This is a genomic window from Nitrosomonas oligotropha (assembly GCF_900106555.1).
In the GTDB taxonomy this organism is placed as follows: Bacteria; Pseudomonadota; Gammaproteobacteria; order Burkholderiales; family Nitrosomonadaceae; genus Nitrosomonas; species Nitrosomonas oligotropha_A.
In genome coordinates, this window is record NZ_FNOE01000024.1 from 1 (window position 1) to 42654 (window position 42654).

The following is a 42654-nucleotide window of genomic DNA, read 5'->3' on the forward strand; positions in this document are numbered from 1 at the left end:
TTCCTGACGATCCAATAATGTTAAGCGAGTGCGTTTGTGTATGTTCATCTACAGTATTCTCCTGAATACTGTAAACAACGCTAGGAATTCTTACAACTGAAAAAAATCACTTAACTGGAGTGTCCGGTTTTACTTGACCAAGTCATGTTATACCACACGTTACAAACGCGCATAACTCAACAGCCCCCCGCTCTTAGGCGTATGGTACGTCGGCGGCGCCCTCTATGGATTTATGCGCTTACCGAATCTCATGGCTACCAGCAGCGCTGCCTTGCCTGCGCACCCGTCCTCACGTCCGGTTGCTCGCATAGGCGGCTTTAAGGATATTTAACTGATTGTCTGAAAGACAAAAAACCTTTATAGTTATTCTTTATTTTTCAATGGCATGTATTTGTAGCCTCCCCCGTAATGGAATGGACGCTCACTCCCCAACACGGCATTGAAATGCCAAAGTAAGTAGTGCAATAAAACCTACTTGATAAAGAGGAGCGTCCGAAATGAAAATTACAACGATTGGTATCGATTTAGCAAAAACAGTATTTCAGATTCACGGTGTTGATGTACAAGGCAAAGCAATATTGCGCAAACAGCTGCGACGAAACGAAATGGCGAAGTTCTTCGCTAATCTTGAGCCTTGTCTGATTGGCATAGAAGCCTGTGGCAGTTCTCACCATTGGGCGAGAAAGCTGAGTGAATTTGGGCATACAGTTAAGCTCATGCCGCCACAGTTTGTGAAACCTTATGTAAAAACAAACAAGCATGACATGGCTGATGCAGAAGCGATCTGTGAAGCAGTCAATAGGCCAAACATGCGATATGTATCGGTGAAGACGGTAGAGCAGCAGGCGATCTTGTCAGTGCATCGGGCAAGACAAAGCTTTGTGAAGACAAGAACAGCGCAATCAAATCAAATACGTGGATTGCTTTCAGAATTTGGAATCGTGATACCACTGTGAATATATTCGATCATGAAGCGGGTACCGGAAATTCTAGAAGATGGAGAAAACGGATTGCCTGGCATGATGCGAACCCTACTGGAAAGATTAACGGAAAACTTGAAAGAGATGAATCGTCAAATAGGAGAACTGGAAAAGCAGATTGTGCTGTGGCACCGAGAAAATGAAGCGAGTCGGAGAGTGTCTGAAATCGCGGGTATTGGGCCGATCACGGCCAGTGCGATTGTGGCGACAGTAGGGAGAGCCAAAGAATTTAAGAATGGCCGTCAGTTAGCTGCATGGATGGGATTGGTGCCCAGACAACATTCCAGTGGAGGCAAACAGAATCTGTTGGGCATCAGCAAACGTGGCGATACCTATCTCAGAACACTGCTAATCCACGGAGCAAGAGCCGTGATTCGATTTGCCGAGAACAAGGCAAAGCCGGAAAGTTGGTTGAGAAAGCTGATGACTCGATGTAACAAGAATGTAGCAGCGGTTGCACTGGCAAACAAGAATGCCCGGATTGTGTGGGCACTCCTGGCCAACAGCCAGACATATCACCCTGATTACACTTCGGCAACTATCGTTGCCAAAATGTAATCAAGGCGATTGAATAAAATCTGAGTAACAATAAATTATTAAGGAATTCTACGATTGCACAGGCAATTATGAAATGATGGCGATACTGGTAAGACCGTGAGTAGAAAAACCTGTAAGTAACACAGCACATTAATAATGTGCGACCCCGTGATTAGGATCTACTCAGCGAATTCCATCAGGGATAGAGACATAGTCTCACAAATAATCCGAATGTATGGCTGCAATCTTTACCAATTTAAAATCATTAAATGAAAGCTTGGCATAATGTGGGCGTCCATGTATGTTACTTGAACGAGGGTAGATAAATGGCACGCTTGTGCTTTTTTATTAGAAATTCTCTATTCATGAGTTACGAGTCAAGTCAGAAATAAAGACTGAGGAATATTTTTTAGAGGGTGGAATGCTTAAAACGCTTACAACACTTCAAGCAGGTCGAGCGCTAGCAGCAATTAGTGTAGCTGCGTTTCATTTGTCGAGTATGATGGAACTTGATAGATATGGTGGGCAGGAAGTATTTAGAGAATACACTAAACACGGCCATCTGGGCGTTGACTTCTTTTTTGTCTTGTCGGGGTTCATTATTTTCCTTGCTCATGTCGATGATATCGGAAAACCAGATGCATGGAGGATCTATATTTATCGACGTTTTGTTCGACTCTTCCCAATCTATTGGCTATATACTGGCACATTCGTTTTGTTGATCGCATTAGGTGTGGGTAACGCAGATACTGTTGCTAAAATGCCACAGACCTTTGGTGACTGGATCACTTCTTTAAGTTTGATCCGCTTCACCGATGCCAACCCACCCTTACCAGTTGCTTGGACTTTATTTCATGAATTGGCTTTTTATGCAGTTTTTTCTATTCTCATTCTTAATTATCGCATTGGTTTAGTGGCATTCGGCGTGTTCATGTTCTTTCCAATTATTTTATTTCACTATGTTGGAGTAGATGAGCGCACGCCTTTCAACGTTTATACCTCAGCACATAATTTATATTTTCTGTTTGGCATGGGCGCAATGTGGCTCTGTCGTTATGGTGGTCGCGGAGTAGTAGAATTTACCATCGGAACTTGCCTTACGATTTTTGCATTAGTAACAATGCCACTACCACATGAGCTATCTAAGCTTCTTCTTGGATTTGGATTTGCTCTCGTACTAGTTGGTGCAGCAAAGCTTGAACTGTCTGGGCATTTACATATCCCTTACTTGCTTAGGCTTATTGGAGATGCGTCTTACACGATTTATCTCATCCATACTTCGATTAGTGGGCTCCTACTGAAAATTGTGATAAAAGTAGGTTTTCATCAAATAATTGGTGCTGAAGGAACATACATTGTCGTTCTCACAGGAACGATTGCCTTAGGGTGCCTCGCATATTTAGTTATCGAACGACCACTGTTAAATTCACTCCGTCGGAGGGTAGCGAATGAAAACCGGCAAGATAATTAAGAAAGAGTTTTGATAGAGTCAGACTATCCACCACCAGCTTTAATTGAACAGTGGGACTGTGATGATTTTGGATTAATTTTACCGTCGATGCAAACGACCAATTCCCAGTTACCAGTTTTGCCTGTTTTGGCGAGCCATAATTTTCTTGGAGTTACGATGATGCGCACTGATCATCGTACTTTTAGATTCTAGACCAAAATCGATTTCAAGCAGTCAGCACATTGGTATTGAGACCAATTTCACTGACCAACAGCTTTAGTTATTCCTTGTCGAATCTGCTTTTTCTGTCCAGTAATTTCGTTCTCAGTTCTTCAGTAAACACTTTAAGCTAATTTTGTTCGATTTCAGGCAAGTACTGTTGGCGGCGGTATCTCACAATCTGCATCAACAATTCCCGCTCTCTTGCATTCAGTTTGTGAAAGCGCTCTTACAATGTGAGTCCAATGGCAGAAATCCGTTCTCGGCCCCTTCATAAAGCCGATCTGTAGCGATCTTCATTTCATTCAGTTCTTTGGTTAGTCTTTTCAACCCTTCGTCCCGACTTTCCTGTGCTACTTTGATCTGCTTTTTCATGTTAGATAGCATTGTTTTGACTAGCTCGGAATTAAATACTTCGTCTACCAAGACATTGAGAATCAGGATATCGAGTTTTTCCATCAGGAAGATTCGACAATCGCACAACTTGTTACCCTTACTAATATTAAAGATGCACGATCATTCTTCTGCTTGCCTTTCATTCACTTGTTAGCGAAACTCAGCGGGGGTTGATCGCTTTGTAATTTGTATAAAATTTTATCAATGAACTATTCCCGAGTAAAAAAGTCGGATATTCTGTTGGAATTAATTTTTGTTTGTGGTAAAGTTTAATTGGGTTGAGAAAGTTCTTATTTTTCTTAACCTTAAGTGAATAATGGTCAATTATTCTCATTCAAGTGTAAGCGATGAGTTTTATTGACGAATAGCAATGTTTATTTTTATACATGCTTAATTTTAGATAAGGAAAAATTGATATGAATGTAATAGCGAAGTCTTTCTTGTTCGAAATGCGATCGGAGCTAACGTGTAAAAAGAATTTGATCAAAATGAATTTCTGCACCTACACGAAAGCTTTTCCAACCTATACTGAACGCATCTTGGAGGAATAAAAATGACTACATTTATTTATGACTGGAGAGTACCCATTAATAAAGTACTCAAATTATCTTCCCTACTATTAGCACTCACTGTGTTAACTGCTTGTGCACAAATGAGTCCGTCAGCGGTTAAATCCACCGGAATTCCGAGTAACAATCATGACGCTTTAGTTAAGCATTACGAAGGTGTCGCCAAAGACGCACAAGTAAGGCTACAAGCGAACAAAAAAATACTTCAGGAATATGAAGAACGTCCTTATTATTTTGGCAGACAAGGTTTAGATGCTCAATCGCATGCTAAAGCAAATGTTCAAGCATATGAGAAAATAATACAGGAAAGTTTGGCATTTGCTGATCTCCATAGAAAAATGGCGATGGAACAAAATAATCATCAAACAAAGATGACAAAATCAAACCAGGATCGTGACTTTACTTCGAAGATCTCGGGATACCCAGAGTATTCGGGCAATTAAGATCTTTGATAAAGTAACGAACAACCACCGATATCATTCGGTGGTTGGTCTTTAATATCCCCAGTTTCCAATTTTATCTGCGTCTGGGAGTCATATTTTTCTTCGAGTTAGTCGACGAGTGAAACAGCGCACTCTCTTTTACATACGGCTATCAATATAGAATCCCGATAGATCACATTCACATGAATTTCCATAGAATCAAGATGAAACTGTACGCCGTCAAAGCAAACTAGACAGATGTATGCCTAAATCAAAAGATGTTTTAGCTCATCAAATTTTGGTTTGTTGATAGTTTGTTGTAATGCACTTGCCGTCGCGTTGCTAAGGAAACACTGATTAATTCAGCGGGCGAGATGAAGCACGAGACGCACGGAACGTAGCAATCGGGACTTATCAACAACATAGGCGAGGGAGCGGTGACCGCGCAACGAAGTGGTTCGCTCGTATCGTCCAATTAATCAACGTTTCTCTAATTCCAGTTAGGCCATAGTTTAATTATCAGCAGAGGCTTTAAATGACAAAACCATATAAAAAACCGAGAGTAATCATCTCATCACTCGACACCGAGCGGCTTGAGCAGCTTATTGAATCGCTATCTGACATGTCCTTTCCCGGCAAGGATGATCTTGAGGTCGAACTGGCCCGGGCAGAAATTGTAGAACCTGAGGATATTCCCGCGACGGTAGTAACGATGAATTCCACGGTGAGATTTGAAGTCGATTCTTCACATGAGGAATTCTGCCTTACGCTCGTATATCCCTGGAATGTGGATACTTCTGGTGAAAAGATTTCGATTCTTGCACCGGTTGGCAGCGCGCTGCTTGGGCTTTCCCAAGGGGACGAAATTGAATGGCCCAAACCGGGTGGCGGCATGTTGCGAGTGCGGATCAAAGAAGTCACATATCAGCCCGAACGCTCCGGCGAATATCACCGGTAAGCGGCGCATCAGCCGCCAGATACGAAATCATTACATACAATATATAAACAATTGTTTTAATAGCAGTTCAGTGCCAGATACAGACTGAAGCTAATTAAGTGCCTTCTGATTTACTTGTTTTAGTGGCCACCGCAATGACCACTCGCTGAAGTCATAATTGAATGACGCTACTGTTATCTATTTTATTCAACTTTTCTCACTCTTACTCCAGCCCGATAATCAGTAAGCATACCAATTACGATAATAACAATACCCATCACAATATAAAAATTCCTTGCCACCTCTTCATCTGAAAAATTAAGAATAAAGGGTATAGCTATCAACAAGGGGCCAACCATGCGCTCAATCCACCCATGCACGGTAAATGGAATTAGCTTTACTACCCCGAAAGGGAAATCAGAAGCAAGGGTAACAATCAAATGTACTACAGCAAGACTATAGGCAAGTATTGCTGATAGTTGCTCTAGTCCTAAAAGTGTAGGGGCAAGTAAAAAAATAAAGACTGTCAAAAAATCAAGATAACCGTGTATACGCGGTGAGATTACTTTCATGTGAATGCTCCTATATTAATTTTGGTCACTCCAATAGTCACCACGATCAATAAATTAATACAGAGCAATCATTGATGTCTGTTATCTACAAAACAAATTTACAAATATTTCATTTCGCGCCAAGTTATTGAAGATACTAAAATCCACAAAAATCATGAAGAGCAGCATCATTAATACAAATCTGATCGCGCGTATAATCAAGCATTCCGCGATTTCTGAAATCATTCAAAATCGTACTTACCACAGAACGGCTTGCTCCCACTAAATCCGCCACCTCCTGCTGGGTTAAATGAATTTCTAAGGTATACCCATGCGTACATCTTATTCCAAACATCTCTGCCAGTTCTAATAATGTATTTATAACGCGTACTTCAACGGGTTGAGTCAAAATAGTTCTTAACTTGCGTTCTACTCTCTGTCTCCGAGCATACATATCTTCAATGACATACCAAGCCAACTCTGCTTGATGAGACATCATTGCTTTAAAATCACCATATGCTATTCGATAGTAATTAACTTCACCCAATGTTTGCGCAGTCTCATCTATTTCCTGATCGGCAGAATTATTTTGAAAGCAACCAGTGACATCCCCTCTTTTAAGCAGATCAATAGTAATTTCACTCCCTTGCTCCGTTAAATGAGAAAGCTTCACAATACCGCTTTTTATCCAAAATAAATTGGAACAATAGTCACCTTGACGGTAAAGAAAAGTTTTTTTCGGAACATTAATTTCCACAATCGAAGGATAATCCTTCTGTAATTGATTCATATCACGTTCAAAAAATTCTCTAATCAGCTTAGATTTAGCATCGTGCGCTATAGATTGCATTTTCAATTCCATCAGAGAGTTACCAACAATGTTCTGTAATACAGATATTACTTTTTACATTATAGAGACCTTTGCGCGGCAACGCCCCCAGAGTATGAGTCTGGCGTTACAATAATGCTTTAAAACAACCGCATTGAATTGTTGATTATGAGTTTTTCGAAATACGATGTAACTCGCCGCACGTAGAAAGGAAATTTTCTTAAGCAGATTGATCAGCTGATCGACTGGAATTCAACAGGTTTACCATCATGTTCGAGGAGCGCATGTCTTTCCGTTAATACAAACACCGTTTACACAAAATTCGGGATACGCTCCTTTGCTTAGATAAGCAGAAAAATCAAAGCTACCTATAACCCCAGCTGTCTCTTCTCTTCCATCGAATTCTGGTAATTAATAGACCCAAAATCAAACTACCCATAGAAACACCAGCTCCAATCATAAACCACTGTTTGGTATTCTGATCTTCCAGAAATGCATTTTTTTTGACCAGATCAATATTTTTATTTTGCTCATGATGCAACTGCTGCTTTAACTGTTCATTTTCATCTGCAATACGAATGGGCTCTGCCACATCTGCTCTTAATCTGGCTAGGGTATTTTGCAGATCCATGTATTTTTTTTCTAGTTGGCTCTGCGCTTCCTGCAATTCATCATTTCTCTTCTGTAACGCTGATAATTCTGCTTTCAACGTAACCTGCTTATCTTTTAACGCTTCGTTGCTTTTATTGACTGCAACAAGTTGCTCACGAGCACTGGGTTGAGACATCAGTGAGCGTGTTTCTACCCAGCCAGATTTACTCTCATCACCTGCCAGCATAATCCGGCTATAATTTTTATCATCCGATAATTCTAGTACTTCAACCTTCATACCACTGGTCAAGAATTTTAAAATCTTATTACTGGTTGTAGGGCCAGTGCGCATCGGTATCGTGAGCTCGTCACTGACATACTGAATATTTTTTGCAAACAGTTGAGTATTAATCATTAGCAGACAGGCTAATAAAATCATGATTTTAAAATGTTTTTGCATATTATTATGCCCCAATTAATTTTTTAATCTCTGCGGATTCAATTTTCCACCTCTTTGAACGAAAGCTGATTAAAAACACGCAGATTGATGAGCGCAGCTAATACCTAACTGCTTGCGGATGAATGCTTTTTTTAGTTATCTTCGACTTTGGTACTAGGGTTTGTTGACATTTCACATAGGTACCCATGATACCCACAAGCCATAGCGACCATGCTTTCGTAATTTCTCTTTAACTTATCATATCTTGTTGCCACTGCGCGATACTGCTTTAGCCGGGCAAAAGCATTTTCCACCCAATGCCTGCATCTATACAAACTCCAATCCATATCCGCATTACCCTCTAATCAGGTAACTTGGCAATCAAACCGGGGGCTGCAAAGCAGTCATTGACTTCTCCACCGGTAATCTCAACTCAATCGACGAACCATAACTATCAACCACCAAGTGAATCTTCGTGGTATTCCCGGCACGGCTTTTGGAGTTAAAGTGCTAGGCAAGCTTTGGAGGGCCATAATAAACACATTTAACACTTCCAGTAATGAATCTAAAGAAACTTCAGTGACTGTGCGGGAGAAAGTTTGTTTTTTAATATCGGGGAAGTTACTTTTCACACCATCAACATTACATTTTAAATATACCGATTCTATTGGTACTGGGCGAACTATTTTAGTCAATAGAGAGACTCTCATAAATAGTGATGGACAGTCTGTGCCCCGGTTGATTTTGATACTTCTAAGAACAAGATTTAAATCGATACAATTATAAGAGTCGTATCGGACAATCACACCTCAAAAAAACTGCTACTTTGTTTTTCTGTAATACAAAAGCAGTCAATCTTCGTAACTGTAAATCGGTCGATTGAAGGTATACACCCCAATTTGGTCTGATTACAAGCTATTTGCCTTGCTTCACCATCGCGCGAAGCTTTTTTCTGTCGGCATATATCTACAAATCAACACCATTACTGCAAATCCCGTGTGATCTCATAAACTCTTGATCGTATAGTCATTGGTTTGACAAACGGTCAGTTCTTCATTATCGTCCCTCCCGGTAAAAAAGAGGTGGTCGCTCTTTGAGGTGATAGCCCGGAAAATTCCAAGGAAAACGATTATGACCAGCCCTTATCGCCAGCATCGCCGAATACTAGTCGCAAGTCTGGTGGGAACGGCGGTGGAGTTTTACGATTTCTACATTTACGCGACAGCGGCGGCATTGGTGTTCGGGCCATTATTTTTTCCAGCCAGTTCTGCATCCGCGCAGTTGATGTTGTCATTTCTAAGTTTTGGTCTCGCGTTCATCGCGCGCCCTTTCGGGGCGATTTTATTCGGCCATTTCGGTGATCGAATCGGGCGGAAATCCACGCTGGTTGCGTCATTGATGTTGATGGGAGTATCGACCTTGCTGATCGCGTTCCTGCCAACCTACGCGATGGTTGGATGGGTTGCGCCTCTACTGCTGTGTATCCTGCGCTTCGGGCAAGGGCTTGGTCTTGGCGGAGAATGGGGCGGCGCGGCGCTGCTGGCGGTTGAAAATGCCCCCGAGGGGTGGCGGGCACGGTTCGGTATGATTCCACAACTGGGCGCGCCGATCGGATTCATTGCCGCCAATGGGTTGTTCTTGTTGATCGGCATGGGGTTGAGCGAAGCGGAATTTGCGGCGTGGGGATGGCGCATACCGTTTTTGGCCAGTGCAATCCTGGTCGGTCTTGGTCTGTGGGTGCGATTAAAGATCAACGAAACACCCGAATTTGCGCAAGCATTGGCAAAGGACCCGCCGATTCCAGTGCCCATCGGCGAACTGATCCGCAATCATGCGCTTGTCACCTTCGCCGGGACTTTCGCGGTGGTCGCTTGTTTTGCGATTTTTTACCTTTCTACCGCTTTCGCACTCGCTCACGGAACGGTTGCCTTGGGATACAGCCGTGAAGTTTTCCTGACTACCCAGCTTTCTGCCATTCTGTTCCTTGCGCTCGGCATCATCGTCTCGGGTATATGGTCCGATGCAACCAGCGCGGCGCGGGTATTGACATGGGGATGCGCGGCAACCATTGGCATGGGATTACTATTTGGCCCGTTATTGGGTTCGGGGTCGCTATGGCTGGTATGGACAGCACTATCGCTCGCGCTATTCGTAATGGGCTTTGTCTACGGCCCGCTCGGCGCATGGCTGCCATCGCTGTTTCCACCACGGATCCGTTATACAGGCGCTTCATTGGCTTTTAATGCGGGCGGCATCCTGGGTGGAGCAGTCGCTCCAATCGCCGCACAGGCGCTCAGTGACTTTGGCGGTACGTCACTCGTCGGTCTTTACTTGACCATTGCCGGAGTGTTCAGTTTGGTTGGGTTAAAGCTGGCTCGACGGTTTTAAAAATTTTGTCGTTTGCGCAAGCAAGCGGTTTTGTTCCATTCTTGCAGACGGGATACAATCCCGGCATGCAGATGCTTTAACGATAAACAGAAATCCCGCTCAGGCTAATCAGTGTTAATTTCCGGCTATACCGAAAGAAATCTCGCTTAGCGCATGTTAAGTCTTCGCATTATAAAATGAGTATTCCCGCCGAGTATTGGCTGCATCATGCCATCTTCTATACAGCGCTGTTTTTGATCCATTATGTGTGTGGATTACTCGTCATTCATCGAAATTTTAGAGTCAATTACACAAGAAAAATCAATCATTTTGCATTTTTCTTCCTGCCAACTTTACTGTCGATGGTCATTGACTACCCCTATAGCGCAGCGACATTTTTCATCGATTTAGTCTGTGCCATTATTTTTCTAACATTTTTCATAGCACCCGTGCGCAATAGGGTCAGGGTGTTATCCGTGATGTTTTGCTCGTTTGACCGGCCGGAGGACAGGCCATTAACGCTGACTTGGCTTTATACCCAGTTTATCGCCAGCTACTTGGTGCTCATTCCCTTGCTGGCCTACTTTGAAAGTCATGCGCTGCTGCCGGTTATCATGATCATCATTATTGCCAATGGCGTCGGCGACGGTCTTGCCGAGCCGGTGGGGATAAAATTCGGAAAAAGAAAATATACCACTTATGCGCTTTTTACCCAGGAAAAATACGTTCGTAGTTATGCCGGTAGCGCATGCGTATTCATCACAACTTTTATCGCAATTTTAGCTTTCCACTCCTATTTCAGTCCGATCCAATTCATCGCCGCTGTGCTCACGGTGCCAATTCTGATCACCCTGGCTGAGGCTTTTTCTCCGCATACCTGGGATAGCCCGCTCATCTACGCGGTTGGCGGTGCGTCGCTGATCGGTATTTTGCATTTTTTGTAATACGCTGATGCGATTGCTAGCCGTTTATTGCCGGTAGCCGCATCGACGAATTATGATCCATTCCAAACAATTTCAAATATACTGTGATTCAGCTTCATGACGGGAGTGATCCGGGATACTTCTTCTACGCATCTGCCCGATTAGCCCACGCAACCTGTTAAGGTTTGAACTATCATTGATTGATCCATACGTTTAATCAACTTAAAACCAAGGAGTTATCCATGTCATTACGCATTAATGATCAAGCACCCAATTTTCAAGTAGATACCACGCACGGAAAGATCGATTTCCACGAATGGATTGGAGACAAATGGGCGGTACTTTTCTCACACCCTAAGGATTTCACGCCCGTTTGCACAACGGAATTAGGTTATATGGCCAGCATCCAATCCGAGTTTGATAAACGGAATACTAAAATCATCGGGCTGAGCATTGATCCGCTTACTGACCATGAGAAATGGCTGAAAGACGTTGAAGATGTCGGCGGATCGCCCATTCGCTACCCAGTGATCGCGGATACGAACCTGCACGTCGCCAAACTGTACAATATGTTTCCCGCGGATGAAACGGGCTCGGCGGAAGGGCGGACTGCGTTGACAAACGCAACCGTGCGCTCGATCTTCATCATCGGCCCCGATAAAAACATCAAACTGATGATGACTTACCCCATGACGACCGGCCGTAATTTCAATGAAATTTTGCGAGTGCTCGATTCCATGCAGCTAACCGCGAAACACAAAGTGGCAACACCGGTGAATTGGCAGCAAGGCGACGATGTCATCATCGTGCCTTCGGTCAGCAATGAAGAAGCGCAGAAGATTTATCCCCAAGGCTGGACAACACTAAAACCCTATCTGCGTAAAGTAAAACAGCCTTAATTCGTTGATCACGCTCACGCTATTCTGTTGAACAACATAGTCAATTCGATGTTTTATCAGGATAGCGTGATCAATACAATGTACTCACTGGGTGGCAAATTGATGCATCTGTTCTAGCGCATCGGTAATATGTTCACTGGCGATATCGGTATGCCCCATTTTGGCATGGTTGATCGCCTCGACCAAATGCCGGATGGATTCGGTGATGGGTCTCCTTCCCTTGTCGTTTCCGCCTTCTATCGCTTCAGCTTCAGCCTTCTTGGCATACTCCAGACTTTTCTCCGCGTTTTGAAGAATATGCTCGGCATGCGCTTTATGCGTTCTCGCCCTTTCCGCATGCTTGATCGCTTGGATCATAGAACCTACCCCTTCCCCTCCGGATTCAGTTTTGTTTGCATAGCCTGATGCATTGATTCCATTACTGAATAAAAGTACCCCGGCAGCCATTGCTAAGATCGATAAAATATTTTTCATGATATAAGAACCTCACGGATTGTTGATCAAGGTAAAACATACACTACCACTTCTTACCGGTTAAATACGCTTCTCACCAGAATAATCACCGCTTTCGACAGGTTCCGGAATAGTGAATACCATTAAAATTAGTCTGTTATCCGTGAATTTCCGAATTCACGATTGTATGAATGCGACAGATCTGTCATGCTGAAAATAATAAGAGTGCCAAGTTAGGTATCGTTCTGACCCCCTACTCGTGAAGGAGAATAAAACATGTGTTTCTCATTTTCAAAGATTTCCCGGTCACACAACTGGAACTGGGATGGAGAGCGTATCGTTCATGAATCCATCGTTCCTTCATCGCGCCCCCCGGTAGGTCACAGCAAAGGCAATTACGATATTGATGTGCGGGAATTCCTAGTGAGCGAGCGCAATGTGGTGATGCGCCGCACCTTGGAAAAGGAGATTAAAAAATTCATTGCCAAACTACCGCACGCCAGTTGGGAGTTTTTCCGCTCCAGAGATCCGGGATCGTTCGATTTCCGGGCAAATGTCATTGCCGAGTTCGTTGCCAAGGAAATCGAATACACACCGACAAACGGTCTCGATCCGTGGCAGTTTCCGGAAGAAACGCTTGCGCTTAAATCGGGCGATTGCGAGGATCGTGCATTACTGATCGCATCGTTATTGCTGGCCAGCGGCATCAGTTCGTTCAATGTCAGGGTGGCGCTGGGGAAATTCAGAACATGGACGAAAGGAAAACAGCATGACTTCGATCATGTTTGGGTCATGTACAAGGATGAAGCCGGTCACTGGCAAGTCATCGAACCCGCTCATGCGAAAAAAATACAAAAACAGACTAAAGTCAAAAAAGATCTGCCGGAGCAAGCCGAGTATGTGCCTTTCTATCTGTTCAACGACGTGCACTTATGGCAAACACAGCAGCCCTCCGTGTATAAAAAGAAAATATCGGAAGATTTAAAACGCGATTGGTCGAGCCTGCATCCGGAATTTGCCGGGTGGGTCCATAAAAGTGTACTGAATAAAGCGCTCTCAGCCGATATTTGCCCGCCTTGGGTTTTAAATTCGCTCAACCGGCATTTCACCAGTGTTTTATGGCAGAAAAGCCTGACCGTTGACGATGTCGACCTACCCGGATCTTACGATCCAAGGGATCACTTCGATAATGGCTACATCACCGATGGCTGGAATTTAGTTAAAGACCGGCTGGCGCAATTTGAGCAAGAGAGCCTGAAAAACCTGAATGCATTTCATCTCGCTGCACATGCGATAGCCGATTTTTACGCGCACACCAGTTATGGCCATTTCGGATCGGTGAGCAATGGCAATTTGCAGTTATTCGATCCCGATCATCCGGATGCCAGTCTAGCGCAGAAACCCGATTACGGTTCAGGATCATCCTTCGATTTTCAGAATTTTTCCCGGAACACCAATTTAAATAAAGGAACAGCAGCCGATGCCGCCCAATATTGGCAAGGGCAAATCATTTCCGGCCGCTATGCGCAAAAAGGCGATACTCACGGTGCCGCCGAAGCACTTACGTTCATTCCGCCCGATTTAGTGAAAAAGAAAGACTTTTCGGGGCGTGGATTACTGCCGCATCACAATGAGATCGCGGTCGATGAAGACACGCGCGGCAAAGCGCATATCTTGTATACCGGCAATAAAGCGTATTCGGAACAATACCAGTTACGTTACGATGCCGCGGTGAGACATATCCGGGATGCTTTCGTGAAACACTGGAAGCCGTAGAAAAACTCAGAACAGGTTACCAATGACCGGGCACAAACTATTTTACTGTGCCCGGATCTCCATCGCGTAATTCATCAATTATTACAAATACTTAAACATTGCGGAAACGCCTACAGAGCCAATCCCCGCGAAGAATATGATATTCTTCGGGTTATTATTTTAATAAAAAAGGAGATTACTCGATGAAAAATACCCCGAAAAAATTTGCAATAGGCATCTATGCCATAATTCTGTCCAGTAACTTCAATCCTGCTTTTGCCGATCTAAGCAGCGACACCGAAACCTTATTGAATTGGGCCGAAAATACCTATCCCGCGTATTTTCCCAATCATCAAGCGACGCAAAGCATCGAACCCTGGCTGTTCCGCTTTTATCCGGATACCGGTATTTATGCAGGCTTGAACAAAGGCGACAATAAGGTTTACGTCATGGGCGGGCCGTGGGGCGACAATCCAACCATCGTTTCACCGTTAGCGGATTTAATCGCTCAGATCAACAATTCCGGCGGCAACGGCAGTATTCCAGCGTGTAACACCGCCAACGCGCCAGCCGGATTAACCTATACGCAAAGCGGCAATGTCGTCAACGTAACCACCAACGGCCAATGCATTCCGATCCCCGACAGTAATAGCTTTTGCCAGACACCGCAACAGACCGCCGCGTCCGGAGTATCCATGCTGACATCGACCAACGTGACTTCCTCGGCGATCAACGGCATCACCATTTCGATTCCCGGCATTCCCAATCCGTTTGAATCCTTCGCCAGCAGCTTCGCCAGCGGCAAGCATTGCACCGTCAACGCTCCCGCCGAAGCAACCAATCTGATTATCAATTCCGACACTTGCTTCGACATCACCAATTCATTCGGCAGCCTGCCCACAGGCATACCAGGCGTCACCATCACCCCGCCGGTAACCTTGGCGCTTAAAGACACCGTCACCAATCAAACCGTCGCCGATTGCTTCGCAACCGACGCCGAATCGATCTACGATGCGTTCACCAATGAATTTTGGATCAAGCAAGACGGCAGTTTCGTCCAGATTCATTGATTTAAAAAAATTTAACCAATATCCGGATCGCTCGATAAGTTCGCGATCCGGCACAAACCACACCCATTAGTTACGTTCGTGGTGAGCCTGTCGAACCATGAACGTAATCAGTGCATGCGGCCATCTTTGAAGATTGCCGGGAAGGCATGGTTGAAATCACAACTTCACACGCATCTATTGCGAAAGAATGAATTGCCAAGCACGAGAGCATTACCATTATTAATACCGGCGACGACGTTGCTTACAAAAACCCCGGTGCCATCAGGCTCAAACAATTTTGCACTCACACATCCTCTGTCGATGAACCTCAGCAACTCCCTCAGTGTCGAAAATTTGTCTCAATTACACCTTAGAGATTCATCATGAAAAAGATTATCGCGGCAATCGCCGGTTTATTATGTATTCTGACAGCCTATGCAATGGAGAAAAACGTGACACCTATCGATCGGAATAGCACTATCAAAACGGATTACATCGTCTTGGGAATGGGCTGTTTTTGGGGCGCCGAAAAGCGCATGGGAGAGATCCCGGGCGTGCTCGACGTGGAAAGCGGTTACGCAGGCGGTGATCTTCCCGGCGTCGGTTATCAGCAGATATTGAATCATGAGCGGATGTTAAGCGCAGGCCGGACAACGGCGCGCAATCATGCCGAAGTGATCAAGGTCACTTTCGACCCGGCAAAAGTCACGCTCGAAACCGTTCTGGCGAAATTCTGGGAAAACCACAACCCGACGCAGGGCGACCGCCAAGGCAACGACGTCGGCAGCAATTACCGCAGCGCCATTTATTATCACGATGCAGCCCAGCAAGACCTGGCGCTGAGTACTCAAAAAGTTTATCAGCAGGCGCTGAATACCGCCGGATATGGCCTAATTACCACTGAAATTCTACCGCTGAAAAATTACATCACCGCCGAGGAATATCATCAGAATTATCTGCAAAAAAACCCCAACGGCTACTGCGGCCTCGGCGGCGCGGGCGTGAAATATCCCGCATCCAATCCGAAAATTGCACAAACCAATGTCGCAGCCGATGCAGCAACGGCTACACGCATGAAACCGCTGGACGGCAAGGATTTGAACTTTGCCCAGCAGTTGGTCATATTCGAAGCCGAACAGTGCGAATTCTGCAAGCAATTTGACGAAGACATCCTCAGCCGCTGGCAATCGGAAGTGCCGGTCGTGGCCACGCTGAACGCCAATCCGCCTACCGGATGGGTGCTGGAAAAACCGCTGTTCGCCGCCCCCACCATCGTGCTGTTCCGGAACGGCAAGGAAGTCACCCGCTACACCGGGTATAACGGGGAACACACCAATTTCTGGAAATGGCTGGGTTTTCAATTGCTATCACCGGAACAGCAGAAGGTCGCTTTTGCGCAAGGCACCGAGCCACCGTTCACCGCGACCAATTTGGATGAAAAACGCCCCGGAAAATTTGTCGACCCGATCACCGGCGCCACGCTTTTTCTCAGCCAGGCAAAATTCAACAGCGGCACCGGCTGGCCGAGCTTTTTCGATCCTGTCGAAGGCTCGGTAACACTGCACGACGACCATTCACACGGCATGAACCGCATCGAAGTCCGCAGCGCCAGCTCCGGCATCCACCTCGGCCACGTCTTCGACGACGGCCCGCCACCAAGCTATAAGCGCTACTGCATCAATGGTAATGTGTTGAAGTTTGTTCCGGATTGATTCGATGACTCCGTTGAGTAAATGGTTCTGCGACTTCAAGAAGTGCTGGGAAGGGGAAAAACTAAATGATAAGTTGATACCTTAAATCAGGAGTTTTTAATTCTGAAGTTAATTTAAATAATATTCTGTGAAGCATGATGAATTCTTCCATTTATGAATCATCGATTCTTGGGAAATTTGGAAAAAACAATTACCCTCACTGTCCTCGGCCGAAGGACTCCCTTCGCAGTAGATAAGTCCCCCGGTATCACTCATTCTGTTTGCTACTTACCTGTATTGTAGTACTGGATACAATCACCCTGATTTTTGAAAGGTGATGAGTCAGTGCGTGTCAGAGCACGCCAACCACCGTTCTGGCAGACATCAAACGATTTGCCTATGTCCTGCACAACCAAATCGTCGAATGTTGCCAGCGTTTCCCATACTCCCCCTAAGCCGATGCCACCTGCTGGAAGTGGATTCGGATCGGTGTAATCCATGTATCGCGTGCCATTCAGAAAAACCTGAAAATGGCCTCCATTAACCACAACGTTGACATCGACGGGGGTGTCTACGGGGGAGAGAGAAGCTGTGCTCACTATGTTTTGGGGACACCCTCCCGCCGGGCAGTCTACGCGTTGAAGTGAGATGGTATCAAACTGGGCCAGTTCTCCAGGTGCTAATATAGCAGGACCAGACTTATCCAGCCAGAGAATGTACCCTTGCCCAATAAATCCAATGCCGCTTGGGTCAAAATTAAAACTCTGCGTCGGAAAGAAGAGCATGGTTTCGTGCCAACCTTCAATGGGTTGCACTTTTACGGACATTTTAAAATTAGTCCATTGCGGATTGCCATTCGGGATCACCATGGAGCCACGGGGCCAATCCCCACTATAGCCTCGTGTGTTGAGTCGCTGATTATCAATCCAGGCCTCTCCACGTATTATGGTGTATTTGTTCAAAGAACTTGCGTCATTAAAATGATCCTCGAACAAGATTTCCGCCTGTGCGTTAGGAACTGAAACCAATCCTCCGAAAATGATAAACAAACCTGCAATGATTCCCCAAAGAAAATTCCCTTTCGTTTGGATCATTTGTGCATATGATTTACTTAACATAACCTTTCTCCTATTGTTACGACTAATAACATTGACAATCGAATTTCAGTTTCATCCATTATGAGATGAGTCTGAAAGGAGTAGGTATTTCACTGAAAGCTGGTCACTCTATCCGAGCAAAAATATGCACGTGTATATTTTATACCTTCCTTATTAGGTCTTTCTGAATACCTTCCTCTTTTTTCATGATAGAGTACCTAATTTGTTAAATATATAAGCATTTTTCTTATTTTTATCTATAACCCGGTAGATTAGGATGACGAAAGGAATCCCACCATCACAACCAAATTAGCTAGGGTGTAAGAATTCCTAGCGTTGTTTACAAGCGGCAGCACTAACCGGGTTAATCGTAACTAACCCGATCTGAAATATTCCGGCACCCATCCACTGCTGCAAAAGCCTCGTGATTCCTCACTGTACCGGTCTGCGCGTTTCCCTGAACCAAGCCCGGCACTGTTCCATTTTCGCGCGCTGTTCCGCCGGTGCGTGGCGGCGGCAGGTGGCGTATTCTTCCGTATCCGCTTTGGCGCCCCAGCGGATTTCAGCGCAGTCATTGGGGTTGTAGGCCATTTCAAAAGCCGGTTTGCGCGCCAGCACGTCGGCCACCGACAGCTCCCACGAACTGCCGTCGCTACGCGTGTAACGGATGCTGCTCTCCAGGATGCGCTGCGCGTGCTGCTGTTCGATCTGCGCTTTGGCTTGCGCGGGACTTTGGTTGCCGAGAACAAACAATTCCGGATGACGTAGGATTTTTTCCGGCAAGCCGGTGAGCACATTGATAGCGATGATCAGGCGCATGTCGCGCGACGGCGTGGAATAATCTTCCCAAGGCCCTATAGTCTGAAAAATCGCCGCGCCGCCGGGCATCGGGATGACACTGCGCGGATTTTTGCGGAAATATGCTTCGCCATTGTTCACCGAAGTGACGCGCGTTTCGATTTGTTCCACCAGCGCGGCCAACGTGGCTTCGTATGCTTGCACCGGATCAAAACCCTCGGGATTGATGAGCTTGGCCAATTTGGCGTAGAAATCGTCGGGCGTGAGTTGGTCTTGTTCCAAGGAATAAGTGGTAAATTCAGGGTGACCGCTCAGTTCATTATTGCTGAGCACGCGCCATTGGCCGGGAGCAGTCTGAATTAACGGGCGGAACGCCTTGAAACCCGGCCCGGCGTTGGCGGTGTTGGCAAACAACAGGGTGCCTTCCCACACGCGCTTGCGCGTGACCGAGTTGTCCGGTTGCGCATCGACGGCCAGCAGCACGCCGGGATTATCCGCCGTCTGCGGCACCCATTCCGCCAGCACTAGAATATGCCCATAAGGATCGGCATACACGGTGCCCGGCCACAGCGTTTCCCGGCTCATCGAAACCGGATACAGGTCGGTTGATTCATCCTCAAGCCCCGTGCGTGCCGAACCCGAGTGAACGGTGTCCACTAGCCGCCGGCTGAATTTCGTGAAATTGCTCTGCGAAGTAATACCACGGGTAAATTCAGACACGATGGTGGGCACGCCGCAGCGTGGCGGCATCTTGGCTGAGCCGCGCCCGCACGCGCGGAAAGCGACCGGCAAACCGGTCTTCCAGGCAAAATACGCCCGCAATGTGTACGGCAAATCGGCGCAATCGGGCGTCAGCGGCAATTTATTGTCTTCGCTCAGGCCAAGATAATTGTGCAAGAAGTTGCGCTCGGCGTTGCGCAATACCGGTTCCAGCGATGTAAAACTGAGATTTTCTTCGGGCGGCGCGCCAAACAAGGTTTCGATCCAGGCGGAATAAAACGCTTCGGCGGCAAGATTCCATTCTTTGAGTCTTTCCTGCGGATTGGGTCCGTCCACGGTAAATTGATAGCAGGCAACCGGTTTGCCATCCCGGCTCGCTTTGACGCGATAGTGCCCTGCGCCGGGTTCTTCCCATGCAGCAACCAGACTCCAGGGCGGGCCGCCGCGGCGGCGCGGTTGCAGCGCTATCCGCTGGCCTTGATCGCCACTCAGCGCCAGTTCCGCCAGCGGGCCATCTGTCGATACGGCCATAATCTTGACCGATTCGCCATTCTTGGGATTCAACGGCGAAATCCAAATATGCGCCGCGCCGGTTTGTTCACACGCGACATCCTCAGCCAGCGCTTGCGGAATGCTCGCCCATACCAGAGTCAGAGTGCAAGCAAAAAAACCATTCATGAAAAAGACCGGTAAGCTTTTCATCCGTATTCTCCCGTAATTTACCAGCACCCTTCAAAACCGATGGTTAGCCGAGCAACAAACTATTTATTCCTTTTTAATCAGTGCGATTTCATTCACGATGTCATTTTCGTCATAGCGCACTTGAAATGCCATGTCATCGCCACTGAAGGTAATTTCTGTGGGTGTACCGACCAGCTCCCACAGTCCCAATGTAACGACATTCGCCGCGCCGTGCAGAAATGCCCTGCCCGCCTTGGCACCTGTGCTATAGCCCTGGGTAAACTTAAAGATTTCATAGCGCTTACCGTCGCGATATTCACTGATCACCGGCGCACCGAACTCGGAAATCAGCATGGCCCGGGATGTGCCTTCTTTTAACAAATCGACATCCTTCTTTTCAGGTTGTTTAGCCGCCATAAAAACAGAGCAGCCTGAAGCTGACAATAGCAATATCAGCAGCGTCGTAAGAAACATAAACCTTCTTAAATTATTCATATCTAGCCAATTTAATTCACGATAACCCAATCACTTCGGGTACAAATGAGGAAAAGATACCGGCCAATGCTGATCCGGATTTTCTTCTTTCTAGCACTGCATTTTACTGCAATCGTTTCATCGATGTGGGGCTACAACGATGACTTGCTAACTTCGTTGTCAATCCGGTTGATCCAGTGTACATCTGTTCAGCAATCCAGTACCCCGGAAATCACTTTTTATCGCAATTACTTTAACTGTCAGCTGGTTAGCAGTAGCGTACTTTCTTGCCACAACGCAGCATAATTCCTTTTTATTATATAGAAATTAGAAAATATTATTTCTATTTATATAAAAAAATTGCTATCTTTCGCTTCCATCAATTTTTACTACTGTGCTGAGCAATATAAATGACTACCGATTCCGGTTTGGAACAAAAAATTGTTGCAAACAATGATCCAATCAAGAAGATTCCCGTGGAGGTCGCGCAGGAAATTTTGCGCGCGGTTGCAAACATCGAATACGGTTCGATTGAAATCGTCATTCACGATAATAGAGTTGTACAAATCGAGTGTCGCGAAAAAATTCGCGTAAACCAAAGCGGATCGAGCCGAAAAGCGTTGAAATCTTAATCACCTGAACAGCTTAAGAATCTTACTGACAAGACAAAGCTGATCACAAAAAATGACACCGACCAGTACCTCTGGAGGTTAGAAAACAAAAAAATCAGTGACTCAACCGGATTTCCGGAGGGCTCACCCAGGAGAATATAGTGAAATTTCATTGGTACTTATCGAGAATTATGACATTGAGCGCACTGACTATCAGCTCCACTCAAGCATTTTCCGATCAAAAAACAACGCTTGATTTTCAAGCAGCGCAACAAACCATTCTGCAAGTTGTGCAGCAAATGCCGGATGAAACGGCTAAGTCATCAGCTGGTAAAGGATTGCCCGCCATCGTGCCGGAAACAAAGGCCGCCGAGGCAAAAAAATCCATCAGCTATCATCAGCGCTCCAACAGCTATGCCACCAATCCGGATTCCGATCCGCCGCGCTATGTGCGCCGCTTGAGCGATATCGGTGTTGAAGCGTTTAAAGATGTCACCTGGCTGGAAATCGGACTGGAATCGCGCATGCGCTACGAACATCGTCATAACGATATCCGGCGTATCGAAGGCGGAAACGACGATCCTTTTTTCTTGCGTCAACGCGCATGGATAGGGATCAAAGAGATCCTGGATCCATTCCGCTTTGCGGTCGAATTTCAAGATTCCCGGATTTATAACAACCGGTTTGTATCGACCGACCAGGAAAGAAACGAGTACGACCTGCTCAACGCATACGGCGAACTGTATTTCAAAAAGGCGCTCGGTGCCGATGACCGGGGTAATGATCGACCGGTTCGATTCCGTGTCGGCCGCATGGCTTATGAAACAACCGATCGGCGTTTTATCGCGCGCAATGAGTGGCGCAATACCACCAATACATTTGAAGGTTTCCGTCTGAATTTAGGTCGCGAAGCCAACGACTGGGAGCTGGACTTATTCGGTATGCAGCCGGTGCGCCGCTTGCAAACCAAGTTTGATGAAGCGAATGATAATCTCTGGTTCTTTGGCGGGATCGGCACTTTGCGCAAATGGTCTGACATCGCTACCCTCCAGACTTACTACATGGGGCAGAAGCAAACAGGTGATCCGAATGGTTTCACAGCAACCAACCGGCTGGACCGGGAAATTCATATGCCTGGGTTTCGTGTATATGGCAAGGCGAGCAATATTCTCGATTTCGATGTCAGCTATAACCATCAGCTAGGATTCAGTGGCCCTAATCGCGTGGATGCGCATGGATACACCATCGAAGTAGGAAAAACATTTGACCATGCCTGGAAACCACGGATTGCTCTGTTTTATGGTTATGCCAGCGGCGATAAAAATCCCAATGACAATGTCGACAACCGCTTTGACCGCTTCTTCGGATTTGCGCGGCCTTGGTCGGCGGATCACTATGTGATTTATGAGAACTTGAAAGCACCGAAAATACGCTTTGAATTCAGCCCGACGCAGAAACTCGGATTTGAAGTCGGTTATGGCGCCTATTGGCTGGCCAGCAGCAAGGACCGCATGTTCGATATTCTCGATGGCAACATCAGCAATACCATCAAAGATCCCGGATTCAATCGCGACCGCACCGGGCAGAGCGGTGATTTCGGTGGCCATGCCTTCGAAGGACGCATACGCTATCAAGCCACATCGCGTATCAGCACTACTCTCGGTTACACCCATTTCACTGCTGGAGAGTTTGTAAAAAACCGGATCGCAGCTACCTCTTGCGCAACCTTGCACAAGCACCCTTGCACCGATCAACGCTCAGGCAACACGGATTTCTTATATTTTGAAGTGCTTATCAGCCTTTTATAAACCCTTTTAAATCATTAGTGGAGAAAATTTTATGAACATCAAAACATGGCTAGCAGCAAGCTTCTTGACCGTCGGTTTGATTGCCGGCAGTAATGCATTGGCGGACAAAACCTTGCTCAATGTATCCTACGATCCAACTCGCGAGCTCTATCAAGAATTCAATGCGGCCTTCGCCAAATACTGGCAAGCAAAAAACAACGAAAAAGTCACGATCCGGCAATCGCATGGCGGCTCTGGCAAGCAAGCGCGTTCCGTCATCGACGGCCTCGAAGCCGATGTAGTGACACTGGCATTAGCCAACGATATCAACGCTATCTCCGAAAAAGCCAAATTGCTGCCGGAGAATTGGCAAGCGCGATTGCCATTCAACAGCACGCCGTACAACTCGACCATCATCTTTCTGGTGCGCAAGGGAAATCCCAAAGGCATAAAGGATTGGGATGATCTGGCCCGTCCTGGCGTAGCCGTGATTACCCCGAACCCGAAAACATCCGGTGGCGCGCAGTGGAATTATCTGGCGGCATGGCAATACGGCAAACGCAAATTCGACGATGAAAGCAAAGTGAAGGAATTCGTCAGCAGCATTTATAAAAATGTACCAGTACTGGATTCCGGCGCGCGTGGATCAACCACCACATTCGTGGAGCGCGGTGTCGGCGATGTATTCATTTCCTGGGAAAACGAAGCCTTTCTGGCGCTGAAGGAATATGGCGCGGATAAATTCGAAATTGTCATTCCATCGCTGAGTATTCTGGCGGAACCGCCGGTCGCGGTAGTTGATAAAGTGGTCGACAAACGCGGCACACGCCAAATTGCGGAAGCGTACCTGGAGTACCTCTATTCCGAAGCAGGCCAGGAAATTGCTGCCAAGCATTTTTACCGCCCTACCCACGCGGGAGTCGCCGAGAAGTATGCCGCCAAATTCCCCAAGATCGAATTATTCAAAATCGACGAGGCTTTCGGCGGGTGGAAAAATGCACACAAAGCCCACTTCGCCGATGGCGGCACGTTCGATCAGATTTATCTGAAGTAATGACAACATAGCGCGCTACGGCGCGCTAATAAACAAAAAGGATTCAATATGACCGTTCTTATCGTTGGTGGAGATTACGTGACATCGTTCAAGCAGCTGATTGCCACGCAACACAATGCACGCATCGAGCATTGGAGCGGCCGCGCAAAAGGCTTTAACAAGCGGCAACTTCCACATGAGACACAATTGATCATCGTTATTTGCGACCTCATTAATCACAACTTTGCCAACTCGATCAAAGATCAAGCGAATCGGAATGGTATTCCGCTCGTTTATTGCCATCGTTCTGTCAATGAGCTGAGGCGCAAATTAAAGGATATCTACCCAACCGATAAGGGCAGTTGTTGTAACAGTTTTTGTGAGCAAAGAAATCTAACACGGAAGTACCACTAACAAGTTCAATTGCAGCCCATAGAAATATCTTAAGCCTGTAACAGAACCATTGTTTTTGTCTATGCATAGCAGCATTCATTTCTATGGAGATGGTTCCATGAATACGTCAGCAAACAACACATTCACGGCACTCGATGAATTTGAACTCATCAATTCCGCCACCGACTACGCCTTAAAACGCGCTGACAACGGCTGGATCAGCGGGTATTTTTATCAATGCGAATTAACCAGCGTTTTTCAACCCATTTTTAGCATCGATCTGGGCAAAACCATCGCACATGCCGCGTATGTGCGTTCCAAGTCAAACGAAGAAATTGCACTCTGGCCATGGCAAGTCTTCGCCATGGCGTCAAAAGATGATCAGCTCATTGAGCTGGATCGCTTATGCCGCGCAATTCATGCGTTGAATTATTATTTCAATCACACATCCCAGTCGGACAATTTGTTTGTCGAAGTTCATCCGCGCTTATTGGAGAGCGTCAAAGACGATCACGGCCGCGCATTTGAGAACTTTCTCGACCTCATCGGTGTAAAAACCTCGCGCGTCGTCATCGAAATTCCGGCTATCGTCAATCGTAATTGGAAGCTGCTGCAGCATGTCATCGGCAATTACCGTTCGCGCGGCTACCGGATTGCCGCCAACTACTCCGGCACCAATAGCGATTGGATGGCGGAACTGGGCAGTTTGTATCCGGACGTGGTGCGAATCGCGGCCAGCGATCTGATGCGTCACGAAACCATTGCCGAGCTGGCGAATACCGTCCATAGCTTCGGCGCAAGCTTGCTGGTGCGGGACATCGAAACAGCGGAACAGTTAGCAGCCGCGAAACGCACCGAGGCCGATTATCTGCAAGGCAATCTGCTCGGCAAACCGTTATCCGTGATCAAAACAACCGAGCTGACGCCTGCTTCAAGACCGGTTAATTAAAACAAAAGGAGAACATCCATACGCCATCATCTCAATTCGTTTCTCAAGCCTGACAGTATTCGTTACAACATTATTGACTTAATCCAAGGAGAATTAGCATGACCGACATTCATCAAGGCCATACCGCATTAGGTGATGTAGCCGCTCGCACGCTTGCCAATGCTACAAAAACCGTCCCGATGATGGGAACCATCACGCCACGCTGGCTCACCCACTTGCTGCAATGGGTACCGGTCGAAGCGGGTATTTATCGCGTAAATAAAGTAAAGGACCCCGATCAGGTGGAAGTCGATTGCTCCGCCAAGGATGAACGCGAATTACCCGCGACATTCGTGGATTATGAAGAATGGGGGCGGGAATATGTTCTGAACGCGGTCAATACCGTGCTGGACGTGCATACCCGGGTTTCCGATCTGTATAGCAGCCCGCACAATCAAATCCGCGAACAGTTACGCCTTACGATTGAAACAGCAAAAGAACGCCAGGAAAGCGAGCTGATCAATAACAAGGAATACGGCTTGCTCAATAACGCCGCCAAATCGATGCGGGTAAAAACACGCACAGGCGCACCCACCCCCGATGACTTGGATGAGTTGATTGCGCGTGTCTGGAAAGAACCCGGCTTTTTTCTCGCGCACCCGCAAGCGATTGCAGCGTTCGGCCGTGAATGTACCCGCCGTGGCGTTCCACCTCCGACGGTTTCATTGTTTGGCTCACAATTCCTGACTTGGCGCGGCATTCCATTGATCCCGAGCAACAAGGTCAATATCACCGGCGGCAAAACCAGTATTCTGCTGCTGCGTACCGGCGAAAGCCGCCAAGGCGTGGTCGGACTCTATCAACCGGATTTACCGGGCCAGCAAGGCATGGGATTATCGGTGCGTTTCATGGGCATCAATCACAAAGCGATTGCCTCTTATCTGGTTTCCCTCTATTGCTCGCTGGCGGTATTGACCGAGGATGCGCTCGGCGTGCTCGAAAATGTCGAAGTGGGTAAATATCATGAGTACAAGTAATCTCGACCATCCCTCGGGCGAAAGTCTGGACGCGGCATCCAGCTATCTGCCGGATGTCGAGTTACTGACCCGCATGGCCAACGAAATGTTTTCCGCTTTGCCCAATGCAACGCCTGCCGCAGGCGTGCCCTCCTCCACGGCAGCGGCATCCACGGCCACATCGGCGCCTGCGCTGGAAGTTCCGTCATTCCCTTCGGACTATCCGCGCGTGGGAAGTTCTGTATACGCTTCAGCCATTCCATTACCATTCGAGGATGAACTCAACACTTTGCTTTCATCGGCAAAAGAGAGTTATTCCGCTGTGCCCGGCATAGCACAAACCGCTGGCGTCCCTTCTGCGGCTGTGCCGCTGCCGACGCAGGAGAATTCCGCATTGACTACGGATCATTTCAATCTGACCACTTCCCCTATTCCATCGGTCATCCCGCTACCGTTTGAGGAAGAATTACGCACACTCCTCACACCGGCGCAGAAAGCTACGCTCGCACATACCGCCATCCCGGCCAATCCCAACCAGGCATCGTCATTCTACTTTCTCGACAGCATTGCATCACCAGCGGCGGGCACGCCGCTACCGGCCTATGCGGCTGCGCATCCGCCATTCGACGTTAATGCCATCCGGCGGGATTTCCCGATATTGAAAGAACTGGTGCACGGCCGTCCGCTGATTTGGCTGGACAATGCCGCGACGACACAGAAGCCGCAATCAGTCATCGATCGCCTCAGCTATTTTTATCAGCACGAGAACTCCAACATCCACCGCGCCGCGCATGAATTGGCGGCACGCGCGACCGATGCCTACGAAGATGCGCGCAAAAAAGTCCGTCATTTCCTGAATGCACCATCCGTCGATGAAATCGTCTTTGTCCGCGGCACGACCGAGGGTATCAATCTCGTTGCGCAAAGCTGGGGACGCCAACATATCAATGAAGGCGACGAAATCGTCATTTCCTGGCTGGAGCATCACGCCAATATCGTACCGTGGCAGCAGCTGTGCACCGAGAAAGGCGCAAAGTTGCGCGTTGCGCCCGTGGATGATCACGGCCAGATATTGCTGGATGAGTATCAAAAATTGCTGAACTCACGCACCAAGCTGGTGGCATTTTCGCAAGTATCGAATGCACTCGGTACGATCACACCGGCGCAGCAAATGATCGCGATGGCGCATCGTGTTGGCGCGCGCGTGCTGTTGGACGGCGCGCAATCGGTTTCGCACATGCGCGTCGATGTGCAGCAGCTCGATTGCGACTGGTTTGTTTTTTCCGGTCATAAAGTTTTTGCTCCAACCGGGATCGGTGCACTGTTCGGCAAATTAGAGTTGCTCAATGCCATGCCGCCTTGGCAGGGCGGAGGCAATATGATTCAAGATGTCACCTTTGAAAAAACCATTTATCATGCGGCACCCGTCCGTTTTGAAGCCGGTACCGGCAATATCGCTGATGCCGTCGGACTAGGCGCTGCGATTGATTACGTTCAACGCATCGGTCTTGAAAACATCAGCCGCTATGAACATCAATTGCTGGTCTATGCAACACGCGGCCTGAGCTCAATTCCCGGTTTACGGCTGATCGGCACCGCGCCGGAAAAAGCGGGTGTGCTGTCTTTTGTGCTGAAGGGATTCAGCTCCGAAGAAGTCGGTGCAGCGTTGAATCGTGAAGGTATCGCCGTGCGTTCCGGTCATCACTGTGCACAGCCGATTTTGCGCCGCTTTGGTCTGGAAACGACGGTTCGTCCGTCTTTGGCGCTGTACAATACCTGTGCGGATATCGATTTTCTGGTCGCCGCACTGCGCCGTATTCAAAGCGGGCGTACGAGCTTTTGATGATGGGTTAATCTAAATCAACACAAGGAATTCTTAATTGAGCAGTTTCAAGCAATACAGTATTTTGCCAGGGTTCAATCTGGCATTGGGATTCACACTGTTGTATCTCAGTCTGATCGTTTTGATTCCGTTGTCGGCCGCGTTCATTCGTACCGCTGAATTGACCTGGCCGGAATTCTGGTCGATTGCCACCACCCCGCGCGTGCTGGCTTCTTACCGGTTGACATTCGGCGCGTCGTTCGCGGCCGCCACTGTCAATGCCTTTTTCGGTTTGTTAGTCGCGTGGGTGCTGGTGCGCTATCATTTTCCCGGCAAGAAAATAGTCGATGCTTTGGTAGATCTCCCCTTCGCCCTGCCGACCGCGGTAGCCGGGATTGCGCTAACCGCGTTGTACGCCGGCAATGGCTGGATCGGACAGTTTCTTGAGCCGCTCGGCATCAAAGTAGCTTTCACGCCGCTGGGGATTTTTGTAGCGCTGACTTTTATCGGTTTGCCGTTTGTGGTGCGTACCGTGCAGCCGGTGCTCGAAGATATTGAAGCCGAGCTGGAGGAAGCAGCCGCGACACTCGGCGCCAACCGCTGGCAAACCTTTACGCGCGTGATTTTCCCGGCACTCTATCCCGCGCTAATGACCGGTTTTGCGCTGGCTTTCGCACGCGCAATCGGCGAGTACGGCTCGGTGATTTTTATCGCCGGTAATATGCCGATGATTTCCGAAATTACACCGCTGTTGATTATCACCAAGCTGGAACAGTATGACTATGCCGGGGCTACGGCCTTGTCGGTCGTGATGCTGGTGATTTCTTTCGCTCTATTATTGATTATTAATTTGTTGCAATGGTGGAGCCGGCGCCGCAGCATGCAAGCTTGAGAACTATAATGACCACTACGATTACATTCCCCTTAGCCGGTAAAACCTTCCGGCAGCGCGCCACACAAGAGCCTGCCTGGGTGCGCCGATCCTTGATCGGCTTGGCGTTGGTATTTTTAACCCTCTTTCTGTTTGTGCCGCTGATTTCGGTCTTCTATGAGGCATTCAAGAAGGGCGTGGAAGTTTATGTCGCGGCTATCACCGATCCCGATGCAGTTTCCGCCATTAAACTGACGCTGCTGGTAGCCGCCATTGCGGTGCCTTTGAACCTGATATTCGGCATCGCCGCGGCCTGGGCCATCGCCAAGTTTGAATTTCGCGGCAAGAATCTGCTGATCACATTGATCGATCTGCCTTTCTCAGTCTCGCCGGTAGTTTCCGGATTGATTTACGTGCTCGTGTTTGGCTTGCAGGGCTGGCTGGGACCATGGCTGGCGGAGCACGATATCAAAATTATCTTTGCCGTTCCCGGTATCGTGTTAGCGACTGTGTTTGTAACAGTACCCTTCATCGCACGTGAATTGATTCCACTGATGCAAGCACAGGGCACCGAGGAAGAAGAAGCCGCCGTTGTGCTGGGCGCAAGCGGCTGGCAGACTTTCTATCATGTGACGCTGCCGAATATCAAATGGGGTTTGCTGTACGGCTCTATTCTTTGTAATGCCAGGGCGATGGGCGAATTTGGCGCGGTATCGGTGGTATCCGGTCATATCCGCGGCAGCACCAATACCATGCCCTTGCATGTCGAGATTCTCTACAACGAATATAACTTTGCGGCTGCGTTTGCCGTGGCTTCGCTGCTGGCCTTACTGGCATTGGTGACGTTAGCGCTGAAAACACTGATTGAATTCCGGAATAAACAACATCAAAAACAACGAGGTCTCGAATGAGCATTGAAGTGATTAGTCTCTCTAAACAATTCGGCACGTTTACCGCGCTGCATGATGTCAGTTTACAAGTGCACTCCGGTGAATTGCTGGCGTTACTGGGACCTTCGGGTTCCGGTAAAACCACTCTGCTGCGCGTGATCGCCGGACTGGAAACTGCCGATAGCGGGCAAGTATTATTTCATGGTGAAGATGCAACCGATCAGCATGTGCGTGACCGCCAGGTCGGGTTTGTTTTTCAGCATTATGCCTTGTTCCGCAACATGACGATTTTCGAGAATGTCGCTTTCGGTTTAAATGTACGTCCGAAGAAATTCCGCCCGTCTAAAGAGGAAATCCATGACCGCGTGATGAAATTATTGCATCTGGTGCAGCTGGATTGGCTGGCAGACCGCTATCCGCACCAGCTTTCCGGCGGCCAGCGCCAGCGTATTGCCTTGGCGCGGGCACTGGCAGTGGAACCGAAAGTGTTATTGCTCGATGAACCTTTCGGCGCATTGGATGCCAAGGTGCGCAAGGAATTGCGCTCCTGGCTCCGCAGACTGCACGATGACATGCACATTACCAGTGTATTTGTCACGCATGATCAGGAAGAAGCGCTGGAAGTCGCTGACCGGGTAGTCGTCATGAACGAAGGCCGGATTGAGCAAATCGGCACACCGGATGAAGTGTACGAGCAGCCTGCCAGTCCGTTCGTGTACGAATTCCTTGGCAACGTCAATTTATTCCATAGCCGCTTGCATCGCGGCCGTGCTTGGATCGGTGATCTGGAAGTCGATGCGCCGGAACACGCCGAAGCGGAAGAACTGGCCGCCATTGCTTATGTCCGCCCGCATGAAATCGAAGTCGAGCGCACCCAAAATGGCGAAGCGGCGCTGGCGGCGCAGATTGTTCATATTCTATCGGTAGGTCCGATTGTCAGGCTGGAGCTGGTGCGCGAAAACGACAAAGAGAGACACCTGGTGCACGCTGAAATCAGCAAGGAGCGTTTTCGCGAATTGCAGCTCACCAAGGGGGAGAAAGTCTTTATCAAGCCCAGACGGCTTGATTTGTTCCCAAACTATCCGCACAGCCAATTGAAACATTGAGACGTAGCAATGAAAAGCAGATTGAACGAAATGGATTGAAGACATGACCATCGAACTCAAAACACAGGGCGCAGCAGAATCAGAAATCAATCGCCCCGAAATCAATCATATTGTTTCCCAATTACGCGCATTACGTGTGGCTTCCCTGGAGCACCGGCAGCGGCTTAATAAGCCACCCAAATTGCCTTCACGGAAAGTCCTGGCATCCATCATTGAACGATTGAGCACGGCGTTGTTTCCGAATCGTTTGGGCACACCCAGCATTTCCGATGAAGGGATTGATTACTACGTAGGACATACCCTGGATGTTGCATTACGCGACCTGATCGATCAGATTCACCACGAATTGTTTTTTGTCTCTGGGCAGGAAATTGCCGGTGCGTCGATTCGTGAACATGCTGCGAGTATTGCCAGTACGTTTGCCCAGCAATTACCCAAAATCCGCAGCTTACTGGAAAACGACATTCGTGCAGCCTATGAAGGCGATCCGGCAGCACGCAGCATTGACGATGTATTGGTATGCTACCCCGGAATTACAGCGATTATTCACCACCGCATCGCGCATGAATTGAACCTGTTGGGCGTACCGCTGATCGCCCGCATGATGTCGGAAATCGCTCATTCGCTGACCGGCATAGAAATCCATCCGGGTGCGCAGATTGGCGATCGTTTCTTTATTGATCATGGAACCGGCGTTGTGATCGGCGAGACTACTATCATTGGCAGCAATGTGCGGCTGTATCAGGCTGTCACCCTCGGTGCCAAGCGCTTTCCTGTCGACGAACAGGGCATTCTGGTGAAAGGTAATTTGCGCCACCCCATCGTCGAAGATGATGTGGTGATCTATGCCAGCGCTACGATTCTCGGGCGTATCACCATCGGCCATGGATCAACGGTCGGAGGCAATGTCTGGCTGACACACAGCATCCCGCCCGGAAGTCACGTCACGCAAGCGCAAATTCGCACGGATGTAATCGCTGCGGGTACTGGAACTTAGTATTTTTGCCCGACACAAACAAAGCGCATGTTTCCTCAATGCACTCAATGGGATGTAAACATTAATTGATCTGAGAATTCACCTGCGGCTATTTTTTCCAGCAATTTCTTCGCTTTCTCACCGACCCCTGCCCCATGTCGCAGATAAGATTGCGCAGCCAGCGCGGGCGAATAATCACTGACTGTATATCCCTGCGCGTTGATTTCTTGCTGCGATATCGTTGTCACTGTCAATTTTCCTTTTCCCAGCTTGATCACAAGCAGCTTCTTTCCACTCGCTCCCACAATGATTGCAGTATTTCGATGTTGATTGATAATCACAGTTGGTTGCATTTTTATCGGTCTCAAACGGTCAATAGCGTATTACGCATACGATACCACTGTTCATCCCCCGGAATCTTCATTCACGATCAAGTAAAAATGTTTATTCATTCTCGGCCTGCATTTTCTTGACCAAAACGTACAGCATCTCTATAATCCACCCTTCGTTTCTGAAGTGACTCCAGTCACACAGCAACTTCTTATTGCGGGAATAGCTCAGTGGTAGAGCACAACCTTGCCAAGGTTGGGGTCGCGAGTTCGAGCCTCGTTTCCCGCTCCATTCTTTCTGTGGAATGGCTCTTTGAAATTTTACTTGCTGGGAATCGGATAACTACTCTTACCGGCTTTCTCCGTAAGATTAGCAAGACATTTAGAAGTTATGCAATAATGGCGGGGTGGCAGAGTGGTCATGCAGCGGCCTGCAAAGCCGTCTACGCCGGTTCGATTCCGACCCCCGCCTCCACCGATCTGATATTTCCATCGCCCGGGTGGTGAAATTGGTAGACACAAGGGACTTAAAATCCCTCGGGCCTAAAACGCCCGTGCCGGTTCGATTCCGGCTCCGGGCACCAATAATCAATAAGTTAGGCTTATTTTACCTATCAGATAATCTGCCTTTCTATTCCGTAATTCTGGGTTTGTTCCGCAATTCTGAAAATCCCCCAACCAATATTTGTGCCTTGTTTATTTGTTAGGGACTACCTTTGCCACCGACCTGAGCTTATTTGCACAAGCATTGTATTTAATCACTGTTTCTCCGGCGAGCTCTCCGATTTCTTGAAGGCGTCGCTCAACATCTCCGGGAAGTCGTATTTGATCGGCTCCACCAGACTCTCTGGAATCGTCGTTTCTTCCGGACAAAGATGAGTGTCCGCTATCATCGCATGCTTTGGCACTGATCCACATCCCACGAGTATTAGTGCGCATAGTACGCATATCATTCTTAAGTTTCGCAAGTGCTTTGTCTCGTTCATCGACCACCTCCATTGTTTTGGTTATGTTTCTTTCATTCTGTTTGGCAACGCGATCCATTGCCTCACCAAGTGCCTTTGCCTGTTCCTCTATGCGATCTTTATCTTTTTCTAGCCATTCCGCTCGTTCAGCCGCACGGCCGTCGTTAAAAATGTTGTCGTGGATGGTTGATGCCATGTGCCAGACAAACCAGGTACAAGCGATAATTAATGCAGCCCATAAGGCGTAACGGGCAAGTGTTGCGTATCCAGCCATAATTTTCAGACTCCTATAAAACAAAGAAACCGCCGAAGCGGTTTCTTTCAATGAGATTACTTATCCGTACCTGTACAGCAAGGAAGCAGCTGGCAATTGCAATGCTGATCCATTGGGAGGGTAATCGTGAACCCTTAAACGCCGCACCGATCCTTTGCCCGGCCCGTGATTTCCGTAAATCAGAAAAGGGAATATCCTTCCCCACGGCAACCCAAACTCCCCTAATGTTCTGCCTACGTGATAGCACACGATGGTATCGTCTATAGAAACTAGGCAGATCCCATTTTTTGCATCGCGGTGTATGTAAATTTCAAATTTATGCCACGCATCAAGCGTAATCGGGAAAGATTTGAAAGTTTCGCGCCAGTAAGAAAATGTGCCGTCGTAAACCCAAGGCAATATTCCATCCGGAGACGTGGCTATTACGCTTCCATTTGCATTCCGGTCACCGTCTGTACGAGTGTACAGATTCCCGTCAGCCCCTTTTATTAATCCTACAGTTATCCTGTTATCGCCGTTATACAGATTAGTGTAGCCACCCGACTTAATGTCAAAAATGGTGGTATACCCTCCGACAGCAAGATCGGTAGCGATAGATGCCGGGAACTTAAAGTAATGGCTAACATATAAATCATTAAAATCGGGAGGAAGCGGCGACATGCCATCTTGAATGCGGGAAAATTCTAGGTCTAATTGCGCTCCGAATGGTTGGTTTGTATGATCAACTCGATCTATAGCGCCGGAATCAAGAAGTTCCAGAAACAGCTCCTTTTCGCCGGGCGCTCCGACGGCATCCCTGATGGTCGCACGCCCGTAACTGCCAGCATTTGCCGCAGTAATGCCACCTGAAACATAATTATTAATTAACAAGCAATCGGAAAGGACAGATTTAAGCGCCTGATTACTGCCTCCGCCTGAAAATGGCCAAACATAACCAGTATCCGTATCAGTACCAGAGAATGAAGCTCTTCCTCCTGTTGCAAAAGCCGATATGCTAACTTTGAAATTAGACGCGAAGAGCTGGGTGGATGCCGGTATTGGAGGGTTAATAGTTTTAACTACGCTTATCGTTGCATTATCAATTGTCATATCACGCTCCTGGGCCGCAAGTAACTAATCTTGCAAAAACAAAATAAAGTCGCGCAGCATCAACCGTTGGCGCAGCTGAGAAGTGAAGGCCAAAATCAACATTCATATTGGCTCTATCCATATTTTCAAAATTACTTATTCCATATGCTGAGTGTGGATTATTCGTACTCGGGCCGCCCCAGTTATCGAAGGCATTCACTCTGATACCCAAATGCTGAATAGTAGTAGAATCGATCCTCCTGAACCGCAGCATCAATTCCGGAATGCCATCGTTAGCGGCGGCTGTTGTTGTGCTTGCGATAGGATCGTTATTCGCCATCGTGGCATTACTGCCAATATGCACATCCCGGTAAATGGTTTTAGTGTTATCACCAGCATCCGTTGATGTCCGCTCTATAACTGAGGTGAACTCCATCAAGTCGCCATCCTGCCACAGCGACCCCTCAATTGGAGAGTAAGGAAGAACAAACTTGGCCACCGATACCGGAGTGGCGCTGCGCGTTGGCGCAACGTTGTATTTGAGCAGCACGTTAATAGCGCCACCTACCGCCCGCCATCTGGTGCCGTCAGCAAATAACACATTGCCGCCAATACCTGCGTCGGTTGGTCTATAAATCAGGCCGGGGTGATCCTTGGCGGAAGGAATGTCGTAGAACGGGCCTGAAATAAACTTGCTGGCCAGCTTATTTCCATCCTTGTCTATTAAATAATCAGAAAAACCGCCTGTCATGTTCATTCGTGGGATACCCAGCGCTTTTGTTTCTTCATCAACATCTGACGGAACGCTTACTCCGAACATCATTACCTCCACACCTTATAGATATAGACCGTTCCTGTTGAGCCTGGATTGCCTACGATGGCGATTCTGTCGTTTTCGGCAACGTCATACAGCCATACGGTTTTTTTGGGGATTATGTCTTTGGCAGTCGTTGGCGTCAGGCTGCTGAGATCGCCTTGATCAATCTTGATGAAACACAGCTCGGTTGCATAAACTTTGTATGAACCGGCAGGCAGATGAGATGTTTGAGCAGCACTACCGGAAATGCTCAGCGGTACAATATCCGGTGTGCCTTTGATATAGAGTCCTTCCATATTCCCATCCTATAGATCGATAAAACCTTTCGATTTGAGCCACATCGCCAGTCCCACAGCGACAACGCCAATCAACCAAAGCGCTTTACTGACCACGCCCTTTCCAACCTCCCGGTATACCTGATCCGCCATTTTGTTTAGCGCCCTTTCAGCAGCTCTTTCGGCGATCTCCTCAACTTGCTCTTCTGTTAAATACGGGCATCCGCCGCCTGGGTCTTTGTCGCTCATCTAGCACCTCTGATTTGTTAATTAATAATCAGCCCGCAATACCAGGCTCAGATGTTGGCACCAACAATCAGGCCCAAGATAAAGCTGCCCAGCACCACAGCGCCGGTGATCAATGCCGTCCATCTGCTGCGCAGAATTTTTTCAATATGCGGATCGACAACTTCATCCGCCTGCGCATTAGCTATTTCCAGTTGTTGAAAACTTTTATCCGCATTTTTCTTGGCTTGCACGATCGCGTCCATAACACGCTCCTGCACTTCGTTCACGCTGCTGGTTTTTACAGCTTCGTGAATTTTGGCCAAGTCATTTTCAAGTTGCGTTCTGATTTCCTTCAGCATTTCCGTCTCCAAAAATAAAAAAGCCGCGTTTTATCGCGGCTTTGGTTGATAAATTCAGTTCAGTTCCTGGTCATTCTATTTTCAAAACTTTCAGTTCCTTTTTCTTGGCATTGCCACGGCCAATGGCGCTTTTGCCTTCGTTTCCGGCGTTGATGCGGAGCGTGGTGATCCATGCGCTACGGGTGAAATTCTGTTCAACCGATTCGATTAAGTAAGTTCCATCGGCTTCGTCCTTGATGCCGGTCAGTTCCAGCCACTTTTCCGCACCCACATCGGCGCGTCCTTTCATCAATTCGATACGGCCGCTCATCGTGGCACGGTTCAGCGCGGCCTTGCGGCTTTGGGCTGCGGCCTGAGCTTCCGCTGCTGTGGGGTGGATATGCCGGTCGGTGTGCTTAGGCGCATGCGCGGTGCCCGGCGCCGTTTCGTTCGTCAAGACGATGGTTTGCAGTTGCCCGGTTGCGCGATTCTGATAGCTCGCGCGCACTTCGCTGTATAGCGCCCGATCAGGAAACGACAGTGAATAGCTAGCGATATCGTCACGATGCAGCGCAATTGTCGGCAGTTCAATTCCGCTGCCGCTTTTGCCTTCCCCGCGCGTGATTACAATCAGCTTGCCGTCCTTTACGGTAGCCGTTGCACCGTACTGGCGTGCCATGCGGGTGATGAAATGCACGTCGGATTCATTAATCTGATCGGCGCGGGCAATGGCCGGATTCAACGGGCAGAACGGCTGCAACGCATTATCCCGGGCAATATCACCAACAATCGCATCCAGCGTGGTGTTTTCCCACGAGCGGCGCTTTTGCTCCTTGAGCGATGCAACCATATCCGCCGGTTTGGCGCGGATCATCATGCTCTGCGGCGGACCGTTGATTTCTATTTCATCGACCGTGTAGCGGCCTATGAACGACAGTTGCCCGTCGCCTTCGTAGCCCAGGCTAATTTCAAGCGTCGCGCCCTTTTTCGGGAAGGCGACAGCGCCGTCACGGTCATCGATCACGATTTCGCAATCATCCGATTCCAGCCCGGGCTTGTCGGTTGTGCGCAATGACAGCAACCGGTCACGCAACAGGTCGGTGATGTCCTGATTATCGGCGATGACCTTAAAATCCGGTTTCAATCGTCAGCTCCACAACTGAATTTGTTTTTTGGTTTGCGCCGGCAGATTCGGCAAACGGATAATCACGCCCGATGCAAACGGCTGAACCACTTTGGCCAAACCGGGATTCGCGTGGATAACCGCTTCCACGGTGCCGTTCAGGCTGCCGTAATGCCGGTAGCACAGCGTATCCAGCCGGTCGCCGTCAGATGTTCTGATAGTCTTCGCCATAACGCTGGAACTCTAATGTGAATTGTTGCTTGCGCGGCATACCGTCGGTAAACAAGTTGCTTTGTTCTTCCTCAATGCGGGTCAGGTACCATTGCCCGAGCGTTTCGCCGTAACCGGTGGTCAGATTAACCGGAGTCATTGCATAGCCTATGCTGCGCAATCGATCCAGTTGTCCGGCGCCAGATTTCTTGGTGAAAATGGCACCGCTGATCGACATGGTCTCCCCGCCCCTGGATACCGCTTGCAGCGCATCACTACGGGTAAGGCGGCTTTGCGCAGAAACGTTATAATTCGTTTGCCGCCGCAAGGTGTCATACCCAGCCGTGGATAGGTTAAAGTAATAACTTTCTCCACCTTGCGAGGTCAGCACCAGCAAGTGCGCGTGAGCCGCACCGGCATCCGGTAGCCCGCCGCGAAACCCGCTCATCAAATCACTTGGCGATAACGTGGTCAGTTCGATATTTTCCAATCCGGATGCACCCTGACCGAATGCCGCATTGAAAGATTTCTGCACGCCAGTGAATATTGCGTCAACTGCAGAAATAGAATCATTTATCCCGCCACCAACACCATTAATGATGCTCAGCGGATCGCCGCCGGAAATACCGGTCACGCCTTGCATAATGCGATTACCCAGCGTGCGTGCCAATGAAATGGAATTGCCGATGCTGCTTAAACTGCGCGCTGCTGTAGCTGCATCAACCCCCAAAACACCGCTAGCCAATATACTATTTGCCTGCGCGAGCGCCTGCCCTGCCGCCTGCATGTTGACAGTACCGGCGCTTTCAATCCGGCTTAATGAGTCAACAAGCAGGATAAGATTCTGAGCCGCCGTGCTGCCCGTAGTAGCGCTGCGCGTGACGATTCCCTGCATGCGCCTGGTTTGCTCGCAGGCAACGCTACAACGGGTTGCCGCCGTATCGATCAGATCATTGAACATGCAGGAATCCTAGCGATCTATTGCGCGTATGCAGCATCGAACATCGCACCGTTTGCGCTTCGCGCTTGCTTTTGTTCCAAATGCCGCATAATTTCGTTAACCAGATGATCCGGGTCTTTAACATCGCCTTGCACGGTCACCTGAATTGTCGGTGAAAAAGTATTATTCTGCGTCGCTGGCGCGGTCATCGCCTTAGCCGCAGCGGCTTGTTCCGGGTGCATCTTGTCGTACAGCCAGCCGCCCAGCGTGGTGTTTTCACCGGTCATTTTTGACAGACCCTTATCGATCAGCGGCGCAATAACTTCCCCGATCGAATAACCCGCTTGCAGAGCAGCGATACCCATACCAATTGACCCGCCAGAAAATTTACCGGCCACTGATCCAAGCATCGATCCGGCGGCTTTACCAAGCCCGCCGAAAATGGAAGTTTTACCGCTACCGGGAAGATTAAGCTTATCGCCGATACCGCCGGGAATTTTCCCGCCGCCCACCAGCGTCAGCAAACCTTGCAGAACCTTGAGACCACCCAATAATAACTTGACGACACCAACCACGGCGCCGATCGCCGCAAATGCCGCAGCCGCGAAGGTCAGGGCTTGCACGGCTTGTGGTGATTCCTTGGCGAGCTCTTCGATTGCGCCGCCGATGCGTATGATTTGATCGGCGAACCAATCGGTGACCGGCGATAGCGCATCACCCACGCGAATCATTACTCGGTTGAATGCATTGCCCGCTTCGCTCCATTTCCGCGCCGATGCCGCGCGGCGGTCGGCTAAATCCTTTTCGATCTTGGCTTCGCCGTCCGCTGCCTGAATCAGGCTCAAATTGCTTTCATGCAGTTTCTGGTTTTGCAGCACGGCCAGAGCGGCTTGCTTTGCCTGCCGGTCGGAGATGAATTCCGACAAACCGGCCATTTCAAGATAGCCATCAAGCATTTTTTGCGCCGCTGCCGGGTCCTGCGCATCGGCTATTTGTTTTTGCAGATCGGCCATTTGCGCCGCTTTTGCCGGATCTGACTGGCTCGACATTTTTTGAACCAGTTTCAAAAACGCAGTGACCGGGTCGAGTCCCTGAGAGATCGCCAGTTCCATCGAGTTTTGCAGGCTGAAGCCTTTCTTCTCGAACTTGGATCTAGTGTCCTCGGACGTGATTTTGCTGAACAAATTGGCCAGGTTATTCGCCGCTTCATCGGTACTGCCGGCCGCTTTCATTTGCGTTTGCAGCATATTGGCCAACTCAGCCGTGCCGCGTTCGCCCAAGAAACCGAACATCGTCATTTGCGGCATCAGGCTGGCAAAATGCTTGGCCATGTCTTTCGATTCGAAGCTGCCCAGATCACCGGCAACCGCTACTTTACCGAGCGATTTTTCCATCAAAGCGGGATCTGAAATGCCCGCTTGCCGCAATGCCAGAATCATCTTGGCAACGTCTTCGGATTGCGCGTTCTGGCTGATACTGAATCGCGCCATCGTTTTGGCCAGGCTGGCGGCTTCTTCCACTGCCATACCACCGGCAACGAGCGTATTGACCGCTTGCGCCAGTTCGCCGTGACTCATGCCGCTATCCTGTGCATCTTTCAGAATACCTTCGGATAACGCCTGTTCTTTCACCGTGCGGGCAATGCCGCCTTTGATGGCGATATCACGCACGATTGATTCAAAGCTCGCTGAAGCCAGTGCGGGAACCACGGTTGCCGCCACGACACCGGCAATGGCTTGGCCAGAGCGCTTGATATTCTGCATCGCGTCGCCGATTTTTGCATTCCCGGCATCCACCATCTCCAAGCCTTTTACCGTTTTCCCCAGCTGATCGTATTCGCGTTGCAGGTCTTTTACGTTGATTCCATGTTTCTTAAGGTTTTCAATGCTCTTGTCGTGCTTTTCCTTGATCTTGGCAAACGCATCGGTACCGGCAGCCTTGTTCAATTCCTCGCGCAGGCGAATCGTGTCGCCGATCATCGACTTGAAACCGCGCGCCGATTCGGCTTGTTTCTTGAAATAGCCGATCTTCGACGTGGCGGAACCGATCGCGCTGCTGAAACTTGCCGCAACGGCGCCGCCGATGATCATTCCTAAGCTGATATTGTTACCGAATGCCATGTTCAATCAATCCGCAAAATAGTTTCAACAGCGCTTCAACCACTCGATAAATTCGGGCAGTTCCAATTCATCTATTTCCGACGGCTGGAAATGGTATGTTCTGGCAACTCTTGCCATGCAGTCCCATAAATCCTTTTCATGCGGTATTCCGCCGATTCCTGTTTCAGCCTTTAACCATGTGCTGAAATGCGTTCTGGAGTTTGCCGTAATCGGCGTAATCCAGTTCCTCCAAATCAGATGGTGCGCAATCGGTCAGTATGCAAAACAGCCGGATTTCCTGTTCTTCCTGATCTTTTCCAGCCATTTTGCTGGCATTGCGAAAATCCTTCAGTTTAGGGCGACGCATCACCAGCCGGTCCGTGGTGACACCGTTAATCTGTATCGGAATACTCAATTTGACGGTTTCCGTCATTGTGATGACCGGTTTGTTTTCTTCAGCTTCGCTCATGTTTCCTCCACTTACATGCCAATTGCAGCGCGTTCTTCGGCGGCTTCATCCTTGCCGTTAATCACGCGAATGTTGTTCAAATAATCCAACTCATAAATCACCTGACCGCTGACCTCCAGCTTGTAATAGCTGGGCGCAATGCTGTACTTGGTTTCGGCTTTTTCGCCTGGTTTCCAATCGCCCATGTCGATTTCTTCCAGCATGCCGCGGAAGGTAGCGATAACCGGAACGATAGCGCCTTTCTGATCCTTGAAGGCGCCACGGAAATTACCGTTGAATGCGGTATCGTCGGCGATGCCGAAAAACGCCAACGCATCGGTCGACATGCCGCTCAATGAGAAGCTGGCCTCCATCGCTTCCATGCCCATGCCGATCTTGACCGGCCCGTCCATGCCGCCGGCGCGGTTCTCATCGGTTTTGCGTTTCAGTTTCGGCAGCGTGACCGAGGTAACCTGCCCTGCAAAACCTTTGCCGTCGACGAACAGGTTCATATTCACTAACGTTTGTGGGATCATTTCTCAGGCTCCGTTCTAGTTATTGATATCCAGCACTTCGGTGATCCATTGATTGGTCACTTCAACGCGGAATTGTGGATTTTCAGCCGGTGGAACATCAGTAAATCGAATATTCCAGTACACGCGGTCCTGTTCCAACTGGCTGACCGTATTCAGTTCCGGATCCGGGTACACCTCGAAATTGATGATCGCGCCCAGTGCTTTCAGGTCGCGCATGAAGGCTTGCAGCCCTTCGGTCACGTCTTTCACGTAGGTTTTGGTGATGGAGCGGTCCACCGCCCATTTGTGCCCGAAGAGAATCGCATCCATGACGATATCGAGTGTACGCACGCGCGTCACAAATCCCCATTTGGCATCGCTCGACAATGTGCGGTTACCCCACAAGCGGTAGCCGCCATCGCGGATGATGGTTGTGATGTGCGCGTTGTTCAATAGATTGGCGCGGCAGGTATCGTCGCCATCCAGGAATTCAACCGGGCGCGCGGTGCCGATCACGCTCAAGAACTCCTTGTTCGATGGCGACGCCCAGAAGCCATATTCCTTGTCGGTTCTGGCAAACAATCCGGCAACATAAGGCGATGCAGGCATGACGATTTCGGCGGATGTGGTTTCGTCCCAGACTTTCAATGCCGGATCGACCATGTAAACCTATAAATAGCGGTGTAAAAATGTACCACTGAGGCGCGCTAAATTTCGTCGCAATCGCGGAATAAAAGTGTACCAATCTTAAGCCTGTAAGCTGAT

43 protein-coding genes, 3 tRNA genes and 2 pseudogenes are annotated in these 42654 nt (G+C 48.5%); 24 read left to right on the forward strand and 24 right to left on the reverse strand.

All coding sequences use genetic code 11. The features are described from left to right. Positions 1-497: 497 nt before the first annotated feature. Positions 498-1538, forward strand: a pseudogene (locus BLU57_RS11775) (IS110 family transposase). 400 nt (positions 1539-1938) lie between these two features. Further along, entirely contained in the window at positions 1939-2988 is a 1050-nt protein-coding gene (locus BLU57_RS11780) for an acyltransferase family protein (protein WP_090321063.1), read from the forward strand. Between the two features lie 408 nt (positions 2989-3396). On the opposite strand, the gene BLU57_RS11785 is transcribed toward BLU57_RS11780, so the two are convergent. Beyond that, on the reverse strand, positions 3397-3645 hold the full coding sequence (locus BLU57_RS11785) for a hypothetical protein (protein ID WP_090321066.1): 249 nt from the start codon (positions 3643-3645) through the stop codon (positions 3397-3399). A 490-nt stretch (positions 3646-4135) separates the two neighbouring features. On the opposite strand from BLU57_RS11785, the gene BLU57_RS11790 reads away from it, so the two are divergent. Both BLU57_RS11790 and rnk read left to right on the forward strand, forming a co-directional pair. Beyond that, positions 4136-4594: a hypothetical protein gene (locus BLU57_RS11790; RefSeq protein ID WP_176776440.1), complete on the forward strand. Its 459-nt coding sequence runs from the start codon at positions 4136-4138 to the stop codon at positions 4592-4594. Positions 4595-5108: 514 nt separating this feature from the next. Further along, positions 5109-5531: a nucleoside diphosphate kinase regulator gene (gene rnk, locus BLU57_RS11795; protein ID WP_090321070.1), complete on the forward strand. Its 423-nt coding sequence runs from the start codon at positions 5109-5111 to the stop codon at positions 5529-5531. A 182-nt stretch (positions 5532-5713) separates the two neighbouring features. Here the strand turns inward: rnk and BLU57_RS11800 are convergent, their stop codons facing one another. The 4 genes and pseudogenes from BLU57_RS11800 to BLU57_RS11815 form a co-directional block, all read right to left on the reverse strand. Next, on the reverse strand, positions 5714-6082 hold the full coding sequence (locus tag BLU57_RS11800; RefSeq protein WP_090321073.1) for an SPW repeat domain-containing protein: 369 nt from the start codon (positions 6080-6082) through the stop codon (positions 5714-5716). Between the two features lie 136 nt (positions 6083-6218). Further along, positions 6219-6911, reverse strand: a complete 693-nt coding sequence (locus BLU57_RS11805) for a Crp/Fnr family transcriptional regulator (RefSeq protein WP_256206274.1) — start codon at positions 6909-6911, stop codon at positions 6219-6221. Positions 6912-7254: 343 nt separating this feature from the next. After that, a complete protein-coding gene (locus tag BLU57_RS11810; RefSeq protein WP_090321079.1) occupies positions 7255-7941 on the reverse strand; it encodes a TIGR04211 family SH3 domain-containing protein in 687 nt (228 codons plus the stop codon). A 171-nt stretch (positions 7942-8112) separates the two neighbouring features. Then, a pseudogene (locus tag BLU57_RS11815) lies at positions 8113-8418 on the reverse strand (IS5/IS1182 family transposase); the annotation flags it as partial. 633 nt (positions 8419-9051) lie between these two features. On the opposite strand from BLU57_RS11815, the gene BLU57_RS11820 reads away from it, so the two are divergent. From BLU57_RS11820 to BLU57_RS11830, 3 genes are all read left to right on the forward strand, one after another. Then, positions 9052-10308, forward strand: a complete 1257-nt coding sequence (locus BLU57_RS11820) for an MFS transporter (RefSeq protein ID WP_090321081.1) — start codon at positions 9052-9054, stop codon at positions 10306-10308. A gap of 176 nt (positions 10309-10484) precedes the next feature. Further along, entirely contained in the window at positions 10485-11231 is a 747-nt protein-coding gene (locus tag BLU57_RS11825; RefSeq protein ID WP_090321084.1) for a hypothetical protein, read from the forward strand. A 221-nt stretch (positions 11232-11452) separates the two neighbouring features. Then, positions 11453-12109: a peroxiredoxin gene (locus tag BLU57_RS11830; protein WP_090321087.1), complete on the forward strand. Its 657-nt coding sequence runs from the start codon at positions 11453-11455 to the stop codon at positions 12107-12109. A gap of 84 nt (positions 12110-12193) precedes the next feature. Here the strand turns inward: BLU57_RS11830 and smbP are convergent, their stop codons facing one another. After that, positions 12194-12583 (reverse strand): small metal-binding protein SmbP, encoded by a 390-nt coding sequence (smbP, locus tag BLU57_RS11835; protein ID WP_090321089.1) that lies wholly within the window; start codon positions 12581-12583, stop codon positions 12194-12196. Between the two features lie 255 nt (positions 12584-12838). On the opposite strand from smbP, the gene BLU57_RS11840 reads away from it, so the two are divergent. The 3 genes from BLU57_RS11840 to msrA all read left to right on the forward strand — a co-directional run bounded on the left by BLU57_RS11840 (position 12839) and on the right by msrA (position 17078). Then, positions 12839-14338, forward strand: a complete 1500-nt coding sequence (locus BLU57_RS11840) for a transglutaminase domain-containing protein (RefSeq protein ID WP_090321092.1) — start codon at positions 12839-12841, stop codon at positions 14336-14338. Between the two features lie 182 nt (positions 14339-14520). Then, a complete protein-coding gene (locus BLU57_RS11845; RefSeq protein ID WP_090321095.1) occupies positions 14521-15387 on the forward strand; it encodes a hypothetical protein in 867 nt (288 codons plus the stop codon). A gap of 362 nt (positions 15388-15749) precedes the next feature. Continuing rightward, positions 15750-17078, forward strand: a complete 1329-nt coding sequence (gene msrA / locus BLU57_RS11850; protein ID WP_090321098.1) for a peptide-methionine (S)-S-oxide reductase MsrA — start codon at positions 15750-15752, stop codon at positions 17076-17078. A 263-nt stretch (positions 17079-17341) separates the two neighbouring features. Here the strand turns inward: msrA and BLU57_RS11855 are convergent, their stop codons facing one another. From BLU57_RS11855 to BLU57_RS11865, 3 genes are all read right to left on the reverse strand, one after another. Next, entirely contained in the window at positions 17342-18175 is an 834-nt protein-coding gene (locus BLU57_RS11855; RefSeq protein WP_090321101.1) for a hypothetical protein, read from the reverse strand. Positions 18176-18586: 411 nt separating this feature from the next. Further along, a complete protein-coding gene (locus BLU57_RS11860; RefSeq protein WP_256206275.1) occupies positions 18587-20374 on the reverse strand; it encodes a hypothetical protein in 1788 nt (595 codons plus the stop codon). 63 nt (positions 20375-20437) lie between these two features. After that, positions 20438-20827, reverse strand: a complete 390-nt coding sequence (locus tag BLU57_RS11865) for a beta/alpha barrel domain-containing protein (RefSeq protein WP_256206276.1) — start codon at positions 20825-20827, stop codon at positions 20438-20440. A gap of 410 nt (positions 20828-21237) precedes the next feature. Here BLU57_RS11865 and BLU57_RS11870 point away from each other — a divergent pair, with 410 nt between their 5' ends. From BLU57_RS11870 to epsC, 11 genes are all read left to right on the forward strand, one after another. Further along, a complete protein-coding gene (locus BLU57_RS11870; protein WP_090321106.1) occupies positions 21238-21459 on the forward strand; it encodes a YezD family protein in 222 nt (73 codons plus the stop codon). Between the two features lie 170 nt (positions 21460-21629). After that, on the forward strand, positions 21630-23246 hold the full coding sequence (locus BLU57_RS11875; RefSeq protein WP_371113168.1) for an alginate export family protein: 1617 nt from the start codon (positions 21630-21632) through the stop codon (positions 23244-23246). Between the two features lie 31 nt (positions 23247-23277). Continuing rightward, the gene (locus tag BLU57_RS11880; protein WP_090321111.1) at positions 23278-24279 is read left to right on the forward strand and encodes a sulfate ABC transporter substrate-binding protein; all 1002 of its coding nucleotides are present in this window, start codon (positions 23278-23280) and stop codon (positions 24277-24279) included. A gap of 48 nt (positions 24280-24327) precedes the next feature. After that, complete coding sequence (locus tag BLU57_RS11885; protein ID WP_090321114.1) at positions 24328-24672, forward strand: DUF2325 domain-containing protein; 345 nt, start codon at positions 24328-24330, stop codon at positions 24670-24672. Positions 24673-24769: 97 nt separating this feature from the next. Further along, complete coding sequence (locus tag BLU57_RS11890) at positions 24770-25600, forward strand: EAL domain-containing protein (RefSeq protein WP_090321118.1); 831 nt, start codon at positions 24770-24772, stop codon at positions 25598-25600. Positions 25601-25698: 98 nt separating this feature from the next. Further along, a complete protein-coding gene (locus tag BLU57_RS11895; protein WP_090321121.1) occupies positions 25699-26616 on the forward strand; it encodes a family 2A encapsulin nanocompartment shell protein in 918 nt (305 codons plus the stop codon). Then, complete coding sequence (locus BLU57_RS11900; RefSeq protein WP_090321124.1) at positions 26603-28438, forward strand: family 2A encapsulin nanocompartment cargo protein cysteine desulfurase; 1836 nt, start codon at positions 26603-26605, stop codon at positions 28436-28438. Before BLU57_RS11895 ends, BLU57_RS11900 begins: the two co-directional genes overlap by 14 nt. A 37-nt stretch (positions 28439-28475) precedes the next feature. Further along, positions 28476-29309, forward strand: a complete 834-nt coding sequence (gene cysT, locus BLU57_RS11905) for a sulfate ABC transporter permease subunit CysT (protein WP_090321127.1) — start codon at positions 28476-28478, stop codon at positions 29307-29309. Positions 29310-29317: 8 nt separating this feature from the next. Next, the gene (cysW, locus tag BLU57_RS11910) at positions 29318-30199 is read left to right on the forward strand and encodes a sulfate ABC transporter permease subunit CysW (protein WP_090321130.1); all 882 of its coding nucleotides are present in this window, start codon (positions 29318-29320) and stop codon (positions 30197-30199) included. Beyond that, positions 30196-31284 carry a sulfate/molybdate ABC transporter ATP-binding protein gene (locus BLU57_RS11915; RefSeq protein WP_090321133.1) on the forward strand — a complete coding sequence of 363 codons (1089 nt, stop codon included), beginning with the start codon at positions 30196-30198 and terminating at the stop codon, positions 31282-31284. Before cysW ends, BLU57_RS11915 begins: the two co-directional genes overlap by 4 nt. A 43-nt stretch (positions 31285-31327) precedes the next feature. Then, entirely contained in the window at positions 31328-32281 is a 954-nt protein-coding gene (gene epsC / locus BLU57_RS11920; protein WP_090321136.1) for a serine O-acetyltransferase EpsC, read from the forward strand. Positions 32282-32325: 44 nt separating this feature from the next. Here the strand turns inward: epsC and BLU57_RS11925 are convergent, their stop codons facing one another. After that, positions 32326-32613 carry a hypothetical protein gene (locus BLU57_RS11925; protein WP_090321139.1) on the reverse strand — a complete coding sequence of 96 codons (288 nt, stop codon included), beginning with the start codon at positions 32611-32613 and terminating at the stop codon, positions 32326-32328. 193 nt (positions 32614-32806) lie between these two features. Between BLU57_RS11925 and BLU57_RS11930 the strand changes: the two genes are divergently transcribed. The 3 genes from BLU57_RS11930 (at position 32807) to BLU57_RS11940 (ending at position 33173) form a co-directional block, all read left to right on the forward strand. Then, positions 32807-32881, forward strand: a tRNA-Gly gene (locus tag BLU57_RS11930). A 109-nt stretch (positions 32882-32990) separates the two neighbouring features. Continuing rightward, positions 32991-33064 (forward strand) — tRNA-Cys (locus BLU57_RS11935). Between the two features lie 19 nt (positions 33065-33083). After that, positions 33084-33173: transfer RNA gene (locus BLU57_RS11940), tRNA-Leu, on the forward strand. Between the two features lie 112 nt (positions 33174-33285). On the opposite strand, the gene BLU57_RS11945 is transcribed toward BLU57_RS11940, so the two are convergent. From BLU57_RS11945 to BLU57_RS12010, 14 genes are all read right to left on the reverse strand, one after another. Beyond that, positions 33286-33879 carry a hypothetical protein gene (locus BLU57_RS11945; protein ID WP_143026974.1) on the reverse strand — a complete coding sequence of 198 codons (594 nt, stop codon included), beginning with the start codon at positions 33877-33879 and terminating at the stop codon, positions 33286-33288. Between the two features lie 9 nt (positions 33880-33888). Continuing rightward, positions 33889-34917, reverse strand: a complete 1029-nt coding sequence (locus BLU57_RS11950; protein WP_090321145.1) for a hypothetical protein — start codon at positions 34915-34917, stop codon at positions 33889-33891. A 1-nt stretch (position 34918) separates the two neighbouring features. After that, on the reverse strand, positions 34919-35719 hold the full coding sequence (locus BLU57_RS11955) for a hypothetical protein (protein ID WP_143026975.1): 801 nt from the start codon (positions 35717-35719) through the stop codon (positions 34919-34921). After that, on the reverse strand, positions 35719-36009 hold the full coding sequence (locus BLU57_RS11960; RefSeq protein ID WP_090321150.1) for a hypothetical protein: 291 nt from the start codon (positions 36007-36009) through the stop codon (positions 35719-35721). The genes BLU57_RS11955 and BLU57_RS11960 overlap by 1 nt, the downstream gene beginning before the upstream one ends. A gap of 9 nt (positions 36010-36018) precedes the next feature. Continuing rightward, positions 36019-36237 (reverse strand): hypothetical protein, encoded by a 219-nt coding sequence (locus tag BLU57_RS11965; protein ID WP_090321152.1) that lies wholly within the window; start codon positions 36235-36237, stop codon positions 36019-36021. Positions 36238-36284: 47 nt separating this feature from the next. Continuing rightward, entirely contained in the window at positions 36285-36575 is a 291-nt protein-coding gene (locus BLU57_RS11970) for a hypothetical protein (RefSeq protein WP_090321155.1), read from the reverse strand. A gap of 70 nt (positions 36576-36645) precedes the next feature. Then, positions 36646-37698, reverse strand: a complete 1053-nt coding sequence (locus BLU57_RS11975; protein WP_090321158.1) for a phage late control D family protein — start codon at positions 37696-37698, stop codon at positions 36646-36648. 3 nt (positions 37699-37701) lie between these two features. After that, on the reverse strand, positions 37702-37908 hold the full coding sequence (locus BLU57_RS11980) for a tail protein X (protein ID WP_090321161.1): 207 nt from the start codon (positions 37906-37908) through the stop codon (positions 37702-37704). Continuing rightward, on the reverse strand, positions 37883-38848 hold the full coding sequence (locus tag BLU57_RS11985) for a phage tail protein (protein ID WP_218131664.1): 966 nt from the start codon (positions 38846-38848) through the stop codon (positions 37883-37885). The genes BLU57_RS11980 and BLU57_RS11985 overlap by 26 nt, the downstream gene beginning before the upstream one ends. 17 nt (positions 38849-38865) lie before the next feature. Beyond that, on the reverse strand, positions 38866-40947 hold the full coding sequence (locus BLU57_RS11990; RefSeq protein WP_090321164.1) for a phage tail tape measure protein: 2082 nt from the start codon (positions 40945-40947) through the stop codon (positions 38866-38868). 24 nt (positions 40948-40971) lie between these two features. Further along, a complete protein-coding gene (locus BLU57_RS16895; RefSeq protein ID WP_090321166.1) occupies positions 40972-41064 on the reverse strand; it encodes a GpE family phage tail protein in 93 nt (30 codons plus the stop codon). Positions 41065-41110: 46 nt separating this feature from the next. Then, entirely contained in the window at positions 41111-41395 is a 285-nt protein-coding gene (locus tag BLU57_RS12000) for a phage tail assembly protein (RefSeq protein ID WP_090321169.1), read from the reverse strand. Positions 41396-41406: 11 nt separating this feature from the next. Next, positions 41407-41910, reverse strand: a complete 504-nt coding sequence (locus tag BLU57_RS12005) for a phage major tail tube protein (RefSeq protein WP_090321172.1) — start codon at positions 41908-41910, stop codon at positions 41407-41409. Between the two features lie 15 nt (positions 41911-41925). Further along, on the reverse strand, positions 41926-42552 hold the full coding sequence (locus BLU57_RS12010; protein WP_218131665.1) for a phage tail sheath family protein: 627 nt from the start codon (positions 42550-42552) through the stop codon (positions 41926-41928). Between the last annotated feature and the right edge of the window lie 102 nt (positions 42553-42654).

Excerpts from the sequence above, each read along its gene's own strand:
- BLU57_RS11950 (WP_090321145.1), bottom strand. The coding sequence starts at position 34,917 with ATGACAATTGATAATGCAACGATAAGCGTAGTTAAAACTATTAACCCT.
- BLU57_RS11810 (WP_090321079.1), bottom strand. The coding sequence starts at position 7,941 with ATGCAAAAACATTTTAAAATCATGATTTTATTAGCCTGTCTGCTAATG.
- BLU57_RS11855 (WP_090321101.1), bottom strand. The coding sequence starts at position 18,175 with ATGTTAAGTAAATCATATGCACAAATGATCCAAACGAAAGGGAATTTT.
- BLU57_RS11820 (WP_090321081.1), top strand. The coding sequence starts at position 9,052 with ATGACCAGCCCTTATCGCCAGCATCGCCGAATACTAGTCGCAAGTCTG.
- BLU57_RS11885 (WP_090321114.1), top strand. The coding sequence starts at position 24,328 with ATGACCGTTCTTATCGTTGGTGGAGATTACGTGACATCGTTCAAGCAG.
- BLU57_RS11780 (WP_090321063.1), top strand. The coding sequence starts at position 1,939 with ATGCTTAAAACGCTTACAACACTTCAAGCAGGTCGAGCGCTAGCAGCA.
- BLU57_RS11890 (WP_090321118.1), top strand. The coding sequence starts at position 24,770 with ATGAATACGTCAGCAAACAACACATTCACGGCACTCGATGAATTTGAA.
- rnk (WP_090321070.1), top strand. The coding sequence starts at position 5,109 with ATGACAAAACCATATAAAAAACCGAGAGTAATCATCTCATCACTCGAC.
- BLU57_RS11830 (WP_090321087.1), top strand. The coding sequence starts at position 11,453 with ATGTCATTACGCATTAATGATCAAGCACCCAATTTTCAAGTAGATACC.
- BLU57_RS11965 (WP_090321152.1), bottom strand. The coding sequence starts at position 36,237 with ATGAGCGACAAAGACCCAGGCGGCGGATGCCCGTATTTAACAGAAGAG.
- BLU57_RS16895 (WP_090321166.1), bottom strand. The coding sequence starts at position 41,064 with ATGGCAAGAGTTGCCAGAACATACCATTTCCAGCCGTCGGAAATAGAT.
- BLU57_RS11845 (WP_090321095.1), top strand. The coding sequence starts at position 14,521 with ATGAAAAATACCCCGAAAAAATTTGCAATAGGCATCTATGCCATAATT.
- BLU57_RS11990 (WP_090321164.1), bottom strand. The coding sequence starts at position 40,947 with ATGGCATTCGGTAACAATATCAGCTTAGGAATGATCATCGGCGGCGCC.
- msrA (WP_090321098.1), top strand. The coding sequence starts at position 15,750 with ATGAAAAAGATTATCGCGGCAATCGCCGGTTTATTATGTATTCTGACA.
- BLU57_RS11800 (WP_090321073.1), bottom strand. The coding sequence starts at position 6,082 with ATGAAAGTAATCTCACCGCGTATACACGGTTATCTTGATTTTTTGACA.
- BLU57_RS11865 (WP_256206276.1), bottom strand. The coding sequence starts at position 20,827 with ATGTTTCTTACGACGCTGCTGATATTGCTATTGTCAGCTTCAGGCTGC.
- BLU57_RS11870 (WP_090321106.1), top strand. The coding sequence starts at position 21,238 with ATGACTACCGATTCCGGTTTGGAACAAAAAATTGTTGCAAACAATGAT.
- BLU57_RS11875 (WP_371113168.1), top strand. The coding sequence starts at position 21,630 with ATGACATTGAGCGCACTGACTATCAGCTCCACTCAAGCATTTTCCGAT.
- BLU57_RS11970 (WP_090321155.1), bottom strand. The coding sequence starts at position 36,575 with ATGCTGAAGGAAATCAGAACGCAACTTGAAAATGACTTGGCCAAAATT.
- BLU57_RS11925 (WP_090321139.1), bottom strand. The coding sequence starts at position 32,613 with ATGCAACCAACTGTGATTATCAATCAACATCGAAATACTGCAATCATT.
- cysW (WP_090321130.1), top strand. The coding sequence starts at position 29,318 with ATGACCACTACGATTACATTCCCCTTAGCCGGTAAAACCTTCCGGCAG.
- BLU57_RS11915 (WP_090321133.1), top strand. The coding sequence starts at position 30,196 with ATGAGCATTGAAGTGATTAGTCTCTCTAAACAATTCGGCACGTTTACC.
- BLU57_RS11860 (WP_256206275.1), bottom strand. The coding sequence starts at position 20,374 with ATGAAAAGCTTACCGGTCTTTTTCATGAATGGTTTTTTTGCTTGCACT.
- BLU57_RS11900 (WP_090321124.1), top strand. The coding sequence starts at position 26,603 with ATGAGTACAAGTAATCTCGACCATCCCTCGGGCGAAAGTCTGGACGCG.
- BLU57_RS11790 (WP_176776440.1), top strand. The coding sequence starts at position 4,136 with ATGACTACATTTATTTATGACTGGAGAGTACCCATTAATAAAGTACTC.
- BLU57_RS11840 (WP_090321092.1), top strand. The coding sequence starts at position 12,839 with ATGTGTTTCTCATTTTCAAAGATTTCCCGGTCACACAACTGGAACTGG.
- BLU57_RS12010 (WP_218131665.1), bottom strand. The coding sequence starts at position 42,552 with ATGGTCGATCCGGCATTGAAAGTCTGGGACGAAACCACATCCGCCGAA.
- BLU57_RS11960 (WP_090321150.1), bottom strand. The coding sequence starts at position 36,009 with ATGGAAGGACTCTATATCAAAGGCACACCGGATATTGTACCGCTGAGC.
- BLU57_RS12000 (WP_090321169.1), bottom strand. The coding sequence starts at position 41,395 with ATGAGCGAAGCTGAAGAAAACAAACCGGTCATCACAATGACGGAAACC.
- smbP (WP_090321089.1), bottom strand. The coding sequence starts at position 12,583 with ATGAAAAATATTTTATCGATCTTAGCAATGGCTGCCGGGGTACTTTTA.
- BLU57_RS11825 (WP_090321084.1), top strand. The coding sequence starts at position 10,485 with ATGAGTATTCCCGCCGAGTATTGGCTGCATCATGCCATCTTCTATACA.
- BLU57_RS11880 (WP_090321111.1), top strand. The coding sequence starts at position 23,278 with ATGAACATCAAAACATGGCTAGCAGCAAGCTTCTTGACCGTCGGTTTG.
- BLU57_RS11805 (WP_256206274.1), bottom strand. The coding sequence starts at position 6,911 with ATGCAATCTATAGCGCACGATGCTAAATCTAAGCTGATTAGAGAATTT.
- BLU57_RS12005 (WP_090321172.1), bottom strand. The coding sequence starts at position 41,910 with ATGATCCCACAAACGTTAGTGAATATGAACCTGTTCGTCGACGGCAAA.
- BLU57_RS11980 (WP_090321161.1), bottom strand. The coding sequence starts at position 37,908 with ATGGCGAAGACTATCAGAACATCTGACGGCGACCGGCTGGATACGCTG.
- BLU57_RS11895 (WP_090321121.1), top strand. The coding sequence starts at position 25,699 with ATGACCGACATTCATCAAGGCCATACCGCATTAGGTGATGTAGCCGCT.
- BLU57_RS11785 (WP_090321066.1), bottom strand. The coding sequence starts at position 3,645 with ATGGAAAAACTCGATATCCTGATTCTCAATGTCTTGGTAGACGAAGTA.
- epsC (WP_090321136.1), top strand. The coding sequence starts at position 31,328 with ATGACCATCGAACTCAAAACACAGGGCGCAGCAGAATCAGAAATCAAT.
- BLU57_RS11955 (WP_143026975.1), bottom strand. The coding sequence starts at position 35,719 with ATGATGTTCGGAGTAAGCGTTCCGTCAGATGTTGATGAAGAAACAAAA.
- BLU57_RS11985 (WP_218131664.1), bottom strand. The coding sequence starts at position 38,848 with ATGTTCAATGATCTGATCGATACGGCGGCAACCCGTTGTAGCGTTGCC.